Origin of the sequence: Streptomyces sp. NPDC060027, assembly GCF_042737005.1 — a bacterium.
Taxonomy (GTDB): domain Bacteria; phylum Actinomycetota; class Actinomycetes; order Streptomycetales; family Streptomycetaceae; genus Streptomyces.
Genome location: NZ_JBHWVI010000053.1, coordinates 1 through 44,777, shown reverse-complemented (window position 1 = coordinate 44,777; position 44,777 = coordinate 1). Strand labels below are relative to the sequence as shown.

The window sequence follows — 44,777 nt, the reverse complement described above, 5'->3', positions numbered from 1 at the left end:
GGCCGGTGTCGCCCTGATCGGGGCGGCACCGGCCAGCGGCGCGGAGAGCGCGACGGACATCGCGCCCGGCGTCGAGTACACGCAGTTGGACATCCCGGCGGCCAAGGGGGTGGCGCACGCGCACGTGTTGAGTATCGACCTGCGCAATCCCCATGTGCGCGTCGACCTCTTGTACCCGGGAGCCGTGGCGTCCCGGGCGCCCGTGTCCCAGCTGGCCGACTCCCGAGGCGCCGTCGCCGGTGTCAACGGCGACTTCTTCAACATCACGGAGACCCAGCATCCGGGCGTCGAGGCGACGGGCGCGACCGTCGGCCCTGCGATCGCGGGCGGTCACGGGCTCAAGGCCGCGGTCCCCGACGGCCAGCGTTTCGGACCGGCGCTGCCGCCCGGCACGACCACCGAGGACGTGTTCGGTGTGGGCGTCGACCGCCGGGCCCGGCTGGACAGCGTGGCCCTCGACGGGTCCGTCCGCAGCTCCGACGGCACCTGGCCGCTCGGCGGGTTCAATCAGTACGCGCTCCCGGTCGGCTCCGTCGGCGCGTTCACCGCGGACTGGGGCAGCGTCTCGCGGGTGCGGGCGACCTGCGGAACGGACACCGACCGGGCCGCGCCGTGCAGCACCGACACCTACGAGGTGACGGTCCGCCGCGGTCGGGTCGTGTCCGCCGCCGACGCTCCGGGCAGCGGGACCATCGCGCCGGGCACCACCGTGCTGGTGGGCCGCGAGGCGGGCGCCCAGCGGCTGCGGAAGCTGTCCGTGGGCGAACGGGTCGGGGTGCGGCACCGGCTGGTGGCGGAGTCCTCCCGGGTGCCGTACCGCTTCGCGGTCGGGGGCTACCCGACGATGACCGGCGGCGTGCCGCTGCCGGGTCTGGACGACCGGACCTCCGCCGTACGGACCGCGGTGGGCTTCTCCGACCACGGGCGCCGCATGCAGCTCCTCGCCCTGGACGGCGCCCCCGAGTTCCGCGGCGGCCTCACCATCGCCGAAGTGACGGCGGCGATGCGGCAGCTGGGTGCGCAGGACGCCTTCAGCCTGGACGGCGGCGGCTCCACCACGATGGTCGCCCGACAGGCGGGGGCGGACACCGTCAGCGTTCTCAACCACCCGAGCGGCGGCGCCGAGCGTCCCGTCCCGAACGGTATCGGGGTGTTCGCGCGCCCGTGACGCGACGGCACGTCATGGCGTCAGACTGCCCACGATGTCCGCCGTCGCGGTGAGACCGCTGTGGATGGTCGGCGCCATGCTCGTGCTGGCCAGCAGGAACCCGAGCAGGGCGCAGACCAGGGCGTGGGAGATCTTCAGCCCTCCGTTGCGGAGGAAGATCACCGCCAGCACCAGGAGCAGCAGCACCACAGAGATGGAAATGGCCATCGTCAACCTCCTCCGCCACGTCCACTTCGCGGCGTTCGGCCGTAAGTGTGGCGTAGCGGAGGGTTCGCCCGGGCGGTTGACGTGTCCTCCGAACGAGTGGTGTTCTACCGTCGGCCGTGGGCGTCCAGGAACTCTTCGAGACCCCCCAGGTCATCGGTGTTGAGGTGGTCGACGTCGGCGGCGAGCAGTTCGCGCCAGAGCGCCTCGCGTGTCGGACCCGCCAGATCGGGTGTCGCCCAGAACCGGACCTTCTGCCGGCGCGCGTGCGCGGCCGCCATGATGCCCCGCAGCTTCTCGCGCTCGGCGTCCGGGAACGGGCCCGCGCCCAGCCAGCTGAAGTGGAGTGTCCAGTTGTCGCTGATCAGGGGGATCAAGGAGGCGGGGGCGGCGCTGCCGAGGTCGGCGAGGCGGCCGTCGTAGAAGGCGCGCCGCACGGTCTGTGCCTCCATGGGCGCCCGCGCGGCGCGGTCCCCGGAGATCACGGCCGTGACCGGGCCGGGGTGCGCGCGGCCGTGCGCGTACGTGGTGAACAGGTGCCGGTAGCGGCGCAGATGACGGTCGAGTTCGAGGTACGTCGAGGAGCCCTCGGTCTTGATGTCGATGAGGAGTTGCAGCGGCTTGCGGTAACCGCGGTACACCGAGCCGTGGTTGGCCCGGACGCGGGCGGCCAGCGGATCGAGGTAGAGGGATTCGAGCGTGCGGGTGGGGTCGAGGTCCACCGGGTCGTGGGCGACGAGGAGCTGGTCGCCCACGAGGTAGATGTCCGCCTCGACGCTGCCGAACCGGTGGTCGAGGGCGTCGAAGAGGGGACGCGGATGGTCGTAGTCGTTGTGCGCGTGGGCGCGCCACAGGGGGCGCGTGCGGGGCTTCGCCTCGCCTGCCGGCGCGCGCGAGGCGGGCAGGGCGATCGAGCCCGCGAGGGCGGCGCCGAGGGTGGTGAGGGCTCTGCGACGGGTGGTAGGGGCCATGTTCCGCCTCCCTTGAGGGGTGCCGTACGGGACCTCAGGGAGTATGCGGTCGGCAGGGCCCAAGGAACCCCGCCGTGAAGGGAGTTGGCCGGACCGACGCTACGCGTTCACTTCACCGGATCCGGGCGGGGACAGGGCGTTCCGGCGCCCCTGGCGGGCACACGGGAAAAGCCCGCCCCAGGTGGACGCTGTTGGTCAATTCCGCCCCGCTGTGATGAGGCTTCGTAAAAATCCCCAGGCCCGCTTCGTTCCCCACTTGGTTGATCGGTCATCGGTGGATCGGAGGGGTCGGGGAAGACTCTTGGGGCCGATGGCTGGTTTGGCCTTGTGATCTGGTCCAATGACGCGAGGTGTGTGCGGGTACGACGAGATGAGAACGGTCATGGGCTTGTGGGACTTGCCGCCCACGGACGTGCGCTCGCTGCTGCGCGAGGAGCGAGCGGCGCTGTTGGCGCTGCTGGATGACTTGGACCCGTCGGCGTGGGATCGGCCCACCGTGTGTCCGGGGTGGTCGGTGAAGGACGTTGCACTGCACATCCTGGACGATGACCTGGGCTGGCTGTCCCGGGGGCGCGACGGCGACCAGTCCGGACTGCTGACCGGACTCACCGACCACGAGTCCTTCATCGTGGCGCTGAATGACAAGAACCAGCGGTGGGTGGAGACCACCCGCGTGCTCAGCCCGCGTGTGATCAGCACCCTCCTAGATGTCGCCGGCACCGAGATGGACGGCTACTGGACTTCTATGGACCTCATGGCGGAGGGGCGCGTCGCCTGGGCTAGCCCGGACCCGGTCCCGCTGTGGTTCGACATCGCCCAGGACTTCACTGAACGCTGGGTGCACCAGCAGCAGATCCGCGACGCCGTCGACCGGCCGGGAGTACGTGACGAGCGGTTCCTCGGCCCGGTGCTGCGAACCTTCCTATGGGCATTGCCTCTCCACTACGCACCGCTCACGGGCACGGACGCAGAGGTTGCGATCCAGCTCAGCGGCGCCGGCGGCGGCTCCTGGCGACTGCAGCGGCGCCAGGGTCGGTGGGATCTAGTGGAGCTGGACCCGGCGAGCGCGATGGAGTTGCCGCACGCCACGATCGAGCTCGACACGGACTCTGCCTGGCGACTGCTCACAGGAGCGCCCTTTGACCTCGGCAGGCTTGTTCTGTCAGGCGATCCGGATCTGGTCAGTCACTTCGCGGGAGCCCGCGGCATCCTCATGTGAATTGAGGTTGAAGACAGGTCCTCGGCAGGTCGCCACGTCGCTGATCCAGGACAGGTGGTCAGCGCCCTGTCCATACGCAGTCCAGGGCCCTGCGCGGGTGGGAAATCGGCGCGAGCAGGTCTGCCCCACCCCCAAGCACGGGGTGGGGAATTTCAACGAGCCCCACCAGCTGGACTCATCCAGCGGGGCGGAGTGCTGCGAAGGGCGAAACACGGGTCTTGGCGAGGGATCTGCCGGTGAGCCAGGCATCGATGCGGGCGAAGTTGACGGCGGCGCCGGTGAAGTGGTGCTGCAATCGGGTCTTGGCGAGGCCGCGGTAGCGGGATCTGCGCAGGCCGAACGCCTGGACGCCCTGTGAGATGGTGCCCTCGACGCCGGCGCGATGTCTGTAGCTGCGGCGCCACTGATCGGTGTCCTGCTCGATATGGGCCTGCTGAAGGATGTCGTGCTCAGTCTTCGGTCTCAGGGTCAGGTTGCGGCCGGTCCTGGAGCTGGTGCACGAGGTCCGCAGTTCACAGGGGTCGCAGTGTCGGGCGGCGAACCGGACCCGGGTGACCGGGGCGTCGAACTGGCTCAGGGCTTCCTGCCAGACGACGCTTGTCTGTCCGCCGGGGCAGACGGCCTGACGCTGGTCCCAGTCGATGGCGAAGCGGGTGTTGTCGAAGATGTCGCCGGTCGCCTGCCCTCTCACGGTGGTGGACTTGACCGGGCCGACCAGCTTGATGCCGTGATCGCGGCGGGCGTGGTGGATCTGTTCGGCGTCGATGTATCCGGCGTCCACCAGGTGCTCGTCCGGGAGCAGGCCCCGTTCGGCCAGGGCGGTGTGGATGTCCTCCAGGACGAGGACGTCGTTGACGGGCGCCGGCGTGGTGCGAATGTGGGTGATCAGGTGTGGGGCGTCGGGCTCGCAGGTCTCGCTGAGGTGGACTTTGTAACCGGACCAGCCCAGGTCCCTTTTCGAACCAGTGCGAGCCTCGGGCTCGTAGGGGGTCCGTAAGCGGATCAGACCGGGTGGGAGGTCCTTCGTCCCGCGCCAGCGCACGGTGTCCTCGACGTGGTGGAACTGCTGCACCCAGGTCTGCCGCAGGAACTCCACCGCGGGCAGGCCTCGCAACGAGGGCGGTGACGCAGCCGACCAGACGGCCTTCAGCAGCATCATGCCGTCGGTCCCGCACTGGTCGGCGTGTCCGACACGGGCTGCCCACCGGGATGCGAAGCGGCTGTCCTCCGGCCTGGCCGAGTAGCGGTCGAACCACTCCGGCGGTGACACCGTCACCAGCCAGTCCCCGGCCTCCTGCGCCACCTGGTTCAGTGCCGCCCGCAGTGTCTCGACCACGAACTCCAGCCGGTTCAGGTCTCGTGTCGCGGCCAGCACGTGGGTGGCATCCGTGCGCTGCCGCTTGCCCGCCTTGACCAGCCCTCCCTCGCCAGCCGCCCGGAGTACTGCGTCGAACACCTTCTGGCCGGCCTCGCCGCCGACCAGCCGGGCACGGAACTCGCTGAGCACCGAGAAGTCGAATCCGGTGTCGGCCAGCTCCAGTGACAGGGCGTACTTCCAGTCCAGACGCGAGCGGACCGCGTGCGCGGCCTGCCGGTCGGTCAGCCCCTCGGCGAACTGCAACACCGACACCAGCGCGAGCCGGGCAGGAGACACCACCGGCCGCCCCCTGACCGGGAAAAGTTCCTCGAAATCGGCATCCGAGAACACCGGCCCGAGCACATCCCGCACCCGCATCACCAGGCAGCCCTTCGGGAACACCGCACGTGCCAGCCGAGCAGTCTCCTCCGGGATCTCCCCCAGATCCACCCCACGCAACGACACCGAACCCACCCCTCAACACGACGACGGCCTGCACAACCCCAACGGGGCCGTGCAGGCCGTCGTCACGCCACACCCGATTTGCCAACAGCGTCCAGAGGGGGCGGGCTTCGCTCGACAGGGTGTCAGGGCGCCTGGAGATCGACCAGTTCGGCCAGTGCCGCGCGATGTGCGCCGGCCGTGCCGTACGCGATCGAGTCGGCCTTGGCGCGCTTCAGGTACAGGTGCGCCGGGTGCTCCCATGTCATGCCGATGCCGCCGTGCAGCTGGAGCGCCTCCTCGGCGGCGTGCACGGCGACGGGTGCCGCGTACGCCTGGGCGACGGTGACCGCCACGTCGCTGTCCGCGCTGCCGGTGGCCAGCGCGTCGGCGGCGTTCCGCGCCGCGGCGCGCGTGTTGACGACCTCCAGCCACACCTGGGCCAGCCGGTGCTTGAGCGCCTGGAATCCGCCGACCGGCCGGTTGAACTGCTTGCGCTCCTTGAGGTAGCGGACGGTCTCCGTCAACGACCATTCGGCGAGCCCGAGTTGCTCGGAGGCGAGCAGTCCGGCGCCGGCCCGCAGGGCGCGCCGTACGGCCGGTTCCGCGTCGCCGAGCCGACGGCCGGGGGCTCCGGTGAGCGTGACGGTGGCGAGGGGACGGGTGAGGTCCAAGGACACCTGCGGGGTGATGGTCGCGGCGGAGGCGTCCACCGCGTACAGACCGCCGTCGTCCGCGGGCACGAGCAGCAGGTCGGCACCGGCCGCATCGGCGATGCCCGTCAACTCACCGTGCAGAGAGCCGTTCTCGAGCCGTACGGTCGCGAAGGCTGCGCCCGGAGCGGTGTGCAGCCCGACGGCCAGCGCACCGATCGACGTCGCGGACGCCAGCCGCGTGAGCAGGTCGTCGGCGCCGCACTCCAGCAATGCCTCGGTGGCGACCACGGCGCTCGTCAGATACGGCACGGGCGCGACCGCCCGCCCGAGTTCCTCGAGGACGACGGCGGCTTCGCGGTGCGTGGCGCCCTGGCCGTCCAGCTCCTCCGGAACCAGCAGGCCGGCCAGACCCATTCCGTCGGCCAGCGCCTTCCACAGCGCGATGTCGTGCGGGGCGTCCGACTCGGTGCGCGCGATCACCGCGGCCGGGTCGCAGCGGTCGGTCAGCAGGTCCCGAACCGCCGACCGCAGCGCCTCTTCCTCCTCGGTGTAGAGAAGGTCGGGCTGGGTGCTCTCCTGGCTCATCGGGCGAGATCCTTCCATGCGACGTCCTTGTCGGTGCGCGGCTCGGACGGCAGGCCCAGGACGCGTTCGGCGACGATGTTCAGCAGGACCTCGCTGGTCCCGCCCTCGATGCTGTTGCCCTTGGAGCGCAGGTAGCGGTAGCCGGCGTCCCGTCCGGTGAAGTCGACGAGTTCCGGTCGGCTCATCGTCCAGTCCTCGTACAGCAGGCCTTCCTCGCCGAGGAGTTCGACCTCCAGTCCGCTGATCTCCTGGTTGAGCCGGGCGAAGCCGAGCTTCATGCCGGCGCCGTCGTGGCCGGGCTGGCCGGCGACGAGCTGCTGGCGCAGCCGCTCGCCCGAGAGCCGGGCGACCTCGGCCTCGACCCAGAGCTTCAGCAGCCGCTGGTGGGTGTCGTGGGTGCGCAGTTCGGGACGCTCGCGCCAGGTCTTGGAGACCGGGCCGATCATGCCGCCCTCACGCGGGATGCGCATGCCGCCGATGGACACGCGCTCGTTCATCAGCGTGGTCTGCGCGACCCGCCAGCCGTCGCCGACCTCGCCGAGGCGGTGCGCGTCGGGGATGCGGACGTCGGTGAGGAAGACCTCGTTGAACTCGGCCTCGCCGGTGATCTGGCGCAGCGGCCGTACCTCGACGCCCGGGTCGGTCATGTCGCAGATGAAGTAGGTGATGCCGCGGTGCTTGGGCACGTCCGGGTCGGTCCGGGCGATGAGGATGGCCCAGCGGGCGACGTGGGCGCTGGAGGTCCACACCTTCTGCCCGTTGATCACCCACTCTCCCCCGCTCCCGGCCTCCTCGCCGTCGGCGCGGACCGCGCGGGTGCCGAGGGCGGCGAGGTCCGAGCCCGCGCCGGGTTCGCTGAAGAGCTGGCACCACACCTCCTCGCCGACCCACAGGGGCCGCAGGAAGCGCCGCTTCTGCTCCTCCGTACCGAAGCCGAGGATGGTCGGGGCGGCCATGCCGAGGCCGATGCCGATCCGCCGCGGGTCGTTGTCGGGCGCGCCCGCGGCGGCCAGTTCGGCGTCCACGACGGCCTGGAGGCTGCGCGGGGCGCCGAGTCCGCCGAGGCCCTCCGGGTAGTGCACCCAGGCGAGTCCGGCGTCGAAGCGCGCCTTCAGGAAGTCCAGGCGACCGGTTTCCAGGGGAGGGTGCGCGGCCAGCAACTCCTGGGTGCGGCGGCGCAGTTCGGCTGCGTCGGTCATGCGGCGGCTCCGTTCTGAAGTGCGGGCACCACGGCGATCCGTCCGGTGGTGACTCCGTCGGCGACCCGCTGCACGGCGGCGGCGGCCCCGCTCAGCGGCACCCGCTCGCTGACCAGCGGCTTGATCGCGCCACGCGCGGCCAGCTCGGTGAGCTGCTCGTGGCAGTGCTGGACCAGCTTCGGGTTCTTGGTGTTGTACAGGCCCCAGTGCAGGCCGAGGATCGCGTAGTTCTTGACGAGCGCGTGGTTCAGCGCGGGGCTCGGGATCGATCCGCTCGCGAAGCCGACGACCACGATCCGGCCCTCGAAGGCGACGACCTTGGTGGACTGGGTGTAGGCCTCGCCGCCGACGGGGTCGTAGATCACGTCCGCGCCGCGTCCGCCGGTCGCCTCCTTGACGGCGCCGATGACGTTCTCGGCGCGCCGGTCGATGACGACGTCGCAGCCCAACTCGCGGGCCACGGCGGCCTTGTCGGCGCCGCCCACGACGCCGATGACGGTCGCGCCCGCCGCCTTTCCGAGCTGCACGGCCGCGCTGCCGACCCCGCCGGCGGCGGCGTGGACGAGCAGGGTCTCGCCGGCTTCGAGGCGGGCCCGCCGGTGCAGGCCGAACCAGCCCGTCTGGTAGCCGATGTGCAGGGCCGCGGCCTCGGCGTCGTCGAGGGCGTCGGGCGCGGGCAGCAGGGCCGCGGCGTCCGCGATCGCGTACTCCGCGAATCCGCCGTGGGGCAGCGCGGGATTGGCGATCACCCGGCGTCCGTCCTCGGTCTCGCCGCAGATCTCCACACCGGGCGTGAACGGAAGCGGCGGCCTGACCTGGTACTGGCCGCGGCACATCAGCGCGTCCGGGAAGTTGATGTTCGCGGCGCGCACCTTGAGCAGGACCTGGCCGGCACCGGGCGTCGGCGGATCCACCTCCTGGAGGCGCATCGCCTCTGCGGGCTCGCCGGTCTGGTGCACTTGCCATGCCTGCATGCGGGGCCTCCAGGGGACTGCGTCGTCTGACCGGGGTCGCACGCATACTAAGCGGTCGCTTGCCCACCTGGGAACAGGAGAAGCCCGTCGTCTTTGCCACGCCCCTCGCGAGCGGCCCCGCCGCCCGTTCTCACAGCTCCTTGCCCCGCACCTTGGGCCGCGCCCGTACGTGCATCCGCTCACCCTGCGGCCCGAAGAGGCTCAGGAACTCCACAGGCCCCTCCCCCGTCGACCCGAACCAGTGCGGAACCCGGGTGTCGAACTCCGCCGCCTCCCCCGCCCCCAGCACGACGTCGTGCTCGCCGAGCACCAGCCGCAGCCGCCCGGACAGCACGTACAGCCACTCGTAGCCCTCGTGCGTGCGCGGATCGGGCACCGTCGTCCGCTGCGGTTCGAGCACCTTGTAGGCCTGGAGTCCGCCGGGCTGGCGGGTCAGCGGCCAGTGCGTGCGGCCGCCCCGCACGATCGGCTCGGCGCGCACCCGGGGGTCGCCGACCGGCGGGGCGCCGACCAGTTCGTCCAGCGGGACCTGATGGGCCCGCGCGATGGGCAGCAGCAGCTCCAGACTGGGCTTGCGCAGTCCCGACTCCAGGCGCGACAGCGTGCTCACGGAGATACCGGTCGCCTCGGACAGTCCAGCCAGCGTCGCGCCGCGGTCCTTCCTGATCCGGCGCAGCCGCGGACCCACCTCGGCGAGGACCTCTCCCGTCGCCGCGTCGCCGCCCGCCGCATGCCGGACTCCGTCACTCTCGCCCGCATGGGCCGCGTCACTCATGCCCATATTGCAGATTCGGCAAAGCCATTTGTCAATTCGGCCCGTATCGAGCGATTTTCTCCATGGCGGTGGTCACCTGGACCGGGACGTACGAAGCGGTCGTCGTCGACATCGTGCGACGGCGGACCGGCATCGCACGGGGGCAACCCATGTGTCCCGTGCCGCCCCTCCGGCGAGCCCCGGCGCATCTCCGCGACGCCGGCAACCTCGCGCGGCCACGAGCGCCGTACGGCCGTGCGCCACCGCGCGTAGGGGTGTGAACCCGGCGTCGGCGTTGCACCATGGCTGCATGCTGCTGAGCCGGCTCGCCCATGTGTCCCAGGAGGTCGCCGCCACCTCGGCGCGGTCCCGGAAGACCGCTCTGCTCGCGGAGCTGTTCCGGGACGCCGAGGCGGACGACGTGCCGATCGTGATCCCGTATCTGGCGGGCCGGCTGCCGCAGGGCCGGCTCGGCATCGGCTGGAAGGTGCTGAGCAGGCAGGTCGACCCGGCCGCCGAGCCCACCCTCACCGTGCGCGAGGTGGACGCCCGGCTCACCGCGCTCGGTCAGGTCTCCGGCACCGGATCGCAGGCCGAACGGGCCCGCCTGGTGGGTGAGTTGCTGGCGGCGGCAACGGAGGACGAACAGCGTTTCCTGTTCGGGCTGCTCACCGGTGAGGTGCGCCAGGGCGCGCTGGACGCGGTCGCGGTCGAGGGGCTCGCCGAGGCGACCGGCGCGCCCGCCGGGGACGTACGCCGGGCGGTGATGCTCGCCGGTTCGCTGCAGGCGGTGGCGCGGGCCCTCCTCGCGGACGGTCCGCAAGCCCTGGACGGCTTCCGGCTCACCGTCGGCCGCCCGGTGCTTCCGATGCTGGCGCACACCGCCGCCTCCGTGACCGAGGCGGTCGGCAAGCTCGGCGCCTGCGCGGTCGAGGAGAAGCTCGACGGCATCCGCGTACAGCTGCACCGCGAGGGCGAGGACGTCCGCGTCTACACCCGCACCCTCGACGACATCACCGACCGGCTGCCCGAACTCACCGACGCAGCACTGGAGTTGCGGGGCGAGCGGTTCATCCTGGACGGTGAGGTGATCGCGCTGGACGACCAGGGGCGGCCGCGTTCCTTCCAGGAGACGGCCGGCCGGGTGGGGTCCCGCGTGGACGTCGCGACGGCCGCGCGGACGGTGCCCGTCTCCCCTGTCTTCTTCGACGCCCTCTCCGTCGACGGGCGGGAGCTGCTGGACCTGCCGTTCACCGAGCGGCACGCGGAACTGGCGCGGCTGGTGCCCGAGCCGATGCGGGTCCGGCGGACGCTGGTGCCGGGGCCGGACGAGGCGGCCGAGGCCGAGAAGTTCCTCGCCGACACGCTCGCCCGGGGCCACGAGGGCGTCGTCGTGAAGGCCCTGGACGCCCCGTACAGCGCGGGACGGCGCGGGGCGTCCTGGCTGAAGGTCAAGCCCGTGCACACCCTCGACCTGGTGGTCCTCGCGGCCGAGTGGGGCCACGGGCGGCGTACCGGCAAGCTCTCCAACCTGCACCTGGGCGCTCGCACCGGCGACGGCTCCTTCGCCATGCTCGGCAAGACGTTCAAGGGCATGACCGACGCGATGCTCACCTGGCAGACCGAACGGCTCCGGGAGCTGGCCGTCGAGGACGACGGCCACGTGGTGACCGTACGGCCCGAACTCGTCGTCGAGATCGCGTACGACGGCCTGCAGAGGTCCACCCGCTACCCCGCCGGTGTCACCCTCCGCTTCGCCCGGGTCGTGCGCTATCGCGAGGACAAACCGCCGGCCGAGGCCGACACGGTCGACGCGCTGCTCGCCGCACACCCGGAGGTGACGCGATGAGCGGAAGGCAGCACGGAAAGAGGAGCGCCGGACTGCTGTTGTTCCGGCACACCGACAACGGCCTGGAAGTATTGCTCGGCCATATGGGCGGCCCCTTCTTCGCCCGGCGGGACGCAGGAGCCTGGTCCGTTCCCAAGGGCGAGTACGAGCCCGACGAGACGGCCTGGGACGCGGCCCGTCGCGAGTTCCGGGAGGAGCTCGGGCTGCCGCCGCCCGACGGGGAGGCGGTCCCGCTCGGCGAGGTCACGCAGACGAACGGCAAGGTCGTCACGGCCTGGGCGATCGAGGCGGATCTCGATCCGGCGGCCGTGGTCCCCGGCACGTTCACCATGGAGTGGCCGCCGAAGTCGGGACAGCGGCAGGAGTTCCCCGAGCTGGACCGGGTGGAGTGGATGACCCCGGACCGGGCCCGGACGCTGATCGTGAAGGCGCAGGCCGTGTTTCTCGACCGGCTGGCGGAGCACTCGGACTGAGAGCCGGTGTACGGGCCAGGTGCACCGGCTCCCCGAGACGCCCTCCGCGTTGCGCCGCACCGCGCCGCGCGGGAGGGTCGAGGAACAGCCCGCTTTCAGGAGGTCGGCCATGCCCATCGCGACGGTGAACCCGGCGAACGGCGAGACGCTCAAGACGTACGACGCGCTCGGCGCCGAGGAGATCGAGCGCAGGCTCGCTGCCGCCGAGGCCACGTTCCGCACGTATCGCACCACCTCGTTCGCCGAGCGGGCGCGGCTGATGCACCGCGCGGCCGATCTTCTGGACGAGGATCTGCAGGACATCGGCCGGGTGATGACCACCGAGATGGGCAAGCCCGTCAAGCAGGCCCGCGCGGAGGCCGCCAAGTGCGCCAAGGCGATGCGCTGGTACGCCGACCACGCCGAGGAACTGCTCGCCGACGAGGAACCCGCCGCGTCCGACGCCAAGGACTCCGGCGCCTCCCGGGTCATCGTGCGCTACCGGCCGATCGGACCGGTGCTCGCCGTGATGCCGTGGAACTTCCCGCTCTGGCAGGTGGTCCGGTTCGCCGCGCCCGCGCTGATGGCGGGCAATGTGGGCCTGCTCAAGCACGCTTCGAACGTGCCGCAGACCGCCCTCTACCTGGAGGACCTGTTCCGTCGGGCGGGCTTCCCCGAGGGCTGCTTCCAGACGCTGCTGATCGGCTCGGCGGCGGTCGAGGGCATCCTGCGCGACCCGCGCGTGAAGGCGGCCACCCTCACCGGCAGTGAACCGGCCGGCCGGGCGGTCGCCTCGGTCGCCGGGGACGAGGTGAAGAAGACGGTGCTGGAACTGGGCGGCAGCGACCCCTACGTCGTGATGCCGTCCGCCGATGTCGAACGCGCCGCGAAGATCGCCGTGACGGCGCGTGCGCAGAACAACGGTCAGTCGTGCATCGCCGCCAAGCGGTTCATCGTGCACACCGACGTGTTCGACGCCTTCGCGGAGAGGTTCGCGGCGGGCATGCGGGCCCTGAAGGTCGGCGACCCCCTCGATGAGGACACCGAGATCGGGCCGCTCTCCACCGAGCAGGGCCGCGCCGACCTGGAGGAACTCGTCGACGACGCGGTGGAGAACGGCGCGACGGTGCTGTGCGGCGGTGAACGCCCCGACGGGTTCGGCGACGGCTGGTACTACGCGCCGACGGTGATCACCGACATCACCCCCGAGATGCGCGTCCACCAGGAGGAGACCTTCGGGCCCGTCGCCACGCTGTACCGGGCCGCCGACCTCGACGAGGCGGTCGCCATCGCCAACGACACCCCCTTCGGGCTCAGCTCGAACGTCTGGACGCGCGACGAGGCCGAGGTGGAACGGTTCGTCCGCGATCTGGACGCGGGAGGGGTGTTCGTCAACGGGATGACGGCCTCGCACCCCGCGTTCCCCTTCGGCGGGGAGAAGCGGTCGGGCTACGGGCGTGAGCTGTCGGGGCACGGAATCCGAGAGTTCTGCAACATCACCACCGTATGGCACGGAGCGTGAGCGTTCCGCAGTTACGATCCCCCCTGTGAACCGCGAAGTGACCCTCCCTCTGATCGTCGACGACCGCGGCACGTTGCAGGTGTCGGCCGCCGACGTCAGCAAGCTGCTGCGCACGGTGGGCGGCCGGTGGCTGCATCTGGTGGAGGCCGGCCAGGACGGCCTCGACGAGGACACGGTGGCCGCGCTCACGATCGAGCTGGCCAAGCTGGCCGACCGGATCGACGTCGCCTGCATCGCGCACAGCAGCGGGACGAGCGGCGGCTGAGCGACGGGCTCCATCCCGGGCTCCGGCCCGTACGCGCGACGGGCGGCCCGCTGAGCGGCGGCCGCCCGACACCTCGAAGGACCCGCGCCCGACGCCCCGCAGGCCCGGCGTCAGACGACCCGCTGGTCCAGCTCCCACAGGGCGTGCCAGAACTTCGTCTCGTAGGCCTGGAGCAGCCGTCCGTGGCGGTGGACGTCGTCCTGCGAGACCCGTCCGGCGTCGAGCCCGGCCTGCACGGCACCCAGCGCCCTGCGCTCCAGCTCGGGGGCGGGCGCGGCGAAGAAGTCGAAGAAGCCGCAGGCCTCGTCGCCGAAGCCGTAGTGGTGGCGCAGGGCCTCGGCGATCGTCTCGCAATAGCCACCCCACGCCGCGTAGTTGGCGCCGAGCGCGAGGACCACGTCGGCCGGCTCCCCGTTCAGGGCGAGCCAGGCGACGTACGCGGGATAGGCCTGGCAGTCGGCGAGCGGTTCGTACGCGGACGCCCGCGCCTCGTCGGCCCCCACGGCGGCGGCGAAGGCGCCGAGCCGGTCCTGGGCCAGCGCCTCACCTTCCGCGAGCATCTCGAAGAAGGCAGCGCACGCCGGGTCGGGGGCCGAGGTCCGGGTGCCGATCGCCGACCGTTCGGCCAGATGCAGGAACGCGCGGTGGTCCGCGGCGATCACATGGCGCTGTTCGTGGGCGAGGGCCGCGAGCGTGGTGCGCTGGGCGGCGCCCCGGGCGATCACGGGCAGCAGCCGGTTGGCATGGGGATCCGGGGCGAGTTTCCCGGTGGTGCCCTCCAGCAGTTCCCTGGCCGTCGGCGTCATCGCGTGCTCCTTCGGTCCGGCTGACTCCGAGCCCCTTCGACCAGGGTGCCATGCCGGGACCCGGTGCCCCCGGTCGAGCGCGGTCCGGCGCGATGTCCCAGGTCCAGCCGGTGATCGTCGTCCCGAGGGCGAGCCGGACACGCTCACCTTCGGGCCGCGCGTGCGGACTCCCCATGGGGCTGGGGCACCCGTGATCCGCGGTGACGGGTGCCCAGTGCCCGGTGACGGGTGCCCGGTGACGGGTGCGAGGCTGCGGGGAACCGCGCGGGGCGGCTGCCGCCCCGCCCGCCCGGACCCTCTACCGGATCGGCATCCCGGACAGCGTCCGGGCAATCACCAGTCGCTGGATCTCGCTGGTGCCTTCGAAGATCGTGTAGATGGCCGCGTCCCGGTGCATCCGCTCCACCGGGTACTCCCGCGTGTAGCCGTTGCCGCCGAGGATCTGGATCGCCTGACCGGTGACCTTCTTCGCCGTCTCGCTGGCGAAGAGCTTCGACATCGATCCCTCGGCCGCCGTGAACTGCTTGCCGTTGATCGCCATCCAGGACGCCCGCCACACCAGCAGCCGCGCGGCGTCGATCGAGGTCCGCATGTCGGCGAGCTGGAAGGCGACACCCTGGTTGTCGATGATCGGGCGGCCGAACTGCTCACGCGTCTTCGCGTAGTCGAGGGCGACCTCGTACGCGGCCCGTGCGGTGCCCACCGCCATGGCGCCGACGGCCGGACGGGACGCCTCGAACGTGGCCATGGCGGCGTTCTTCACGCGCTCGCCGCCCCCGGCCCTGACGCGCTCACGGGCGCGGGCCAGGCGCTCGTCGAGCTTCTCCTTGCCGCCGAGCAGGCAGGAGCCGGGGATGCGGACGTTCTCCAGCACGACCTCGGCGGTGTGCGAGGCGCGGATGCCGTGCTTCTTGAACTTCTGGCCCTGCGACAGGCCGGGCGTGTTCGGCGGCACGATGAAGGAGGCGTGGCCCTTGGAACCGAGGTCCGCGTCGACGACCGCGACGACGACGTGGACATTGGCGATGCCACCGTTGGTCGCCCAGGTCTTCGTGCCGTTGAGGACCCACTCGTCCTTGGCCTCGTCGTAGACGGCACGCGTGCGCATCGAGGCGACGTCGGAGCCGGCGTCCGGCTCGGAGGAGCAGAAGGCGGCGACCTTGACATCGTTGGCATCGCCGTACATCTGCGGGATCCAGGTGCCGATCTGCTCCTCGGTGCCGTTGGCGAGGACGCCCACGGCGGCGAGGCCGGTGCCGACGATGGAGAGGGCGATGCCCGCGTCGCCCCAGAACAGCTCCTCCATGGCCATCGGGATCCCGAGGCCGGTGGGGTCGAAGTACTGCTGGGCGTAGAAGTCCAGGGAGTAGATGCCGACCTTCGCGGCTTCCTGGATGACCGGCCAGGGAGTCTCTTCGCGCTCGTCCCATTCGGCGGCCGCGGGGCGGATGACATCGGCGGCGAAGCCGTGCAGCCAGTCCCGGACCTCCTTCTGTTCGTCGTTGAGCTCCATGGTGAACTCGGCCATGTCCCCTCCAGCGCTGCACTAAACTGTTACTTGCGGTAACTGGAGTCTGTTACCGGCTAGTAGAAAAAGTCAACTCCCGAGCTCCGCTCGGCAGCCCGTTCGATACCCATACGGCGATCAGTGTTAGTTTGCGCAGGCGTCACCGAATCACCACGGGTGGGGAGAGCACATGGACACCACACAGCGGACCGATCAGCAGAGGTCCGCCGACCGCCGCCGGCGCGAGCTGCTGGAGGCCGCCGACAGAGTGGTGCTCCGCGACGGCCCCGGGGCCTCCATGAACGCCATCGCCGCCGAGGCGGGCATCACGAAGCCGATTCTGTACCGCCACTTCGGCGACAAGGGCGGGCTGTACGCCGCACTCGCCAAGCGGCACACCGACGCACTCCTCGGAGCGCTGCGGGCGGCACTGGACGCCCCGGCCGAGCGACGTGAGCGCGTCGAGGCGACGCTCGATACGTATTTGGCCGCGATCGAGGCCCGCCCGCAGGTCTACCGGTTCCTGATGCATCCGGCGGAGGGCGGCCAGCCGGGCGACCCCGGCTTCGACGTGGGCAAGTACTCCGCGCCGGTGCTGCGCCGCATGGGCGAGGAACTGGCCGAGGTCATCGAGGAGCGGGTGGATCTCGGCCCGGGCAGCCAGCAGTTGGCGCGGGTCTGGGGTCACGGGATCGTCGGCATGATGCACGCGGCCGGGGACTGGTGGCTCGGCGAACGGCCGTGCACACGAGCCGAGTTGGTGCGAAGCCTGGCCGACCTGCTGTGGGGCCGCCTCGCGGCGGCGGGCGACCGCGTCGGCGGACCGGGATTCTGACCCGGGCTCAGGCGGACACCGACTCAGGGGCGCCTGGCCCGGCCCGCCGGGGCGGGCCACGGCCCACGGGACAAGACCGCCGTGGGCCGGACACGGCCCCCGGCGCGAGACCGTCCTCAGCCGCTCCAGGAAGCCCGTGCCACCTGGCGCAGCAGCCGCCGTCGGCGCCACCCGGCGAGGCGGTCCGCGTACACCCCGCCGTCGAGGTGATCGCACTCGTGCTGGAGGCACCGGGCGAACCAGCCGGTGCCGTGCACGGTCACCGGCTCACCGGTGACGGTGCGGCCCTCGACGACCGCGTGGTCGTACCGCTCGGTGCCGGCCTCCAGACCGGGCAGCGAGAGGCAGCCTTCCGGACCGCGCAGGACCACACCGTCCGCCACGACAAGGCGTGGGTTCACCACATATCCGACATGGCGGACATCGTCGTCGTCCGGGCAGTCGTATACGAAGACCCTGAGTCCGACGCCGACCTGGTTCGCGGCGAGACCGACGCCCTCGGCCGCGTACATGGTCGCGAACATGTCCTCGACGAGTTCGGCGAGTTGAGGGCCGAAGTCGGTGACGTCCTCGCAGGCCGTGCGCAGCACGGGGTCGCCCAGCAGGGTGAGGGGCCGGACGCGCCCGTGGGTGCCCGGGATGGAACCGTGTCGCATGGCGGCAAGGGTACGGTCCTGGGAAGCGCGCGCATGTCGCGCGGGCACCGAGGTGGTGCCGCGATTCGGGCACGTGAGTGGATCTCGATAGGCTGAGGCCCACATGGTGCCGGGGGCAGGGGCGCGGCGCGTACCGCAAGGAGGATCGAGAAACGATGTCAGGCAACTCGGACCCGCTGTCGCCGCGGGCCAAGCTGGCCGTGACGGCGGGCAAGGCGGCGGCAGCCGTCTCGCGAGCCGCCGGACGCGGCAGCGGATCGGTGATCGGCGGCCGGGTGGCGCTCAAGCTCGACCCCGACCTGCTGGCGAGGCTCGCCACGCACCTGGACGTGATCCTGGTGTCGGCGACCAACGGCAAGACCACGACGACCCGGCTGATCGCGGAGGCACTGCGCGCAGCGGGCCCGGTCGTGTCCAACGCGCTCGGCGCCAACATGCCCGCGGGCATCACGTCGGCGCTCGCCGGGGGGTCGGACGCCAAGTTCGCGGTCATCGAGGTCGACGAGAAGTACCTCGCCGGAGTCGCACGTGACACCGACCCGAAGTGCATCGCGCTGCTGAACCTCTCCCGCGACCAGCTCGACCGGGCCGCGGAGACGCGGATGATGGCCGAGCACTGGCGTGAGGGGCTGGCCGGTTCCAAGGCCGTCGTGGTCGCCAACGCGGACGACCCGCTGGTGGTCTGGGCCGCGTCCTCCTCGCCGAACGTCATGTGGGTGGCGGCCGGTCAGATGTGGAAGGACGACGCCTGGTCCTGCCCGTCCTGCGGCGGTGTGATGCAGCGCCCCGGCGACGACTGGTTCTGCGGCGACTGTGGCTTCCGCCGTCCGACGCCGACCTGGGCCCTGTCCGGGGACCACGTCCTCGACCCGCACGGTTCCGCCTGGCCGATCCACCTCCAGCTGCCGGGCCGCGCCAACAAGGCGAACGCCGCCTCGTCGGCCGCCGTGGCCGCCGTCTTCGGGGTGCCGCCGCAGGTCGCCCTGGAGCGCATGTACCAGGTGCAGGCCGTGGCCGGACGCTACGACGTGGTGCAGTTCATGCAGCGCGACCTGCGTCTGCTGCTCGCCAAGAACCCCGCGGGCTGGCTGGAGACCTTCTCCCTGATCGACCCGCCGCCGACCCCGGTCATCCTGTCGGTGAACGCGCGCGGCGCCGACGGCACCGACACCTCCTGGCTGTGGGACGTCGACTACACCCGCCTGACCGGGCACCCGATCTTCGTTCTCGGCGACCGCAAGCTGGACCTCGCCGTGCGCCTCGAAGTCGCCAACCAGCAGTTCCAGGTCTGCGAGAACCTCGACCAGGCCGTGCAGCTGGCACCGCCCGGACGCATCGAGGTCATCGCGAACTACACCGCATTCCAGGACTTGAGGCGTCGTGTCGGCAACTGAGCCACGGAGGACGAAGAGAATGAGTGACAACAGCCTGCGTCTGGTGTGGATCTATCCGGACCTGCTGAGCACCTACGGCGACCAGGGCAACGCCCTCGTCGTGGAGCGCCGGGCCCGTCAGCGCGGCCTCGACGTGGCCCGCGTCGACGTGCGCAGCGACCAGCCGATCCCCACCTCCGGCGACATCTACCTCATCGGGGGCGGCGAGGACCGGCCGCAGCGGCTCGCCGCGGAGCGGCTGCGCCGCGACGGCGGTCTGCACCGCGCGGTCGGCAACGGCGCGATCGTCTTCTCCGTCTGCGCCGGCTACCAGATCCTCGGGCACGAGTTCATCAACGACCTCGGCCAGCGCGAGCCGGGCCTCGGCCTGCTCGACGTGGTCTCCACGCGTGGCGAGGGCGAGCGGTGCGTCGGCGACGTCCTCGCGGACATCGACCCGCGGCTCGGCCTGCCCCAGCTGACCGGGTTCGAGAACCACCAGGGCGTGACCCACCTCGGGCCCACCGCCCGCCCGTTCGCGAACGTGCGGCTCGGCAAGGGCAACGGCACGGGTGACGGCACCGAGGGCGCGTACAACGACACCGTGTTCGGTACGTACATGCACGGGCCCGTCCTCGCCCGCAATCCGCTGATCGCGGACCTGCTGCTGAAGCTGGCCCTCGACGTCAACGCGCTGCCGCCGATCGACGACCGCTGGTACGAGGCGCTGCGCACCGAGCGCATCGCGTCCGCCCAGCAGCCCGCGTAGCACCTGCCCGCCCGGCGGGCCGGAGGAACCGTTTCTCAAGGAGGAACGGTTCCTCTTCGCGTTTCCCGGGATGACTTCTTCGCGTTTCCCGGAGGATCTCTTCGCGCTTCCCCGGATGACCTCTTCTCGTCTCCCCGAAGGACCGTTTCCGCTTGAGGAGCGGTTCCGCGCGGCCCGTTCCGGAGCCCGTCTGACAGCGCATCCGCACAGGTGAGCGGGTGCGTCCAGCAGGCGGACGCACGGTACGGCCGGGCCCCCTCCCGCCGGTAGGGTGGCGGGGATCCTCGCCGGACAACGTGGTCCGGTCCCCGGCCCACGTTGAGAAGGTATTTCGGGCTATGCGCATTGGTGTCCTCACGTCCGGCGGCGACTGCCCCGGCCTGAACGCCGTCATCCGGTCGGTCGTACACCGCGCCGTCGTCGACCACGGCGACGAGGTCATCGGCTTCCGGGACGGCTGGAAGGGTCTCCTGGAGTGCGACTACCTCAAGCTCGACCTCGACGCGGTGAGCGGAATCCTGGCTCGCGGCGGCACCATGCTCGGCTCCTCCCGGGTCCAGCCCGCGCATCTGCGTGACGGCGTGGAGCGGGCCAAGGGCCACGTCGCGGACCTCGGGCTCGACGCGATCATCCCGATCGGCGGAGAGGGCACGCTGAAGGCGGCCCGTCTGCTGTCGGACGGCGGCCTGCCGATCGTCGGCGTGCCGAAGACCATCGACAACGACATCGCGGTCACGGACGTCACCTTCGGCTTCGACACGGCCGTCGGTGTCGCCACCGAGGCCCTCGACCGGCTGAAGACCACCGCCGAGTCCCACCAGCGCGTGCTGATCGTGGAGGTCATGGGCCGCCACACCGGCTGGATCGCGCTGCACTCCGGCATGGCCGCGGGCGCCCACGCCATCGTCGTACCGGAGCGCCCCTTCGACATCGAGGAGCTGGCCGCGCGGGTCGGCGAGCGCTTCGAGGCGGGCAAGCGGTTCGCCATCGTGGTCGCCGCCGAGGGCGCGAAGCCCCGCGAGGGCTCGATGGAGTACGACGAGGGCGGCAAGGACATCTACGGCCACGAGCGCTTCGCGGGCATCGCCCGGCAGCTCTCCATCGAGCTGGAGGAGCGCCTCGGCAAGGAGGCCCGGCCGGTCATCCTCGGGCATGTGCAGCGCGGCGGAACGCCGACGGCGTACGACCGGGTGCTCGCGACCCGGTTCGGTTGGCACGCCGTGGAGGCCGTGCACCGGGGCGAGTTCGGGAAGATGACCGCACTGCGCGGGACCGACATCGTGATGGTGTCGCTCGCGGAGGCGGTCGAGACCCTGAAGACGGTTCCGGACGAGCGGTACGCCGAGGCGGAGTGCGTGCTCTGAGACGCGGGCAGCCCGAACCGCCCCCGGTCGCAGCAGCGGCCGGGGGCGGTTCTACTCTGGTGCGGACAGACAGCACACAACCTCCCCCAGTGCCTTAAAAGGGCCTGGGAGGTACCACCAGAAACAGGAGCCGGCGGATGGATCACAGCGGGCACGGCATGACCATGGATCTGCCGCCGTTCACGCTGGGGCGGGGGCTCGTGTGGTCCGCGGACCCGTTCTTCCTCGTCGCGTGCCTGCTCGGGCTCGGGCTGTACGGCTGGGGCGTCGTGCGACTCGCGCGGCGCGGCGACGCGTGGTCCTGGGGCCGTACGGCCTCCTTCGTCATCGGCGTACTGACCGTGATGCTCGTCATGTGCACCCGGCTGAACGACTACGGCATGGTCATGTTCAGCGTGCACATGGTGCAGCACATGGTGATCAGCATGCTGTCGCCGATCCTGATCCTGCTCGGGGCGCCGATCACGCTGGCCCTGCGCGCGCTGCCGGTGGCGGCGAAGCGGGGCAGCAAGGGGCCGCGTGAACTGCTGCTGATGTTCCTGCACAGCCGGTACATGCGGATCATCACCCACCCGGCGTTCACCATCCCGCTGTTCATCGCGAGCCTGTACGCGCTGTATTTCTCCCCCGTCTTCGACTTCCTGATGGGCTCCACCGCGGGCCACATCGTGATGATGTGCCACTTCCTCGCCGTCGGGCTGGTGTTCTTCTGGCCGATCATGGGCGTGGACCCGGGCCCGCACCGCCCGGGTTACCTGATGCGGATGCTGGAGCTGTTCGCGGGCATGCCGTTCCACGCGTTCTTCGGCATCGCGCTGATGATGGCCTCGGAGCCGATGGTGGAGGCGTACAAGAATCCGTCGACCTCCCTCGGCATCGACGCGCTCGCCGACCAGACCGCCGCGGGCGGCATCGCCTGGGCGTTCAGCGAGATTCCCTCCGTCCTCGTCCTGCTCGCGCTGCTCTTCCAGTGGTACGGCTCCGAGCAGCGACAGGCCAAGCGCCAGGACCGGGCCGCGGACCGCGACGGCGACAAGGAACTCGAGGCATACAACGCCTATCTGGCCTCCCTCAACGCACGCGGCAACTGAATCAACCGCGGCATTCGCGCTTGCGTGAAAGGCATTTCCCTTCAGTAGCATGGAGACGAAGCTCCGCGCCCGGTCTCCGGATCGCGGGGTCCAGGGGGAAACCGCGAGGGGGAGCGGTCATGACATTTCACGCGTCCATGCGAAGGGCCGGGTTATCGGCGGCCCGCGGGATGGCTCTACTGCTGGTTTCCGTACTGGTAATCAGCGGGTGCAGTAAATCCGATCAATTGTTCGCCATACGTGCCGTGGCCGCAGGGGTTTCCCAGGCCCATCCCTTCTTCGAGGAGGACGGCACACTCGGCAAGGACACCACCGACGCGCGGCGGGCCCGGCCGATCGGCGGGGTGCAGGCCAGCAACAGCCCGGGGTTGTACGGAGGTGCACCCGGCGGCCGCCAGGACACCGGTGGGCAGGGCGGGAGCGGCGGCACACCCCGACCGGACGGGTCCGGTGCGCCCGCCCCCGACTTCGGCGGCTCGGCGCGGCCCGGCACCTGCGCCGTCGGGAAACTCAAGAAGTTCCTCACCGACCCCAAGAACTCCGCCAGGGCACGGGAATGGGCACGCGTGCTGAATATCCGGCCGGCCGAGATCCCCGGATATGTCGATCGACTCACACCCGTGGTACTGCGTCACGACACCCTCGTGACGAATCACGAGTACAAGCACGGCAAGGCCGTCCCCTTCGGCGCGTTGCTCCAGACCGGAATCGCCATTCTGGTCGACCGCCAGGGGCTTCCCGCGGTGAAGTGCTCCTGCGGTAATCCACTGCGTCCGTCCGAGGCGAACATCAAGAAGACCTCGGTGCAGTTCAAGGGCGGAAACAGGAAATGGTCCGGATACCGTCCGGACGGGATCGTCGTCGTCGAGCCGCCACCGGGGAAAGCGCGGATCGACCGGCTCCGGCTCGTGGACGTCGAGAACCCCGACCGGGGGATCACGCGCCCGCTCGGCACGGCGGGCGAGGACGACACCCCCTTCGACCCGCACGCTCGGAAGACCGTGCCGCGGGTGACGGGCCTGACGTTCGCGGAGGCGAGCGGCCGGCTGGCGAACGCGGGACTGGCCCTGGCCTACGACGGCGGCTCCCTGCCCCGGGACGACGTCCGGGTCATCTCCTCCCGGCCGGTCGAGGGCAGCACCCTGGAGTGGGGCGAGTCCGTGACGCTGTCCTTCGTCTCCGACACCGACCACGCCGAGGCCCCGGACACACCCGAGGACACCGGTGGGCCGACATCGAGCCCGGACCGGTCCGGCACGGGACCGGGTGAAACCACCACGGGGGCCACGACAGGTACCAGCGCGGGCGAGACAAGCACAGGCGCAACCACGACAGGTACCACCGCGGGCGACAGCAGCACGGGCGAAACAGGCACAGGGGTCACCGCGGGCGACAGCGGCACGGGCGGAACCAGCGCGGGCGAAACCACGACGGGCGAAACCACGACGGGTGCCACCACCGGCGAGACCAGTGCGGGCGAGACCAGTGTGGGCGCCGGCACTACAGGTGAGACCGGCGCAGGCACCAGCACCACTGGCGCGACCACCGCGGGTGAAGCCGACGCCGGAGCGACCACCGCGGGCGAGACGGGCGGCGGCGCCACCGCCACCGGCCAGACCGCCACCGGTCAGACCACTGCCGGTCCCATCGGCCCCACCACCCGAGGGACCGGCGACACCGGCGCCGGTGAGTCCGGTTCGGTCGATTCCGGTGGGGGCGATTCCGGTGAGGTCGATGACTCCGTCGGACCGTCCTCACCCGACGAGGGAGCGACCTGATGATGGGAGCACCTCAGTCCGGCGTGGGCCGGATCATCGCCGGCCGGTATCTGCTCGTGGACCAGGTCGGATCGGGCGGGATGGGGCATGTGTGGCTCGCGCGCGACCAACGGCTCGACTGCGACGTCGCGCTCAAGGAGATCAGGTTCAGTGCCATCCCGGAGAGCGGTGCGGAGCACGAGTCCCGGACGGCGCGGGCCCGCGCCGAGGCCCGGCACGCGGCGGTCCTGCGCGGACACCCGCACGTCGTCACGGTCCACGACGTCCTGGAGCACGAGGGCCTGCCATGGATCGTGATGGAGTACGTGGCGGGCGCCGAGGATCTGCGGGACTGGCTCGCCGGGCGCGGCCCGCTGGCCCCCGACGCATGTGCTCGTATCGGTCTCGCCGTCCTTGACGCCCTGACCGCCGGGCACGAGCGCGGGATCATGCACCGGGACGTGAAGCCCGCCAACATCCTGCTCGCCCCGGACCGCACCGGGAGCCCGGGGGCCCGCGTTCTCCTCACCGACTACGGGATATCGGTCCAGCCCGACTCCCTGGAGACCCGCTGGACCCAGACGTCCGCACTGGTGGGCACCGCCGGATATCTGGCCCCGGAACGGGCCACGGGCGGTCCGCCGACCACCGCGGCCGACCTGTTCTCGCTGGGCTGCACCCTGTACTTCGGGGTGGAGGGCCACGGACCGTTCGACCGGGACACCGACCTAGAGGCGCTCACCGCCGTGGTTCTGGAGGAGGCTCCACCACCGCGGCGGGCCGGTGCCCTGCGACCGGTCGTCGAGGCGCTGCTCGTCAAGGATCCGGCCTCACGGCTCTCCGCGGAGGACACGGCGTCGGCGCTGGCCCGGATCCTCACCCCGCAGCCCCATCCGCCGACCCGTCTCGACACGGGCTCGCGGCCACCGTGGTCGGGACTCGTCACGTCCGACGGGTCCCCGTGGGTGTCCGGCCCGGCGGGAGACCGGAGCCGGGCCCTGCCGGGCGCGTATCCGGCGCCGGGTGGCGCCACGGGGTGCCGCCCGGCCCAGGACCGGGGCCCGGCGGCACCCGGTGGCCACCCTCCCACCGCGCCCGCCGCCCCGGCCGCCCCCGCCCCGGATCCGTACCCGGCGACGGCCCAGGGGCCGGGCCCGTACGCACCCACGGGCCACGCTCACGGCCCCTACGCACTCACCGGCCGTGCCCATGGCGCGTACCCACCGCCACCGCGGCACGGGTTCGACCGTTCGGAGCCGGGTGGGCCTCAGCCGGGGCACGGCCGGGGCTTCGGACCGCCCTGGACCGGGGCGCCTTCCGCCCCGGTCCCCGGACCCCCCGGGAGGCGACGGCGACAGCGGCCACGCGCCCTGCAGGCCGTGGTCGCGGGGCTGCTCGCGCTCGGCCTGGCGGCCGGGGTGGTCTGGTACGCGGGCGCGCACCAGGCGGCGGCGCTGCCGTACGGCGAGGTGGTCGGGCTCACCGAACCCCTCCACCGGGGCGACTGTGTCTACGGTGATCCGTCCCTCTCGAAGTCGGCCGCCGTGCCACGACTGCGGCTGGACACCAGCTGCCACGACCGGAGCCCCGACGCGCAGGTCATGGCGGTGATCAAGGCGCCCTCCTTCGAGGCGGCCCGCCACGACGGCTCGCGCCGGTGCGAGGAGAAGACCGAGGGCACGGCCGGCAAGCTCGCCTGGAACGTCAGGAGCATGGCCGTCGTGCCCACCCGGGAGGGCTTCGCCACCACGGGCGGCACCGTCGCCTGTCTGCTCGCGGGCCGGCACGGGCCGGTGTTCGGGCCGCTCGGGGAACTCCGTCCTTACGGGATGACGTTCACGGACGCCACGCAGATGCAGCGGGACGACTGTCTGGGCCATGTGGGCGGCGAGGCGCGGGTCAGTACGCACTTCGAGCTGGTCGCCTGCGACAAGGAGCATCAGGGAAAGGTCGTCGAGATCACCCACCTGAGCGTGTACCGGCCCGGGACGGACGCGTTGGAGCAGGCGAACGACCAGTGCGCGGTCGACGCGCCACCGGAGCGGTACGGCTACGACTCCACCACGCACTGGAGTCATGGCTTGCGCAGTACGGGTGTGTGGGCCCGGCCGTACTACCTGGTGATCTGCTCGATCGAGGAAGGCCGACGACCGCCGCGGGGAGCGCTGTAGTCCCCGGGGCTCTGGCGAACCTCCTCCCTCCGGGTGAAAATGGCCCCAAAGGCCACGGCCCGCGTCGCGGACCCGCCTGGAGGAGGGTGTTGCGATGCCCGGTACGACGAAGACGATGGGGGTGCTCACCGTGGGCGGGCTCGTCATGGTGACGGCCTACACGGTGGCGCTGGGCAGTAACGGCTGGCTGTGGTTCGGCTGGGTCGTGCTCGGCCTGATCACGCTGGGGATGGTGGCCTCACGCAGCGCCTGAGCCCGGCCCACCGCTCGGGCCGCGCAGTCCCCGGGTACCCCGGCCCACTGCTCCGGCCGCGCAGTCCCCGGGTACCCCGCCCGCCGTCGCGGCCGATGGTCCGCAAGGCCCCGGCCCGCAGCCTCGGCCCCTCCCGTCCCCCTCCCCCGGCCCGGGACCGCCGTCCGCGCCGGTCATGGTCACGGTCGGCGTGCCGCCGAGTGCACGCCCGGCTGGTATTTGGGGAGCCGGGCGGTGATCTTCATTCCCGCTCCCACCGCGGTCTCGATGACGAGGCCGTGATCGTCCCCGTACACCTGGCGCAGCCGTTCGTCGACGTTGGAGAGCCCGATCCCCCCGGAGGGGCTGACCTCTCCGGACAGGATGCGGCGCAGCCGTTCGGGATCCATGCCGGTGCCGTTGTCCTCGATGACGACCAGTGCCTCGGCGCCCGCGTCCTGCGCGGTGATGCTGATGTGGCTCTTGTCGGTCTTGCCCTCCAGGCCGTGCTTGACGGCGTTCTCCACCAGGGGCTGAAGGCAGAGGAAGGGCAGCGCGACCGGCAGTACCTCGGGGGCTATCTGCAGGGTGACGGACAGCCGTTCGCCGAAGCGGGCCCGGACGAGCGCCAAGTAGTGATCGATGGCGTGGAGTTCGTCGGCGAGGGTGGTGAAGTCGCCGTGCCTGCGGAACGAGTAGCGGGTGAAGTCGGCGAACTCCAGCAGGAGTTCACGGGCGCGCTCCGGGTCGGTGCGGACGAACGAGGCGATCACGGCCAGCGAGTTGAAAATGAAGTGCGGGGATATCTGGGCGCGAAGTGCCTTGATCTCGGCCTCGATCAGCCGCGTCCGGGACTGGTCGAGGTCGGCGAGCTCCAACTGGACGGAGACCCAGCGCGCGACCTCGCCCGCCGCGCGTACGAGGACGGCCGACTCGCGGGGCGCGCAGGCGACGAGCGCTCCGTGCACCCGTTCGTCGACGGTGAGCGGTGCGACGACGGCCCAGCGCAGCGGGCAGTCGGGCTCGTCGCAGGTCAGCCGGAAGGCCTCGCCGCGGCCGGTCTCCAGCGGGCCGCCGAGCCGTTCCATGATCTCGGTGCGGTGGTGGGCCCCGACACCGTCCCAGACGAGGACCGTCTCCTGGTCCGTGAGGCACAGCGCGTCCGTGCCGAGCAGGGTGCGCAGCCGCCGGGCGGACCGGCGGGCCGTCTCCTCGGTGAGTCCCGCGCGGAGCGGGGGCGCGGCCAGCGAGGCGGTGTGCAGGGTCTGGAAGGTGGCGTGCTCGACCGGCGTGCCGAGCCCGCCGAGGCTCTCGGGCCGCGCGGTGCGCCTGCCGAGCCAGAACCCGGCTGCCAGCAGGGGGAGTACGGCGACACAGAGCCCGGCGAGGAACCCGCTCACCCGGTCACCTCCTTCGCCCGCGAGGCCGCGCCCGTACAGCCGTCCGGGCGACCGCCGACATCCACGGACGGCCGATCCTGCCGCACCCCCGGCAGGTACCCCTCACCTGGCACCCTGTTGGCCGAATCCCTCATACCCCGGACTCCTTCGCGCCCGCGGCCGCGCTCGCTGTTCCGCTCACCGCCGCGCGGACCTGGCCGTCCGTGAGTTCCTCCGGGAGGTGGAAGCGGGCCAGGATCGCCGCCGTCCCGGGGGGTACTCGGGTGGCGGTGGCCAGGGACACCAGCACCATGGTCACAAAGCTGAGCGGCACCGACCAGAGCGCCGGCCAGGCGAGCAGCGCGTGCAGGGGGCCCGTACCCGGATAGCCGGCCATGGTCGCGCCGACGGCGACGAGTGCCGCGCCGCCGCCGACGAGCATTCCGGCGGCCGCCCCCGGCGGGGTGAGCCGCCGCCACCAGATGCCCAGCACCAGCAGCGGGCAGAAGGAGGAGGCGGACACGGCGAACGCGAGCCCCACCGCGTCGGCGACGGGCAGTCCGCCCACCAGCACGCTCGCGGCGAGCGGCACGGCCATCGCCAGCACGGTGCCGAGCCGGAAGTGCCGTACGCCGCGGGAGGGCAGCACGTCCTGGGTGAGCACGCCCGCGACCGCCATCGTCAGCCCGGACGCGGTCGACAGGAACGCGGCGAAGGCGCCGCCCGCGACGAGCGCCCCGAGGAGGTCCGCGCCGACTCCGCCGATCATCCGGTCGGGCAGCAGGAGTACGGCGGCGTCCGCGTCGCCGGTGAGGCTGAGTTCGGGGGCGTACAGGCGGCCCAGCGCTCCGTAGACGGGCGGCAGGAGGTAGAAGGCGCCGATCAGGCCGAGGACGGCGACGGTGGTGCGGCGGGCGGCGACGCCGTGCGGGCTGGTGTAGAAGCGGACGACGACGTGGGGCAGTCCCATGGTGCCGAGGAAGGTGGCGAGGATCAGCCCGTAGGTGGCGTACAGCGGGCGTTCCTCCCGTCCGGCGGCCAGCGAGGTCGACAGGGCGCCGTTGCTGCCGCGGTCGGCCGCCGGGACCGGGTCGCCCTGAGCGAAGGTCAGCCGGGTGCCGCGCTCGATGTGGTGGGTGCCCGGCGGGAGCCGGACGCGGGTGTCCTCGTACCGGCGGCCGTCGACGGTGCCCGTCGCGGTGACGGTCAGCGGCCGGGACAGCTTCAGGTCGAGCGTGGCGTCGACCTGGACGAGGCGCTGTTCGCGGAAGGTCGGGGGTTCGTCGAAGGCGTCGCGGGGGGCGCCGTGGGACTGCCAGGCGAGGATCAGGAAGAGCGCGGGGACCAGCAGGGCGGTGAGCTTGAGCCAGTACTGGAAGGCCTGTACGAAGGTGATGCTGCGCATGCCGCCCGCGGCGACCGTGGCCACCACGACGGCGGCGACGAGCACCCCGCCGAACCAGTCGGGCGCGTCGGTCAGCACCGCCAGCGTCAGCCCCGCGCCCTGCAGTTGGGGCAGCAGATAGAGCCAGCCGACACCGACGACGAACGCCCCGGCGAGCCGCCTGACGGCCTGGGAGCCGAGCCGGGCCTCCGCGAAGTCCGGCAGCGTGTAGGCGCCGGAGCGGCGCAGTGGAGCCGCGACGAAGAGGAGCAGGACGAGATAGCCGGCGGTGTAGCCGACGGGGTACCAGAGCATGTCGGGGCCCTGGACGAGGACCAGGCCGGCGATGCCCAGGAAGGAGGCGGCGGAGAGGTATTCGCCGCTGATCGCGGCCGCGTTGAGCCGGGGGCCGACGGTGCGCGAGGCGACGTAGAAGTCGGAGGTGGTCCGGGATATGCGCAGCCCGAAGGCGCCGACCAGGACGGTCGCGACGACGACGAGGGCGACCGCGGGAACGGAGTAGTTCTCGTTCACGGTTCAGCGGTCCTCGACCAGGCGCACGAAGTCCTTCTCGTTGCGCTCGGCCCGCCGTACGTACCAGCGGGCGAGCAGCACCAGCGGCGGGTACACGCAGAAGCCGAGGACGGCCCATTCCAGGGTCGCGCCGTCCGGCATCGCGGCGAAGACCAGCGGCAGCGGTCCGACGAGCAGCACCAGAACGGCGAACACCGTGATCGCCACGCGGAGTTGGCTGCGCATCAGGGACCGCACATAGGTGTGGCCGAGGGTGGTCTGTTCGTCGATCTCGGTCCTCGGCCGGTAGTGGCCGGACGCCTGGGGGTACCGCCCGCGCGAGCGAAGCCGAGCGTGCGGGAGGGTGCGCCGGGGCGCTCCGGTGACGACCACGCGGCGTTCGGTGGGGTCCTGCGGCACGCCGTCCTCCTCAGCTCGTGGTCCGGCGCAGCAGCAGATCGCGCAGCTGGCGGGCGTGACGGCGGCTGACCTGGAGTTCGACGGAGTCGACGAGGACGCTCACCGTGCCCGCGTCCAGGCGGAGTTCGCCGATGTGGCGCAGCGCGACGAGGTGGCGCCGGTGGATGCGGACGAAGCCGCGGGGGCGCCAGCGCTCTTCCAGGGTGGACAGCGGGATGCGCACCAGGTGGCTGCCCTGCGCGGTGTGCAGCCGGGCGTAGTCGCCGTGTGCCTCGGCGTGGGTGATGTCCTCGACGGCCACGAAGCGGGTCACTCCGCCGAGTTCGACGGATATGTGGTCGGGGTCGGGCTCGTGGACGGGGATGAGAGGTGCGGTGTCCCGGAGCTGGACGGCCCGCCGTACCGCCTCGGCGAGCCGTTCGCGGCGTACGGGCTTGAGGACGTAGTCCACGGCCTTGAGGTCGAAGGCCTGAACGGCGAAGCCCTCGTGGGCGGTCACGAACACGACGAGCGGCGGCTGGGCGAACCCGCCGAGCAGCCGGGCCAGGTCGAGCCCGTCCAGGCCGGGCATGTGGATGTCGAGGAAGACGACGTCGATCGCCTCGGGTCCGCCGGGTCCGGACTCCAGGGCCCGGTTGATGCGGCGCAGCGCCTCGGTCGCGTCGCTCGCTCCCTCGGCGCTGCCGACCCGGGGATCGGCGTTCAGCAGATACAGGAGTTCTTCGAGGGACGGTTGTTCGTCGTCGACGGCGAGCACGCGCAGCATGAGAGTGGAGTGTAAGAGCGATTGCCACGGCTGGACATGTGCGGGACATGGACGTCGTCCCCGGCCGGGTCGAGGCCGTCGCTGGATAGGGTGCCGCCATGAACAGCAAGCCCGCGATGTTCGACGAGCTCGACCGCAAGATCATCACGGCTCTGATGGCCAATGCCCGGACGAGTTTCGCGGAGATCGGCGCGGCGATCGGACTGTCCGCGACGGCGGTCAAGCGCCGGGTCGACCGGCTGCGCGAGACGGGCGTGATCACCGGGTTCACGGCCACGGTGAAGCCCGTGGCGCTCGGCTGGCGCACGGAGGCGTACGTCGAGGTGTACTGCGAGGGTGCGGCGCCGCCCCGGCGGCTCGCGGAGGTGGTGCGCAACCATCCGGAGATCACCGCGGCGATGACGGTGACCGGGGGCGCGGACGCGCTGCTGCATGTACGGGCCGTCGATGTGGAGCACTTCGAGGAGGTCCTGGAGCGCATCCGGGTGGAACCGTTCATCCGGAAGACGATCAGCTACATGGTGCTGTCCCATCTGCTGCCCGAGGCCCCGGAGGCCGGAGCGACGCACGCGGCCCCGGATGACGCAGGAAACGTGCGCTGACTCAGCGGATCGCGCAGCAATACTGCGTATATGCGCAGCTCTCTGCGCTTGTCGCGTGTATCCCTCGCTTCTTACCGTGGAGGCATCCCACCAGCCGACACCGCAGGAAGCGGAGGAACCTCTCTGTGCCCGACAGCCGTGTGCCGCGCCCCCGGCGCTTTCTCGTCTGCGAACCCAGACACTTCGCCGTGCAGTACGCGATCAACCCCTGGATGCGTCCCGACACCCCCGTGGACGCCGATCTCGCGCGTGATCAGTGGAAGGCGCTGATCAGCGCCTATCGCGCGCACGGCCACACCGTCGACTCCGTCGAACCGGTCGTGGGCCTTCCCGACATGGTCTTCGCCGCGAACTGCGCGCTCGTGCTGGAGGGCCGTGTCTTCGGCTCCTCCTTCCACGCGCCGGAGCGCCGCCCCGAGTCCACCGCGTACGAGACCTGGTTCAAGGCGGCCGGTTTCGACGTCTACCGCCCCGAGTCGGTGTGCGAGGGCGAGGGCGATCTCGTCCCGACGCGCCGTTACGTCCTCGCGGGGACCGGATTCCGCACGACGCGCGAGGCCCATCGCGAGGTCCAGGAGTTCTTCGGCGTCCCGGTGATCAGCCTCCAGTTGGTGGACCCGCTCTTCTACCACCTGGACACCGCGCTGTTCGTCCTCGACGACGACAACATCGCCTACTACCCGGAGGCCTTCTCGCCGGGCAGCCGCGAGGTGCTGGCCCGGCTGTTCCCGGACGCGGTGCTCGCGACCCGCGAGGACGCCTTCGCCTTCGGCCTCAACTCGGTCTCCGACGGCCGTCATGTCTTCATCGCGCCTCGCGCCGAGGCCCTCGCCGATCAGCTCGTCCGCCACGGCTACGTCCCCGTCCCCGTCGACCTCTCGGAGTTCCAGAAGGCCGGCGGAGGCATCAAGTGCTGCACTCAGGAGATCCGTTCATGACCGCTCCCGCCCGTACGACTGCGTCCGCCGTCGCCGGTACGCGCAGCTCCGACGAACTGATCCGAGCCGAGGCTCCTGTCCTGGCGCACAACTACCACCCGTTGCCCGTGGTCGTGGCGCACGCCGAGGGCAGCTGGGTCGAGGACGTCGAGGGCCGGCGCTACCTCGACATGCTGGCGGGCTACTCGGCCCTCAACTTCGGCCACCGCAACCCGGTGCTGATCGAGGCCGCGCACCGCCAGCTCGACCGTCTCACCCTCACCTCGCGGGCCTTCCACAACGACAAGCTGGCCGGATTCGCCGAGTCCCTGGCCGAGCTGACCGGCCTGGACATGGTCCTGCCGATGAATACGGGCGCGGAGGCGGTGGAGAGCGCCATCAAGCTGGCCCGCAAATGGGCGTACGAGGTGAAGGGCGTCGAACCCGACCGGGCCACCATCGTGGTGGCGGCCGACAACTTCCACGGCCGTACGACCACGATCGTCAGCTTCTCCACGGACGAGACGGCCCGTACCGGCTTCGGCCCCTTCACTCCGGGTTTCCGGGTCGTGCCGTACAACGACCTGGCCGCGCTCGAAGCGGCGATCGACGAGACCACGGCCGCGGTGCTGCTCGAACCCATCCAGGGCGAGGCGGGCGTGGTCATCCCGGACGACGGCTATCTCGCCGGCGTCCGCGAGCTCACCCGCCGTACCGGCTGTCTGTTCGTCGCGGACGAGATCCAGTCCGGCCTCGGGCGTACCGGCACCACCCTGGCGGTGGAACACGAGTCGGTCGTCCCCGACCTGCTGCTGCTCGGCAAGGCGCTCGGCGGCGGCATCGTGCCGGTCTCCGCGGTGGTCGGACGCCGGGACGTGATGGAGGTGCTGCGCCCGGGTGAGCACGGCTCCACCTTCGGCGGCAATCCGCTGGCCGCGGCGGTCGGCTCGGCGGTCGTCGGGCTGCTGGAGACCGGTGAGTACCAGCGCAGGGCGGCCGAGCTGGGCGTCCTGCTGCGGGACGGGCTGACGGCCCTGGTGGGCCGGGGTGTGGAGGGCTTCCGCTCGCGCGGGCTGTGGGCGGGCGTCGACATCGACCCCTCCATCGGCACGGGCCGCGAGATCAGCCAGGGCCTGATGGGCGAGGGGATTCTGGTCAAGGACACGCACGGTTCGACCATCCGGCTGGCGCCGCCGCTCACCATCACGGCCGAGGAACTCCAGTCGGCTCTAGGGGCCCTTGAGAAAGTCCTGACGCAAGGGGTCTGATACCGGCCAAGAGGCCACAGAGGGTGACACCGCACTGGTTACGCCCGGCGACGGCCGCGCCTACACTGATCGCTCCCCGGGGGAAATGAGGAGCGCCCCAGTGTTTTATTACGTGCTCAAATATGTGCTTCTGGGTCCACTGTTGAGACTGGTCTTCCGGCCTCGGATCGAGGGCCTTGAGCACGTTCCGTCGTCGGGCCCCGCCATCGTGGCCGGCAACCACCTGTCCTTCTCGGACCACTTCCTGATGCCGGCGATCCTGAAGCGCCGGATCACCTTCCTCGCGAAGGCCGAGTACTTCACGGGGCCCGGCATCAAGGGGCGGCTGACGGCCGCCTTCTTCCGCAGCGTCGGGCAGATTCCGGTGGACCGGTCCGGCAAGGAGGCGGGGCAGGCCGCGATCCGCGAGGGGCTCGGCGTGCTGCGCAAGGACGAGCTGCTCGGCATCTACCCCGAGGGCACCCGCTCGCACGACGGACGGCTCTACAAGGGCAAGGTCGGCGTCGCGGTGATGGCCCTGCGGGCCCAGGCCCCGGTCATCCCCTGCGCGATGATCGGCACGTTCGAGGCGCAGCCCCCGGGCAGGAAGCTCCCGCGGTTCCACCCCGTGGTGATCCGCTTCGGCAAGCCGCTCGACTTCTCGCGCTATGCCGGGATGGAGAACGAGAAGGCCATCCTGCGCGCCATCACCGACGAGATCATGTACGCGATCCTGACCCTCTCCGAGCAGGAGTACGTCGACCGGTACGCGGCCGTCGTCAAGGCGGAGGAGGCCGCGGAGAAGGCCGAGGCGGGGCGCAAGTTCCGCCGGATGCCGCTGAGTTGATCGCGCCGGGAACCCATACGTACGTCCTGTACGTTTCTTACGTATGAGACGTGCTGTGGTGATCGGAGCGACAGGACAGATCGGGCGCGCGGCCGTGAAAGCGCTCGCAGGGGACGGCTGGGACGTGACGGCCGCGTCGCGCGGCGGCGGCCGCGACGACGGCTGGCCCGCCGAGGTGCGCACGGCCGCGCTGGACCGGGACGACGACACCGCACTGGCCACGGTGGTCGGTGACGGCTGCGACGCGCTGGTGGACATCGTGGCGTACGGGGCCGGCCACGCGCGGCAGCTGACGGCGCTCGCCGGCCGGGTCGGCTCGGCGGTCGTCATCTCCAGCGTGTCGGTGTACGAGGACGACAAGGGGCGCGGCTTCGACACGCAGGCCGAGCCGGACGGCTTCCCCTCGTATCCGGTGCCGATACCGGAGAGCCAGGAGACAGTCCCTCCCGGCGACTCCACGTACTGCACGCGCAAGGTGGCTCTGGAGCGTGAACTCCTCGCGGCGGGCGACCGGTTGCCGACGACGCTGCTGCGAGCGGGCGCCGTCCACGGCCCGTACGACCGCACGCCCCGCGAGCTGTACTTCGTCAAGCGCAATCTCGACGGCCGCCGCAGGAGGATCCTCGCGTTCGGCGGCGCGAGCCGTTTCCATCCGGTGAGCGTCCACACCCTCGCCGAGCTGATCCGCCTGGCCGCCGCGCGACCGGGCTCGCGCGTCCTCAACGCGTGCGACCCCGAGGCGCCGACCGTGGCGGAGATCGCGCGGGCCATCGACGCGGTGATGGGCGCCCGGACGGAGGACGTCCTCGTCGACGGGCCTCCCCCGTCCCCCACGGTGGGCGACACCCCCTGGTCGGTCCCCCGGCCCGTGATCTGCGACATGAGCGCGGCCGAGCGGGAGTTGGGCCATCGCCCCGTGATCCGGTACGCCGACACGCTCCCGGAGACGATCGCCTCGATCGAGCGGCAGCTCGCGGGGCGGGACTGGCGTGAGGCGTATCCCGCGATGTTCAGGAACTACGGGGATCTGTTCGACTACGCGGCGGAGGACGCCTGGCTCGCGTCCTGAGGCGGCGAGGTGACCCGTACGACCGAGGGGGCGGCCGGTGGGACCGGCCGCCCCCTCGTGCAGCGAGGACTACGGCTGCGGAGTGGCGTGCGGCGCGCACGTCACGTCGGCGGCGTCCGTCTTGCCGGTGAGCAGGTAGGAGTCCACCCGCCCGTTGATGCACGGGTTGACCAGACCGGTCACACCGTGCGAGCCCGCGCCCTGCTCGGTGATCAGGCGGGAGCCCTTGAACCGCTTGTGCAGCTCGACGGCGCCGACGTACGGCGTGGCGGCGTCATTCGTGGACTGCACGATCAGGACGGCCGGCAGACCCTTGCCGGTCTTCACCTTCACCGGGGTCTGCTGCTTGACCGGCCACGTGGCGCACGGCAGGTTCATCCACGCGTTGGCCCACGTCATGAACGGGTAGGCCTTGTGGAGCCGTGAGTTGTCCCGGTCCCACTTCTTCCAACTGGTGGGCCACTGGGCGTCGGTGCACTCGACGGCCGTGTACACGGCGTTGCCGTTCTCCGAGGAGATGTTGCCCGCCGTGTCGGACAGGTCGGGTGACGCGGCGTCGACGAGCGCCTGGGTGTCACCCGCGACGTACTTGCTGAACACCGAGGCGGTCGGCACCCACGACGAGTCGTAGTACGGGGCGCTCTGGAAGAAGGAGATCAGCTCGGCGGGGCCGACGACGCCGCCCAGCGGGCTCTTCTTCGCGGTGGCGCGCAGCTTCAGCCACTGGTCCTGCACCTTGGCGCGGGTGTCGCCGAGGTGGAAGGTGGCGTCGTTCTTGGCGACCCAGTCCTCCCAGTCCTTCCAGCGGCCCTCGAAGGCGATGTCCTGCTCCAGGTTGGCCTGGTACCAGATGTTGTCGCGCGACGGGTTGACGACGCTGTCGACGATCATGCGGCGCACGTGGCCCGGGAACAGCGTGCCGTAGACGGCTCCGAGGTAGGTGCCGTACGAGACGCCCAGGTAGTTGAGCTTCTTCTCGCCGAGCGCGGCCCGGATGACGTCGAGGTCGCGTGCCGTGTTGGGCGTGGTCATCTGCGCCAGCACGGCCTTGCCGCTGCGCTCGGCGCAGCCGTCCGCGTACGCCGCGGCCAGCTTGCGCTGGGCGCGCTTGTCGGCCTCGGAGTCCGGGACCGGGTCCGCCTTGGGCGCCTTGACGAACTCCTGCGGGTCGATGCAGGAGATGGGCGCCGAGTGGCCGACGCCGCGCGGGTCGAAGCCCACGAAGTCGTACGCCTTGGCGGTGTTCGCCCACAGCGGGGCCTTGGTCGTGACACGGCGCGGGAAGCGCATGCCCGAACCACCGGGGCCGCCCGGGTTGTAGACGAGCGCGCCCTGGCGCTCCTCCTTGGTACCGGTGTTCCCGATGCGGTCCACGGCCAGCTTGAGCTTCTTGCCGTTCGGGTGGGCGTAGTCCAGCGGCACGCTGACCCAGCCGCACTGGATCGGCTTCTCGAAGCCCCAGTCCGCCGGGCAGTCCTTCCAGTCGATCCCGGCCTTGGCGGCCCGCTCGGCGGCGATGGCCGCACCGCGCTGCTCACGGCTCTGACCGTAGCCCTGACCGTGACGCGAGTCGGCGGTGGCCGACGGGGCCGCGACGGCTCCGGCTATCAGGGTCGCCGTGACAAGTGCTCCGGCCGAACCGAGCGCTGTCACCCGTCTTGTCGGTCTCTTGGACCTCAAGTGGGTACCTCCCCGTACATCGTTGCGATTGATACGGAGATCTTTGCCGCTATGAGGTCCCTGAGAACAGATGTGACCGGTGTTCTTTACTAATCCGATAGCCGGTACGCCTTGTTCCGTTGAGCGGTGAATGTACCGCGAACCAGCCTTCCCTCAGCGGCTGTTGACTTCAGGCACGCCCGGACTGCCGATTTCAGGCGAGCTCACGCAGCGCCCCGTCCAGCACCCGGCGCAGCAATCGTGCGTCGGGGGCGAGTGCCGTCACGAGCACGGCGGGCCCGGCGAGCGGGGTCAGCGCGGCATAGTCTCCCAGCAGTCGCGCCGACGGCACCTCCCTTTCGAACTCCGGTCGTACGACGACGAGTTGTCCGATGGCCCGATGTCCTGCCAGGACCGCGGGCCCGTCCCAGCCACCGGGTGCGCCGGGACCGCACGCCAACTCCTGGTCGAGCAGCGCCCGGCCCTCGCGTCGCACCGTGAGACGGCTGGTGAGCCGCCCGGGTTCCTCACCCACCCGCCCGAGCACCTGCTCCTCCCGGAAGACCAGCCGGGCGCCGAGCCCTAGGTCGACGCACGAGGAGACGGACAGTTCGCTGCCACCGGCGGAGATCAACTGCTCAGGCAGCCACGCCAGTTCTCCTCCGTCGGCGACCTCCAGGCGCACGTCGTAGCGGGCCTCGCCCTTGGCCTGGCCCGGCAGGGCGATGGTGGCCGCCGCCGAGCCGACCCGCAGCCGGGCGCCCGGACCGACCCGCGCCTCGACGGTGAGGTGATCGCCGCCGAGCGGTCCGCTCATCGCCCCGACCAGCATCACGCGCGCCTCGGACCCGCTGCTCCGCACCCGGCGCAGGGCGAGCGGCCCCTCCCCGTCCAGTACGGGCAGCGACGTCCCGCCCCGGCCGTCGTCCCGCGCTTCGATCCGCGCGGTGGCGCGCACTCCCGCCGTCGTCATGGCTTCCACGCCGCGAGCCGTTCCCGTACCCAGCCGGCGACCGCCGCGACCCCACCCTCGGTCCGCAACGACTGGAAGACCACGGGGAGTTCGGCCCGCTGCGCCTTGGCGTCGGCCGCCATCCGGCCCAGATCGGACCCGACGTACGGCGCCAGGTCGGTCTTGTTCACGACGAGCAGGTCGGCCGTCGTGACGCCCGGCCCGCCCTTGCGCGGGATGTCGTCCCCGCCCGCGACGTCGATCACGAAGATCTGCGCGTCGACCAGCCCCTTGGAGAAGGTCGCGGTGAGGTTGTCGCCCCCGGACTCCACGAGGATCAGATCCAGCGGCCCGATCTCGTCCTCCAGGTCCTCGACCGCTTCGAGGTTCGCGGAGATGTCGTCCCGGATCGCCGTGTGCGGACAGGCGCCCGTCTCCACGGCGGTGATCCGCTCGGGCGGCAGCACCGCTTCCCGCAGCAGGAACTCGGCGTCCTCGCGGGTGTAGATGTCATTGGTGACGACGGCGAGGGACAGCTCGTCGCGCAGCGCCCGGCAGAGCGCGGCGACGGTGGCGGTCTTCCCCGAACCGACGGGGCCACCGAGCCCTATCCGCAGGGCACGGCGCGAGCCGTCGGGACGGTGGGCGTCGGCGCTGATCGCGGACGGCCCGTGGTGAGTGTGGTCGAGATGCACGGTACGGCTCCAACTTCATTCGGTCCGCGCCGACTTGAGGCGGCCTGTCCGGCGTTCGCGGACCGGGCCGTTCGGGCCGACGGCGGGGGTGTGGGGGCGACTGCCCCGGAAGCGATGACTCCTACGACGCGAAGAGGCGCACCGGCCAGGCCGCGTGTGCCTCCGCGCTGATCTCCAGCAGCGGTGCCGACGCCGCGGGCAGCGCCTCGGTCCCGTCGTCGAGAGCCCGCCGAGCCGCACCGGCCGCGGCGTGGGCGACGACGTCGAGTTCCGGTGCGAGGCGGGCCAGTACGGCCGTCGCGTCGAACGGATCGAGACTCAGCAACCGCACCGTCGCCGACGCCGGCCCGCTGACGCACTCGTACGCGGAGCAGTACGCGGCGTCCTCGGGCCCCAGTCCGGCAGCCCGCGCCGCCACGCCCAGCACCACCGGCTGATGGGAGCCCTTGGGGAACTCCCGCGCCAGCGCGTCCAGTTCGGCGGAGGGCCAGGTCGCTCTGGCCGCCCGCATGAGCTGCCGTCCGAGCCGACGAGCGGCGACCCGCAGCGCCGGCGAGGGCGTGCGGGCGTCGGCGGCCGCGTCCAGGGCCGACGGATCGATCCCGAGCGCGCCCGCCGCGGCCAGTGCGGCCGCGACGAGTCCGGTCGTGTGCAGCCGGCCCCTGCAGAAGTCCTCCAGGGTCGCCGCTCCGGTGATCCGCCCCGCCTTGACGGCCGCCTCGGCCCCGCCGGAGTGCGCGTGCCCTCCGGCGGGAAAGCGGCCGTCGGCCAGGACGAGAAGCGCTGCCCGGGACATCAGAAGAGGAAGTAACGCTGGGCCATGGGCAGTTCGGCGGCCGGAGTCGCCTCGACGAGCTCGCCGTCGATGTGCACGGCGAAGCTGTCGGGGTCGATCCGCACCTCGGGCCGTGCGTCGTTCTCCCGCATGTCGGCCTTGGTGACCGCCCGCGTCGACTCGATGGCGACGAACCGCTTGCCGAGCGAGAGCCGTTCCGGGAGCCCGTCCTCGATGGCGAGCGGCGCGACGAAGTTGAACGAGTTCGCTGCCGGGGCCCGCCCGATCGCCCCGAACATCGGCCGGGGCAGGATCGGCTGGGGCGTCGGGATCGACGCGTTGGCGTCGCCCATCTGCGCGTACGCGATCATTCCGCCCTTGATGACGAGGTGCGGCTTGACCCCGAAGAACGCGGGCTCCCACAGCACGAGGTCGGCGAGCTTGCCGGTCTCGACGGAGCCGATCTCCCGCGCAAGGCCCTGCGCGAGCGCCGGATTGATGGTGTATTTGGCGACATAGCGACGGACCCGGTGGTTGTCCGCGCGGCCGTCACCGGGCAGCGCGCCCCGGCGCCGCTTCATCACGTGGGCCGTCTGCCAGGTCCGCATGATCACCTCACCGACCCGGCCCATGGCCTGGGAGTCGGACGAGATGATCGAGATGGCACCGAGGTCGTGCAATATGTCCTCGGCGCCGATGGTCGACGGCCGGATCCGGGACTCGGCGAAGGCCAGGTCCTCGGGCACCGCCGGGTTCAGGTGGTGGCACACCATCAGCATGTCGAGGTGTTCCTCGGCGGTGTTGACGGTGTAGGGCCGGGTCGGGTTGGTCGAGCTGGGGAGTACGTACGACTCGGAGACCACGGACATGATGTCCGGCGCGTGCCCGCCGCCCGCACCCTCGGTGTGATACGCGTGAATGCCGCGTCCGCCGATCGCCGCGAGGGTGTCGGCGACGAACCCGGCCTCGTTGAGGGTGTCGGTGTGGATGGCGACCTGGATGCCGGTGCGGTCGGCGACGGTGAGGGCCGCGTCGATCGCCGCGGGCGTCGAGCCCCAGTCCTCATGGATCTTCAGGCCGAGCGCGCCGCCCCGGATCTGCGACAGCATCGCGTCGTGCGAGACGGTGTTGCCCTTGCCGAGGAGACCGAAGTTGAGGGGGTACCCCTCCATCGACTCCAGCATCCGGGCCAGATGCCAGGGGCCGGGCGTCACGGTGGTCGCCTTGGAGCCCTCCGCGGGACCGGTGCCGCCGCCGACGAGGGTGGTGATGCCGGAGGCGAGCGCCTCGTCGGCGATCTGCGGACAGATCAGATGGACGTGCGCGTCGATGGCGCCCGCGGTCAGGATGCGCCCGTTGCCCGCGATGATCTCGGTCTCCGGGCCGATCACCAGGTCGGGGTGGACACCGTCCATGGTGTCCGGGTTGCCGGCCTTGCCGATACCGGTGATCCGGCCGTCGCGGATACCGACGTCGGCCTTGACGATCCCCCAGTGGTCGATGATCACGACGCCGGTGACGACCGTGTCCGGGGTGCCGTCTGCGCGCGTAGCGCGCGCCTGGCCCATGGATTCCCGGATGACCTTGCCACCGCCGAACACCGCTTCGTCACCGGCGAGTCCGGGACCGCCGGAGCGGTCCTCCTCGATCTCGATCAGCAGGTCGGTGTCCGCGAGGCGGATACGGTCGCCGGTGGTGGGGCCGAACAGGTCGGCGTACACGGCACGCGAGATCTCAGGCATCGAGGGCACCTCCGGTCTCCCCGCGCAGGCCGGGCACCACACGGGCGCCGGCGAGCGGGACGAGTTCGACGTCGACGGGGATCCCGGGCTCGAAGCGCACGGCGGTGCCGGCGGCGACGTTGAGCCGCTTGCCGCGCGCGGCGGCGCGATCGAAGTCCAGCCCGGGGTTGGCCTCGGCGAAGTGGTAGTGGGAGCCGACCTGGACGGGGCGGTCGGCGGCGTTGAGCACGGTCATACGGGTGACCTCACGGCCCTCGTTGAAGACGACGGGCTCGTCGGCGAAGAGAATCTCTCCGGGAATCATGGCGCTCGCTCTCCCGTCAGACGATCGGGTCGTGGACGGTGACGAGCTTGGTGCCGTCCGGGAAGGTCGCCTCCACCTGGACGTCGTGGATCATCTCGGGGATGCCCGACATGACGTCGTCCCGGGTGAGGATCTTGCGCCCGGAGGACATCAGCTCGGCGACGGTACGGCCGTCGCGGGCGCCCTCGAGGATGTGCGACGTGATCAGGGCGACGGCCTCGGGGTGGTTCAGTTTCAGCCCGCGGGCCCGGCGCTTCTCGGCGACGTCGGCGGCCACATGGATCAGCAGCCTCTCCTGCTCGTGCGGGGTCAAATGCACGGCGTCCCACCTCACATCCTCGCTCCGGACCGTGCGGGGCCCGGTGGCCGCAGCCACCAAAACCCCTGGTGGCGTGGATGCGCACGCTAGTTGGCCGGAGTTTCGAGGACGTTAACCAGCCTGTGGTCCCTCCAGGGCGGATCGACCGGACACGGTCACCCACGAGCGCCCGCCCCGCTTCCCGGGTTCCGTCTCGCCCGACCGCGCCGACATCCTGGAAAGCCACGGCCCCGAAGCGAACCGGACCGTATACGGGATACCGCACGTCCGCGATCGAGATCGCAGTCGCGGTCGCGATCCAGGCCCCGGTCACGATCCCGTCGCGGCCCCGGCCCCGGCCCCGGTCACGATCCCTATCCCAGTCCCGGGTCACGATCCCAGTCCTGGTCACGATCCCGGCCCCGGTCGAAATGCCGCTGTCGAAGTGCCGCTGCCGAAGTGCCGCTGACGCTGACGCGCCCCGGGCCGAGTCGTCGGCGGGCACCCCATGGGCCCCGCCGGGGGCCGAGCCGAACCGCCGCCGGCCAGGAAGCCTAGGAAGCGTTGGGCCCCCGGTGCTCCGCGGCACCGGCGGCCAGGAAGCCTAGGAAGCGTTGGGCCCCCGGTGCTCCGCGGCGATGCCGAACCGCTGGCGTTCGCGGGGCGCGGACGCGACCTCGCGCACGCTGGACAGCGCGCTGATCACCTGCTCGTCCGCGGGCTCCTGAAGTTCTTCGAGGCGCTCCAGGTCGGCGGCGGAGACCAGGGCGACGAGCGGCTTCCCGTGCCGTGTCACGACGACGCGCTCCCCGCCGTACACGACGCGATTGATCAGTTCGGCGAGCTCAGCCCTGGCTTGCGTCACCGGAATCTCGTAGGCCATGACGTCCAGCTTAGACCGGGCCCGGCGCCACCACGGGGTGCACAAGATCCCGCCCGTCGGCGGGAGAGGACGCCGCCGGACCACCTCCCGGTCCGGCGGGGCCGCCGTTTCGCTCTCAGCATGGCCCCCTTCTCCGGAGACGTACGTCCTGTACATTTTTTACATCCGTCGAACCAGAGGAGGCGCTCGACATGACCAGCCCGTCCGCCCGCCATGTCCTGCCCGAGTTCACCGAACGCACCAGCACGGGGCACCGGACGCAGGATCCGTACTCGAAGCTGCTCAGCGAGCGGATCGTGTTCCTCGGGACGCCGATCGACGACATCTCGGCGAACGATGTGATGGCCCAGTTCATGTACCTCGAACACCAGGCGCCCGAGCAGGACATCTCGCTCTACATCAACTCCCCTGGCGGCTCCTTCAGCGCGATGACCGCGATCTACGACACGATGCAATTCGTGACCTGCGACGTCGAGACGGTCTGCCTCGGCCGGGCGGCCTCGGCCGCCGCCGTCCTGCTGGCCGGTGGCGCTCCGGGCAAGCGGCTCGCCCTGCCGGGAGCCCGCGTCCTCATCCACCAGCCGTCGGTCCCGGAGCCGATCCAGGGGCAGGCGAGCGATCTGGCCATTCAGGCCGACGAGTTGGCGCGCACCCGCGAGACGCTGGAGGAGATGCTCGTACGGCACACGGGACAGAGCCCGGAGCGGGTCGCGGCGGACATCGAGCGGGACAAGATCCTCGACGCGCCGGAGGCACTGGCCTACGGGCTGATCGACCGGATCGTCCCGAGCCGCAAGGCCTCGCGCGCGACCCCCGGCGCGAGGTGAGCGGCCGATGATCCCGGACCTCCCCCCGCTGCCCGCGCTGACCCGCGCCGAAGCCGAGCTGATCGACCGCTATCTCGACGTGGTCGACCTGCTCGGCCGAATCAACCCGGCCCGTCCCGGAGACACCTATCGCGGCCTGAGGGCGGCTCAGGCGCTGGTCGGCAAGGCAGTGGCCCTGCGGGACGCCCTGACGCTGATGCATCAGCGGGGCGAGAGCGAGGTGCACGCCCCGACCCTGGCCCAGGCCCTGCGGGTTCTCGACGGAGAGCGGCGGGCCGCCCGGGTCACCGTGCCGCCCGATTCCGGCAGTTGACGCACCCACACCGGAGCCGATGGGCGCCACGACTCCGCGCCGTCCGGCCCGGGACTCAAACGGACCGGATGGTGTACCCCCCGATGGCGTAGCGAACGATCCTTTCTGCGACCCGTTCAAGTTGCGCAACACGCGGAGCAGAAAGGCGGGATGAGCCCTTCGTCGCAGGTGCGGGCATGGTCGGTGTCCCCAACACCCCCTCGAACGGAGGGGTGTCCACCCGAACGGGTGAGTGGTGAGTAAGCCCACAAAACACCGGTTCCGCTCGGATTTTCCGACACTGATGAGTGAAGATCCCTTCCGACGACAAGCCCCCGCCACAGCGGCGGGGCGGTCCGGGCGGACGCCGAGTCCTGCCGCCGCCCGGATGACCGGTCGACAGATGTGCATCGGCAGGAGTGGAGGACCCAGCACGACGGTCCGCCGGAGCAATCCGGGCGGTCCTTGGGGTGAAGCCGCAGCAGCGGCCGGGCAACTTCGCCAGCCCGAATCCGACAGGTCATCCTTCACAGGCGGCTGACGAAGGGTTGCGCATGACTGCGCTCAATCGTGTCCCGTCGCTGTGGACCCGGGCCGGTACGGCCTCGGCGCTCACCATCGCCGCCGTGGGCGGCAGCCTCGTGGTCCCCGGCGTCGCACCGGACGCCCAGGCGGCCACACCTGCGACGAAGGCACTCCAGGTCGCGGCGTCCAAGCACGGCTCCCCGTACAAGTGGGGCGCCACGGGACCGCACCGCTTCGACTGCTCCGGGCTCACGCTCTACTCGTACAAGAAGGCGGGCAAGAAGCTGCCTCGTACGGCCGCGGCGCAGTACAACAAGACGCACCATGTCTCGGCCTCGCACCGCAAGGCCGGTGACCTCGTGTTCTTCCACTCGGGCCGGAACGTGTACCACGTCGGCATCTACGCCGGGAAGGGAAAGATCTGGCACTCCCCGAAGACCGGGGAAGTGGTGAAGCTCCAGAAGATCTGGACGAGAAGCGTCTGGTACGGCAGGGTCAGCTGAC

The 44,777-nt window shown here is 71.2% G+C and carries 44 protein-coding genes and 1 riboswitch; of the genes, 22 read left to right on the top strand and 22 right to left on the bottom strand.

What is annotated here, in order from left to right; translation table 11 throughout:
• A partial coding sequence (locus ACFWBT_RS16235; RefSeq protein ID WP_385700405.1) for a phosphodiester glycosidase family protein occupies nucleotides 1-1,168 on the top strand: 1,168 nt, incomplete at its 5' end.
• Nucleotides 1,169-1,180: 12 nt separating this feature from the next.
• Here ACFWBT_RS16235 and ACFWBT_RS16230 read toward each other — a convergent pair.
• Together ACFWBT_RS16230 and ACFWBT_RS16225 are read right to left on the bottom strand one after the other, a co-directional pair.
• Complete coding sequence (locus ACFWBT_RS16230; RefSeq protein ID WP_261704269.1) at nucleotides 1,181-1,375, bottom strand: hypothetical protein; 195 nt, start codon at nucleotides 1,373-1,375, stop codon at nucleotides 1,181-1,183.
• A gap of 104 nt (nucleotides 1,376-1,479) precedes the next feature.
• On the bottom strand, nucleotides 1,480-2,343 hold the full coding sequence (locus ACFWBT_RS16225; protein ID WP_385700402.1) for a phosphatidylinositol-specific phospholipase C/glycerophosphodiester phosphodiesterase family protein: 864 nt from the start codon (nucleotides 2,341-2,343) through the stop codon (nucleotides 1,480-1,482).
• 382 nt (nucleotides 2,344-2,725) lie between these two features.
• On the opposite strand from ACFWBT_RS16225, the gene ACFWBT_RS16220 reads away from it, so the two are divergent.
• Entirely contained in the window at nucleotides 2,726-3,562 is an 837-nt protein-coding gene (locus tag ACFWBT_RS16220) for a maleylpyruvate isomerase N-terminal domain-containing protein (RefSeq protein ID WP_385700400.1), read from the top strand.
• A gap of 175 nt (nucleotides 3,563-3,737) precedes the next feature.
• Here ACFWBT_RS16220 and ACFWBT_RS16215 read toward each other — a convergent pair whose 3' ends face one another.
• The 5 genes from ACFWBT_RS16215 to ACFWBT_RS16195 form a co-directional block, all read right to left on the bottom strand.
• The gene (locus tag ACFWBT_RS16215) at nucleotides 3,738-5,384 is read right to left on the bottom strand and encodes an IS1182 family transposase (protein WP_385700397.1); all 1,647 of its coding nucleotides are present in this window, start codon (nucleotides 5,382-5,384) and stop codon (nucleotides 3,738-3,740) included.
• A gap of 122 nt (nucleotides 5,385-5,506) precedes the next feature.
• On the bottom strand, nucleotides 5,507-6,619 hold the full coding sequence (locus ACFWBT_RS16210; RefSeq protein ID WP_385700394.1) for an acyl-CoA dehydrogenase family protein: 1,113 nt from the start codon (nucleotides 6,617-6,619) through the stop codon (nucleotides 5,507-5,509).
• The gene (locus tag ACFWBT_RS16205) at nucleotides 6,598-7,800 is read right to left on the bottom strand and encodes an acyl-CoA dehydrogenase family protein (RefSeq protein WP_385700391.1); all 1,203 of its coding nucleotides are present in this window, start codon (nucleotides 7,798-7,800) and stop codon (nucleotides 6,598-6,600) included. Before ACFWBT_RS16205 ends, ACFWBT_RS16210 begins: the two co-directional genes overlap by 22 nt.
• Entirely contained in the window at nucleotides 7,797-8,774 is a 978-nt protein-coding gene (locus ACFWBT_RS16200) for an NADPH:quinone oxidoreductase family protein (protein ID WP_385700388.1), read from the bottom strand. The genes ACFWBT_RS16205 and ACFWBT_RS16200 overlap by 4 nt, the downstream gene beginning before the upstream one ends.
• Before the next feature lie 130 nt (nucleotides 8,775-8,904).
• Nucleotides 8,905-9,549 carry a helix-turn-helix domain-containing protein gene (locus ACFWBT_RS16195; RefSeq protein ID WP_385700385.1) on the bottom strand — a complete coding sequence of 215 codons (645 nt, stop codon included), beginning with the start codon at nucleotides 9,547-9,549 and terminating at the stop codon, nucleotides 8,905-8,907.
• A 289-nt stretch (nucleotides 9,550-9,838) separates the two neighbouring features.
• Here ACFWBT_RS16195 and ACFWBT_RS16190 point away from each other — a divergent pair, with 289 nt between their 5' ends.
• The 4 genes from ACFWBT_RS16190 (at nucleotide 9,839) to ACFWBT_RS16175 (ending at nucleotide 13,616) form a co-directional block, all read left to right on the top strand.
• Nucleotides 9,839-11,377 carry an ATP-dependent DNA ligase gene (locus tag ACFWBT_RS16190; protein WP_385700382.1) on the top strand — a complete coding sequence of 513 codons (1,539 nt, stop codon included), beginning with the start codon at nucleotides 9,839-9,841 and terminating at the stop codon, nucleotides 11,375-11,377.
• Nucleotides 11,374-11,850, top strand: a complete 477-nt coding sequence (locus ACFWBT_RS16185; RefSeq protein ID WP_385700380.1) for an NUDIX domain-containing protein — start codon at nucleotides 11,374-11,376, stop codon at nucleotides 11,848-11,850. Before ACFWBT_RS16190 ends, ACFWBT_RS16185 begins: the two co-directional genes overlap by 4 nt.
• 109 nt (nucleotides 11,851-11,959) lie before the next feature.
• A complete protein-coding gene (locus ACFWBT_RS16180; protein WP_385700378.1) occupies nucleotides 11,960-13,351 on the top strand; it encodes an NADP-dependent succinic semialdehyde dehydrogenase in 1,392 nt (463 codons plus the stop codon).
• A 25-nt stretch (nucleotides 13,352-13,376) separates the two neighbouring features.
• A complete protein-coding gene (locus tag ACFWBT_RS16175; RefSeq protein WP_266755997.1) occupies nucleotides 13,377-13,616 on the top strand; it encodes a DUF6213 family protein in 240 nt (79 codons plus the stop codon).
• Nucleotides 13,617-13,726: 110 nt separating this feature from the next.
• On the opposite strand, the gene ACFWBT_RS16170 is transcribed toward ACFWBT_RS16175, so the two are convergent.
• Both ACFWBT_RS16170 and ACFWBT_RS16165 read right to left on the bottom strand, forming a co-directional pair.
• Nucleotides 13,727-14,422, bottom strand: coding sequence for a transcriptional regulator (locus ACFWBT_RS16170; RefSeq protein ID WP_385700375.1), 696 nt, complete (start codon nucleotides 14,420-14,422; stop codon nucleotides 13,727-13,729).
• Nucleotides 14,423-14,720: 298 nt separating this feature from the next.
• Nucleotides 14,721-15,950 carry an acyl-CoA dehydrogenase family protein gene (locus ACFWBT_RS16165; RefSeq protein WP_266756001.1) on the bottom strand — a complete coding sequence of 410 codons (1,230 nt, stop codon included), beginning with the start codon at nucleotides 15,948-15,950 and terminating at the stop codon, nucleotides 14,721-14,723.
• A gap of 169 nt (nucleotides 15,951-16,119) precedes the next feature.
• Between ACFWBT_RS16165 and ACFWBT_RS16160 the strand changes: the two genes are divergently transcribed.
• The gene (locus ACFWBT_RS16160) at nucleotides 16,120-16,764 is read left to right on the top strand and encodes a TetR family transcriptional regulator (protein ID WP_266756003.1); all 645 of its coding nucleotides are present in this window, start codon (nucleotides 16,120-16,122) and stop codon (nucleotides 16,762-16,764) included.
• A gap of 116 nt (nucleotides 16,765-16,880) precedes the next feature.
• Here the strand turns inward: ACFWBT_RS16160 and def are convergent, their stop codons facing one another.
• Entirely contained in the window at nucleotides 16,881-17,420 is a 540-nt protein-coding gene (gene def, locus ACFWBT_RS16155) for a peptide deformylase (RefSeq protein WP_385700371.1), read from the bottom strand.
• Between the two features lie 155 nt (nucleotides 17,421-17,575).
• Between def and ACFWBT_RS16150 the strand changes: the two genes are divergently transcribed.
• From ACFWBT_RS16150 to ACFWBT_RS16120, 7 genes are all read left to right on the top strand, one after another.
• On the top strand, nucleotides 17,576-18,814 hold the full coding sequence (locus ACFWBT_RS16150; protein WP_356463265.1) for a MurT ligase domain-containing protein: 1,239 nt from the start codon (nucleotides 17,576-17,578) through the stop codon (nucleotides 18,812-18,814).
• Between the two features lie 19 nt (nucleotides 18,815-18,833).
• Nucleotides 18,834-19,562, top strand: a complete 729-nt coding sequence (locus tag ACFWBT_RS16145; RefSeq protein ID WP_385700369.1) for a type 1 glutamine amidotransferase — start codon at nucleotides 18,834-18,836, stop codon at nucleotides 19,560-19,562.
• A 338-nt stretch (nucleotides 19,563-19,900) separates the two neighbouring features.
• Entirely contained in the window at nucleotides 19,901-20,926 is a 1,026-nt protein-coding gene (locus tag ACFWBT_RS16140) for a 6-phosphofructokinase (RefSeq protein ID WP_266756011.1), read from the top strand.
• 137 nt (nucleotides 20,927-21,063) lie between these two features.
• The gene (locus tag ACFWBT_RS16135) at nucleotides 21,064-22,017 is read left to right on the top strand and encodes a cytochrome c oxidase assembly protein (protein ID WP_385700366.1); all 954 of its coding nucleotides are present in this window, start codon (nucleotides 21,064-21,066) and stop codon (nucleotides 22,015-22,017) included.
• A gap of 245 nt (nucleotides 22,018-22,262) precedes the next feature.
• Entirely contained in the window at nucleotides 22,263-23,795 is a 1,533-nt protein-coding gene (locus tag ACFWBT_RS16130; protein WP_385700363.1) for a DUF6777 domain-containing protein, read from the top strand.
• A complete protein-coding gene (locus tag ACFWBT_RS16125; protein ID WP_385700360.1) occupies nucleotides 23,795-25,945 on the top strand; it encodes a protein kinase in 2,151 nt (716 codons plus the stop codon). The genes ACFWBT_RS16130 and ACFWBT_RS16125 overlap by 1 nt, the downstream gene beginning before the upstream one ends.
• Before the next feature lie 94 nt (nucleotides 25,946-26,039).
• A complete protein-coding gene (locus ACFWBT_RS16120; protein WP_351535053.1) occupies nucleotides 26,040-26,198 on the top strand; it encodes a hypothetical protein in 159 nt (52 codons plus the stop codon).
• 179 nt (nucleotides 26,199-26,377) lie between these two features.
• Here ACFWBT_RS16120 and ACFWBT_RS16115 read toward each other — a convergent pair whose 3' ends face one another.
• From ACFWBT_RS16115 to ACFWBT_RS16100, 4 genes are all read right to left on the bottom strand, one after another.
• The gene (locus ACFWBT_RS16115; RefSeq protein WP_385700357.1) at nucleotides 26,378-27,577 is read right to left on the bottom strand and encodes a sensor histidine kinase; all 1,200 of its coding nucleotides are present in this window, start codon (nucleotides 27,575-27,577) and stop codon (nucleotides 26,378-26,380) included.
• Between the two features lie 130 nt (nucleotides 27,578-27,707).
• Nucleotides 27,708-29,474: a cation acetate symporter gene (locus ACFWBT_RS16110; RefSeq protein ID WP_385700355.1), complete on the bottom strand. Its 1,767-nt coding sequence runs from the start codon at nucleotides 29,472-29,474 to the stop codon at nucleotides 27,708-27,710.
• 3 nt (nucleotides 29,475-29,477) lie between these two features.
• Nucleotides 29,478-29,873: a hypothetical protein gene (locus ACFWBT_RS16105; protein WP_385700352.1), complete on the bottom strand. Its 396-nt coding sequence runs from the start codon at nucleotides 29,871-29,873 to the stop codon at nucleotides 29,478-29,480.
• 10 nt (nucleotides 29,874-29,883) lie between these two features.
• Nucleotides 29,884-30,639 (bottom strand): LytR/AlgR family response regulator transcription factor, encoded by a 756-nt coding sequence (locus tag ACFWBT_RS16100; protein WP_385700349.1) that lies wholly within the window; start codon nucleotides 30,637-30,639, stop codon nucleotides 29,884-29,886.
• Between the two features lie 98 nt (nucleotides 30,640-30,737).
• On the opposite strand from ACFWBT_RS16100, the gene ACFWBT_RS16095 reads away from it, so the two are divergent.
• From ACFWBT_RS16095 to ACFWBT_RS16075, 5 genes are all read left to right on the top strand, one after another.
• A complete protein-coding gene (locus ACFWBT_RS16095; RefSeq protein ID WP_081223118.1) occupies nucleotides 30,738-31,241 on the top strand; it encodes an Lrp/AsnC family transcriptional regulator in 504 nt (167 codons plus the stop codon).
• A 125-nt stretch (nucleotides 31,242-31,366) separates the two neighbouring features.
• Complete coding sequence (gene ddaH, locus ACFWBT_RS16090; protein WP_385700346.1) at nucleotides 31,367-32,179, top strand: dimethylargininase; 813 nt, start codon at nucleotides 31,367-31,369, stop codon at nucleotides 32,177-32,179.
• Nucleotides 32,176-33,426, top strand: coding sequence for an ornithine--oxo-acid transaminase (gene rocD / locus ACFWBT_RS16085; RefSeq protein WP_385700345.1), 1,251 nt, complete (start codon nucleotides 32,176-32,178; stop codon nucleotides 33,424-33,426). The genes ddaH and rocD overlap by 4 nt, the downstream gene beginning before the upstream one ends.
• 100 nt (nucleotides 33,427-33,526) lie before the next feature.
• A complete protein-coding gene (locus ACFWBT_RS16080) occupies nucleotides 33,527-34,252 on the top strand; it encodes a lysophospholipid acyltransferase family protein (protein WP_385700342.1) in 726 nt (241 codons plus the stop codon).
• Between the two features lie 55 nt (nucleotides 34,253-34,307).
• Nucleotides 34,308-35,321 carry an NAD-dependent epimerase/dehydratase family protein gene (locus ACFWBT_RS16075; protein WP_385700406.1) on the top strand — a complete coding sequence of 338 codons (1,014 nt, stop codon included), beginning with the start codon at nucleotides 34,308-34,310 and terminating at the stop codon, nucleotides 35,319-35,321.
• A gap of 69 nt (nucleotides 35,322-35,390) precedes the next feature.
• Here ACFWBT_RS16075 and ACFWBT_RS16070 read toward each other — a convergent pair whose 3' ends face one another.
• From ACFWBT_RS16070 to ACFWBT_RS16035, 8 genes are all read right to left on the bottom strand, one after another.
• Nucleotides 35,391-37,001, bottom strand: coding sequence for an alpha/beta hydrolase (locus tag ACFWBT_RS16070; RefSeq protein ID WP_385700340.1), 1,611 nt, complete (start codon nucleotides 36,999-37,001; stop codon nucleotides 35,391-35,393).
• A 193-nt stretch (nucleotides 37,002-37,194) separates the two neighbouring features.
• Entirely contained in the window at nucleotides 37,195-37,953 is a 759-nt protein-coding gene (locus ACFWBT_RS16065; RefSeq protein WP_385700339.1) for an urease accessory protein UreD, read from the bottom strand.
• Nucleotides 37,950-38,627 carry an urease accessory protein UreG gene (gene ureG / locus ACFWBT_RS16060; RefSeq protein ID WP_356463290.1) on the bottom strand — a complete coding sequence of 226 codons (678 nt, stop codon included), beginning with the start codon at nucleotides 38,625-38,627 and terminating at the stop codon, nucleotides 37,950-37,952. Before ureG ends, ACFWBT_RS16065 begins: the two co-directional genes overlap by 4 nt.
• A gap of 121 nt (nucleotides 38,628-38,748) precedes the next feature.
• On the bottom strand, nucleotides 38,749-39,423 hold the full coding sequence (locus tag ACFWBT_RS16055) for an urease accessory protein UreF (protein ID WP_385700337.1): 675 nt from the start codon (nucleotides 39,421-39,423) through the stop codon (nucleotides 38,749-38,751).
• Nucleotides 39,423-41,144, bottom strand: a complete 1,722-nt coding sequence (locus tag ACFWBT_RS16050) for an urease subunit alpha (RefSeq protein ID WP_385700334.1) — start codon at nucleotides 41,142-41,144, stop codon at nucleotides 39,423-39,425. Before ACFWBT_RS16050 ends, ACFWBT_RS16055 begins: the two co-directional genes overlap by 1 nt.
• Nucleotides 41,137-41,448, bottom strand: a complete 312-nt coding sequence (locus tag ACFWBT_RS16045; RefSeq protein ID WP_266756045.1) for an urease subunit beta — start codon at nucleotides 41,446-41,448, stop codon at nucleotides 41,137-41,139. Before ACFWBT_RS16045 ends, ACFWBT_RS16050 begins: the two co-directional genes overlap by 8 nt.
• Before the next feature lie 16 nt (nucleotides 41,449-41,464).
• Nucleotides 41,465-41,767 carry an urease subunit gamma gene (locus ACFWBT_RS16040; protein WP_266756047.1) on the bottom strand — a complete coding sequence of 101 codons (303 nt, stop codon included), beginning with the start codon at nucleotides 41,765-41,767 and terminating at the stop codon, nucleotides 41,465-41,467.
• 583 nt (nucleotides 41,768-42,350) lie between these two features.
• Nucleotides 42,351-42,629, bottom strand: a complete 279-nt coding sequence (locus tag ACFWBT_RS16035; protein ID WP_385700330.1) for a type II toxin-antitoxin system Phd/YefM family antitoxin — start codon at nucleotides 42,627-42,629, stop codon at nucleotides 42,351-42,353.
• Between the two features lie 191 nt (nucleotides 42,630-42,820).
• Between ACFWBT_RS16035 and ACFWBT_RS16030 the strand changes: the two genes are divergently transcribed.
• The 3 genes from ACFWBT_RS16030 to ACFWBT_RS16020 all read left to right on the top strand — a co-directional run bounded on the left by ACFWBT_RS16030 (nucleotide 42,821) and on the right by ACFWBT_RS16020 (nucleotide 44,776).
• Nucleotides 42,821-43,456, top strand: coding sequence for an ATP-dependent Clp protease proteolytic subunit (locus ACFWBT_RS16030; protein ID WP_385700328.1), 636 nt, complete (start codon nucleotides 42,821-42,823; stop codon nucleotides 43,454-43,456).
• 7 nt (nucleotides 43,457-43,463) lie between these two features.
• Nucleotides 43,464-43,769 carry a hypothetical protein gene (locus tag ACFWBT_RS16025; RefSeq protein ID WP_266756055.1) on the top strand — a complete coding sequence of 102 codons (306 nt, stop codon included), beginning with the start codon at nucleotides 43,464-43,466 and terminating at the stop codon, nucleotides 43,767-43,769.
• Nucleotides 43,770-44,135: 366 nt separating this feature from the next.
• Nucleotides 44,136-44,300: riboswitch (cyclic di-AMP (ydaO/yuaA leader) on the top strand.
• 2 nt (nucleotides 44,301-44,302) lie between these two features.
• Nucleotides 44,303-44,776 carry a C40 family peptidase gene (locus ACFWBT_RS16020; RefSeq protein WP_266756057.1) on the top strand — a complete coding sequence of 158 codons (474 nt, stop codon included), beginning with the start codon at nucleotides 44,303-44,305 and terminating at the stop codon, nucleotides 44,774-44,776.
• Nucleotide 44,777 lies beyond the last annotated feature (1 nt).

Excerpts from the sequence above, each read along its gene's own strand:
- ACFWBT_RS16230 (WP_261704269.1), bottom strand. The coding sequence starts at position 1,375 with ATGGCCATTTCCATCTCTGTGGTGCTGCTGCTCCTGGTGCTGGCGGTG.
- ACFWBT_RS16225 (WP_385700402.1), bottom strand. The coding sequence starts at position 2,343 with ATGGCCCCTACCACCCGTCGCAGAGCCCTCACCACCCTCGGCGCCGCC.
- ACFWBT_RS16220 (WP_385700400.1), top strand. The coding sequence starts at position 2,726 with ATGGGCTTGTGGGACTTGCCGCCCACGGACGTGCGCTCGCTGCTGCGC.
- ACFWBT_RS16210 (WP_385700394.1), bottom strand. The coding sequence starts at position 6,619 with ATGGAAGGATCTCGCCCGATGAGCCAGGAGAGCACCCAGCCCGACCTT.
- ACFWBT_RS16205 (WP_385700391.1), bottom strand. The coding sequence starts at position 7,800 with ATGACCGACGCAGCCGAACTGCGCCGCCGCACCCAGGAGTTGCTGGCC.
- ACFWBT_RS16200 (WP_385700388.1), bottom strand. The coding sequence starts at position 8,774 with ATGCAGGCATGGCAAGTGCACCAGACCGGCGAGCCCGCAGAGGCGATG.
- ACFWBT_RS16195 (WP_385700385.1), bottom strand. The coding sequence starts at position 9,549 with ATGAGTGACGCGGCCCATGCGGGCGAGAGTGACGGAGTCCGGCATGCG.
- ACFWBT_RS16190 (WP_385700382.1), top strand. The coding sequence starts at position 9,839 with ATGCTGCTGAGCCGGCTCGCCCATGTGTCCCAGGAGGTCGCCGCCACC.
- ACFWBT_RS16185 (WP_385700380.1), top strand. The coding sequence starts at position 11,374 with ATGAGCGGAAGGCAGCACGGAAAGAGGAGCGCCGGACTGCTGTTGTTC.
- ACFWBT_RS16180 (WP_385700378.1), top strand. The coding sequence starts at position 11,960 with ATGCCCATCGCGACGGTGAACCCGGCGAACGGCGAGACGCTCAAGACG.
- ACFWBT_RS16170 (WP_385700375.1), bottom strand. The coding sequence starts at position 14,422 with ATGACGCCGACGGCCAGGGAACTGCTGGAGGGCACCACCGGGAAACTC.
- ACFWBT_RS16165 (WP_266756001.1), bottom strand. The coding sequence starts at position 15,950 with ATGGCCGAGTTCACCATGGAGCTCAACGACGAACAGAAGGAGGTCCGG.
- ACFWBT_RS16160 (WP_266756003.1), top strand. The coding sequence starts at position 16,120 with ATGGACACCACACAGCGGACCGATCAGCAGAGGTCCGCCGACCGCCGC.
- def (WP_385700371.1), bottom strand. The coding sequence starts at position 17,420 with ATGCGACACGGTTCCATCCCGGGCACCCACGGGCGCGTCCGGCCCCTC.
- ACFWBT_RS16150 (WP_356463265.1), top strand. The coding sequence starts at position 17,576 with ATGTCAGGCAACTCGGACCCGCTGTCGCCGCGGGCCAAGCTGGCCGTG.
- ACFWBT_RS16145 (WP_385700369.1), top strand. The coding sequence starts at position 18,834 with ATGAGTGACAACAGCCTGCGTCTGGTGTGGATCTATCCGGACCTGCTG.
- ACFWBT_RS16140 (WP_266756011.1), top strand. The coding sequence starts at position 19,901 with ATGCGCATTGGTGTCCTCACGTCCGGCGGCGACTGCCCCGGCCTGAAC.
- ACFWBT_RS16135 (WP_385700366.1), top strand. The coding sequence starts at position 21,064 with ATGGATCACAGCGGGCACGGCATGACCATGGATCTGCCGCCGTTCACG.
- ACFWBT_RS16125 (WP_385700360.1), top strand. The coding sequence starts at position 23,795 with ATGATGGGAGCACCTCAGTCCGGCGTGGGCCGGATCATCGCCGGCCGG.
- ACFWBT_RS16120 (WP_351535053.1), top strand. The coding sequence starts at position 26,040 with ATGCCCGGTACGACGAAGACGATGGGGGTGCTCACCGTGGGCGGGCTC.
- ACFWBT_RS16100 (WP_385700349.1), bottom strand. The coding sequence starts at position 30,639 with ATGCTGCGCGTGCTCGCCGTCGACGACGAACAACCGTCCCTCGAAGAA.
- ACFWBT_RS16095 (WP_081223118.1), top strand. The coding sequence starts at position 30,738 with ATGAACAGCAAGCCCGCGATGTTCGACGAGCTCGACCGCAAGATCATC.
- rocD (WP_385700345.1), top strand. The coding sequence starts at position 32,176 with ATGACCGCTCCCGCCCGTACGACTGCGTCCGCCGTCGCCGGTACGCGC.
- ACFWBT_RS16065 (WP_385700339.1), bottom strand. The coding sequence starts at position 37,953 with ATGACGACGGCGGGAGTGCGCGCCACCGCGCGGATCGAAGCGCGGGAC.
- ACFWBT_RS16055 (WP_385700337.1), bottom strand. The coding sequence starts at position 39,423 with ATGTCCCGGGCAGCGCTTCTCGTCCTGGCCGACGGCCGCTTTCCCGCC.
- ACFWBT_RS16050 (WP_385700334.1), bottom strand. The coding sequence starts at position 41,144 with ATGCCTGAGATCTCGCGTGCCGTGTACGCCGACCTGTTCGGCCCCACC.
- ACFWBT_RS16045 (WP_266756045.1), bottom strand. The coding sequence starts at position 41,448 with ATGATTCCCGGAGAGATTCTCTTCGCCGACGAGCCCGTCGTCTTCAAC.
- ACFWBT_RS16035 (WP_385700330.1), bottom strand. The coding sequence starts at position 42,629 with ATGGCCTACGAGATTCCGGTGACGCAAGCCAGGGCTGAGCTCGCCGAA.
- ACFWBT_RS16030 (WP_385700328.1), top strand. The coding sequence starts at position 42,821 with ATGACCAGCCCGTCCGCCCGCCATGTCCTGCCCGAGTTCACCGAACGC.
- ACFWBT_RS16025 (WP_266756055.1), top strand. The coding sequence starts at position 43,464 with ATGATCCCGGACCTCCCCCCGCTGCCCGCGCTGACCCGCGCCGAAGCC.
- ACFWBT_RS16020 (WP_266756057.1), top strand. The coding sequence starts at position 44,303 with ATGACTGCGCTCAATCGTGTCCCGTCGCTGTGGACCCGGGCCGGTACG.